Source organism: Zooshikella harenae (genome assembly GCF_018837975.1).
Lineage (GTDB): Bacteria > Pseudomonadota > Gammaproteobacteria > Pseudomonadales > Zooshikellaceae > Zooshikella > Zooshikella harenae.
Genome location: NZ_JAGSOY010000004.1, coordinates 1 through 57,671, shown reverse-complemented (window position 1 = coordinate 57,671; position 57,671 = coordinate 1). Strand labels below are relative to the sequence as shown.

Below are 57,671 nucleotides of genomic sequence, written 5' to 3'. Positions count from 1 at the left end.
AAAGCACTCTGCATTGCCTGTAAGCAAAAGGGTTTTAATGGACTCATCTTCGTCAGCAGCCAGTATAGCCTCAGTGAGTTGGGTGTACATTGGGTGGGTCAGGGCATTTTTTTTCTCAGGTCGGTTAATTTGCAGAATGAGGCATCCATTGTCTTGCTCAGTTAGAACTTCATTCACAGGTTAACTCCTTAAAGGTAGGTACACATGCATTTTATAGCCCTTATTGAGGGGCATATTATAGGTTTTAGTGACCTTGGCAGTATTTGTTATTGAGTTATTTTGCGGAGACAAACTTAATTAAAACGGTTGTTTGAAATCAAGCTTAGAAAGATAGACCTAGAATGTCAACCGCTTGGTTGGAGACCTCTTCCAGGTCAAATGAGATAACAGAACACTGCGCGAGAGGAATACTAAGTTGTTGTAATGTAGACCAATATTCTATGATACGCGGTGTTGCACCAGCGAAAAAAAAGTGACTTCGTTGTAGGTTAGTAAGTTGGTTTAACGTATCTGCCGTCCAGCTTCCCACAATTGTTTGATATGAAAGCTGATGATGTTGTCGGCATAGCTCCCGCAATGTGTCTTGTAAAAAAAGGTCGGCCGTATTAGGCACGTGGTGGATTAACAGGATAGGACCACGATGTTGATGCCAAAGCGCATCGCTAACAATGCCGAGCATAGCACCTAAACCCACTTCGGCTGCAATAAATACCAGAGGAGTATGAGGGTTTGTTTGTTGATAATAGCAATCTCCCTGTAAGTCACTCAGGGTGACAGTATCTCCTGCTACGGCACTTTCGCAAAGCCATTGGCTGACATTACCGCCAGCAATTCGTTGTACATGAATAAGAAGTTCTTGGTCCTGCTCAGGGTGACTCACCAGGGTATAGGTGCGTTCATGTCCCTGGTGGGAAAGCTTAATCAGCTGTCCTGGGCGGTAGTCAATTAATTTTGAGGGTGAAATCTTCACCTGTTTAACGACCTGATTCAAGGCCGTGACTGATGTGATAATTGCAGGCATAGCATCCTGATGGCGACAGGGCAGGCGTACGACTAAGTCTGCTTCAGGGTGACATTGGCAGGCGAGAAAGCCATTGTTCTGCAATTGCTCTTGGTTCAGCCCTTGCTGGGCCGCTTTTGGGGGGGCTCCGGCTGTAGCATACATTAAACAGCTATGACAAAGACCTGCCCGGCAAGAAAAGGGAATTGAACAGCCTGCTGCAAGTAATTTGTCCAGCAGTATTTGCTGCTTGTCACAATGAATGTTCTGATCCTTGAATTGAATAATTGGCATCGCTTTAAACCAATATGTGTAATAAGCGCTGTGTAACTACAGCCAAGACCCTGCGCTACTTGTTGTATTTTTTCTATTTAATATACCCATAACAAACCCTGAAAATGATTCGAGAGAAAGAGCATACCTTCCACTTTTGCTCGATTTCACTATAGCGGGGTATATCTGGTCTTAAGCTAATTTGAAATTACCTGGAGATGTCAAAGCTGTAAAGGGGGAAGTGCTGCCTGTTATGAAAAATATGTTACTATTTCGGGCGAATAATATTACGAAGGTGAATTAGCCTGAGTAAGAGAAGAAAACTAACGTGTAGTGGCTTAATCGTATCAAGTGGAATTGGTCACAACAGGTGCTTGTTGAAATAGATCCTTAGAGACTGGAGTAAGCCTCATTAGAAAGGCAACTCTATTTACGGCCTAGCCTAACTAGCCTATAAGGTGTCGCCAAAGGTCATGAGCTTAGCTACGACAAGTAAAAGCGGTTGGATTGATGCTCTTCCTGTTTTTGTTGTCTTGGTAGGTCAGTAGGTTGTCGGCATCTTGCATACAAGAGGAGTATGTATCCGCATGACCATCATCCGTCAAGAAGACTTTATCGCCAGTGTTGCAGATGCATTGCAGTATATTTCTTATTATCACCCCATCGACTTTATTCAGGCTGTTCATGAAGCCTATCAACGAGAAGCATCAGAGGCTGCAAAAGATGCGCTTGCTCAGATTTTGATTAACTCAAGGCTCTGTGCCGAGGGACATCGACCTATCTGTCAGGACACAGGCATCGTGACAGTTTTTCTAAAGATTGGAATGAATGTTCAGTGGGATGCAACACTTAGCGTTGAAGATATGGTCAATGAAGGTGTGCGTCAGGCTTACACGCATCCTGATAATGTACTGCGTGCATCGATTCTAGCTGACCCTGCGGGCAAACGGGTAAATACACGGGACAATACACCTGCGGTTATTCATATGCAGGTGGTGCCTGGTGATGCTGTGGAAGTCCATGTTGCCGCAAAAGGCGGTGGTTCAGAAAATAAAACCAAGATGGCAATGTTGAATCCCAGTGACAGTATTGTTGATTGGGTAGTGAAAACGGTACCGACGATGGGTGCAGGATGGTGTCCTCCAGGTATGCTGGGTATTGGTATTGGTGGTACAGCAGAGAAAGCAGCTGTATTAGCTAAAGAGTCACTAATGGCACCCATTGATATTCATGAGCTGCGAGCACGTGGGCCACAAAACCGTATTGAAGCATTACGGCTGGAAATTATGGATGCCATAAACAGTCTGGGTATCGGAGCTCAAGGATTAGGAGGCTTAACAACGGTATTGGATATTAAAATTATGGACTATCCGACGCATGCTGCCTCATTACCCGTGTGCATGATTCCTAATTGTGCGGCGACCCGTCATGCTCACTTTACGTTAAAGGGTGAAGGACCTGCACTACAACAGCCACCTAAGCTGGAAGAGTGGCCAAATATTACTTGGGATGTTGGTCCTCAGGCCCGTCGAGTTAATTTGGATACGTTAACAGCTGAAGATATTAAAGACTGGCAACCCGGTGAAACGGTTTTACTCTCAGGTAAAATGCTTACTGGACGTGATGCAGCCCATAAGAAAATGACAGAAATGCTGGCAAAAGGCGAAAAACTGCCTGTAGATCTGCGCAATCGTTTTATTTACTACGTAGGTCCTGTGGACCCTGTGCGTGATGAAGCGGTTGGTCCTGCGGGTCCTACAACGTCGACCCGAATGGATAAGTTCACTGAGACCATGCTTGCTGAAACAGGCTTAATTGGCATGATTGGTAAAGCTGAGCGGGGGCCTATCGCTATTGATGCGATTCGTAAGCACCAGGCAATTTATCTAATAGCTGTGGGCGGTGCGGCTTATTTAGTATCTAAAGCGATTAAAAAAGCCGAAGTGGTCGCCTTTCCTGAGCTAGGTATGGAGGCTATTTATGAGTTTGAAGTTGAGGATATGCCTGTGACTGTTGCGGTTGATAGTAAAGGTGTTTCTGTGCATCAAACAGGCCCTAAAATCTGGCAGGAAAAAATTCTGGCGAAACAGGGGTAGTATGGATCAATAGGGGGAAAGGTACGGGATACCTTAACCTTAATGGCTTAGAGACAGGCCAAGCTAGCTAAAAGTGAATTGCCTCATGGCGTTTGCCGAGTGCTGAACATCATGAGGCCGATGCGGATTGTTCTTCAGCTTCTTTATTTCGACGCTTATAGACGAACTGAATCGCATCTTCTACCGCATCCCGAACTTTTTTCTCCATCTCTTTACGTTCTTTTGGTGAAAGGTAATAAGCCATATCGATATCATGATGAATGTATCGAGGAGGAAGGTGATTGAGAGCAACACAAGCCACATCGACAATCATCTCATCCATCTCTGCTTGATTACGATATTCCTGTGTAATGTAGTCTACGACCATTGTTTCATAATAGTTATGAAACTCTTCTTGCAAAGCCATGCTGTTAACCTCAACACACGCATTCATTTAGCCCAGATTTTATAGGGCAAGCCTTTACCAAAAGTGTAGATGATCATTGAAGTGCAGCAACTGTAGATAAGTTGTTTAGTTGAAATATGTTGTTTATCTATATAAATATAAAAATATTTTTATAGATAGTATGGCTGTTGAGTTAAGCAAGAGGGGGAGTGAATAAAGTAGAGGGTAGTCATTTAAAATCAATTGGTTATATAAATTTTAGGTGTTTCGGCTAACTTGGCACACTGAATGCTGTTGAGATAGGGAGGACATTAAAGGAGAAGGTTTAGACCTTTCCTGTTGTAAAGATTAAAAAAATGAGAAAAGCCCATGGCAAATAACACATTATTTCAAAATCAACGAAACTGTACTGTTCAAGTAGCAGATACTACGAATCGTGTTGGTGGGCTGGCCTATCAATTAACGGCTGAACATGCTTTGGCGCAATATGCGATTACAGGTTGTTTTAATAATACCTATTACGTTGGTGCTCAAGAGCAGTTAGATAAGGTGCTAGAATTAGAAACCCAGGTTTCACCAGCGTTTCTTGCTAAGTTGGCGATTTATACGCGAGAAAAAGGGCATATGAAAGATATGCCGGCATTATTAACCGCATTGCTATCAATTGAAGCGCCAGAATTATTACCCAAAGTATTTAATCGAGTCATCGATAATGGCCGAATGCTACGTAATTTTATCCAAATAATTCGTTCAGGTGTAACGGGGCGTCAATCGTTAGGTACGCTGCCAAAACGATTGGTTCAGCAGTGGATTAATCAGCGTGGCGAAGCTGCATTATTTAAAGATTCAGTAGGAAATACACCGTCTTTGAGCGATGTAATTAAAATGGTACGGCCAAAGCCTGCGAATAAAATGCGAGAAGCATTTTATGGTTACCTGATTGATAAACCTTATAGTGCAGAATATTTACCACAAATTGTGAAAGATTATGAGCTGTTTAAGGTTAAACCAACAGATAATTTGCCTAATGTTGACTTTCGTTTGTTAACTGCGCTTGATTTAAATACAAAGCACTGGCAGGAAATTGCGCGCCAGGCGAGTTGGCAAATGACACGTATGAATTTGAATACATTTGCACGGCATGATGTGTTTAAAAATAAAGAGCTTGTACATTTAATTGCTGAACGTTTACGTGATGAGCGCGCAATAAAAAAAGCCCGTGTTTTTCCATATCAGTTGATGGCTGCCTATTATATGGCTGTTGATGATATGCCAAATAAAATAATGGATGCTTTGCAAGATGCTATGGAAATTGCTTTGGAAAATGTTCCTGTTATTACTGGTAAAGTGTATGTACTACCGGATACGAGTGGTTCGATGACGCAGTCCGTAACAGGTTATCGACCAGGTTCATCAAGTAAAGTACGTTGTATTGACGTTGCTGCATTAGTGGCTGCTGCTATTTTAGCTAAAAACCCAGAAGCAGAGGTTATTCCATTTGCTACAGATATACATAAAGTTAAATTAAATCCTCGTGATTCTGTGTTAACGAATGCTACACGTTTAGCTCAGCTTGGAGGAGGAGGTACAAACTGTGCTGCGCCTTTGATAGCAATGAAGAAAAAGCATGTAAACGCAGATACTGTGGTTTATATCAGTGATAATGAATCATGGATAGATACGACATCTCGCTATGCTTATTCCTCTGGTACAGCTGTTATGCAGCAATGGGAGTTGTTAAAGCGACGTAGTCCAAATGCAAAAATGGTTTGTATTGATGTAGTACCCAATAGCTATTCACAAGCAGTGGAGCGAGCTGATATTTTAAATGTTGGAGGATTTTCTGATAATGTATTTAATGTTTTAAATTCTTTTATAAAAGGTGAACCAAACAGTTGGCTAAATGAAATTAATCAGGTAGAATTGTAACTGTCTCATCTGGTCAAATGCCGATTAAGATTACATCCTTCCACGATATCTATCTTAATCATTTCTTGTTGACCTATTTAGCCCAAAGTAATGTGTGTAGATTAATTAATAATGCAAATGCATTGTGAGACTACATTTAGAGTATATGCTGTCTCGTAAAAAAACTTGTTGCATATAATTTATAACTACACGCTATACGACGGGCCACATTGGCGAATGCCTATGGGACTACATTGTTAATGTCCGGGTTGCAGGTTCGAGTCCTGCCTATCTCAATAATAGATAGTAGCTCAATGGTAGAGCAGGAATGTCTCATTCTTTTTTGTCGTCAATATACACACTGCGGTGAATGCAGTTGAAACTACATTGCTTAAAACAAAACGTGTTTCAACACTTTTTGTCACCGCACCTCTTATTGCTTTGTTAAATCGCTAACGACCTGTATATTATTTTGTATGTCTTAGGTATGGCTACAAAAGAGTAATCTAATTATGCAGAGCACAAGCGTGAAATGGGGCATTGCTGGACTGGGCAGTATTGCTCATCGTTTTGCACAGGATTTAACGCAACATACGCCTAATGCACAACTGGTTGCTGTTGCATCTCGGAATATAAAACAAGCTGAGTCTTTTGCTCAACAGTATGGGTGTAATAATGGGTATTCTTATCTTGAGTTGGCGGAAGACCCTGCCATAGATGTCGTGTATGTCGCCAGTATTCATCCTTTTCATAAATCGCTTGCAACAATTTTCTTGGAAAAAGGTAAGCATGTATTAATAGAAAAACCGGCAACCATTAATGAAAAAGAGTGGGATGAACTTACCGCTTTAGCCAAAGCAAAAAACTGTTTATGTCTTGAAGCCATGAAAACAGTAACATTTCCCGCTTATCAACAACTACTCGATTTTTTAAAAAAGAATGGTATTCAAATCCATTCAATTGAAGCCTCTAACGGTAGTCAGCTTGAATTTAATGAAAATCATTGGATTTTTAATCAATCGCTTAGTGGTGGAGTTACTCTTGATATTGGTGTTTATCTGTTGTGGTTTTATTGTAATTTAGCCTACCAATTAACTGGGCAGTTGCCTTTACCCTCAAGCCGTTTATTATCAACATATTACAACATTGGTGTTGATGAGCATGCAGAGTTTAAATTTAATTCGCCAATACAGGGCAAGCTTACTGCATCAATAGTGTCTCATTTACCTCGAGAGGCAATAATCAAAGGACCTGATCTTGAAATAGTGATTCACGATAAATGGTGGAATCCGAAAAAGATTAGTATTCAATGGCAAGGAAATTCGTTTACGATTAATGAACCCATTGCTGGAGGTGGCTTTCAATTTGAAGCAGCCCATTTTTCTGACTTGATACTGTCAAATAAAACAGCGTCAGATGTAATACCACAGACTGTGACAAAACATGTGATTAAAATAATGGAAGGTAGTTTGACTCAGCATGGTTTTGCTCATCTCGTAAAGTCTCAATAAATAGTGATTTGCAAATACATCATTTACAGTTTGTTATAGTAACTTGCATAATAGAAGTTACTTGGCTATGATTTTGGGATGCAACGAACAAGCTTTCTTTCATTTGAATGTCCCGCAGCCCGTGCGCTAGAAAGTGTTGGCGACTGGTGGAGTATTTTGATATTACGTGATGCCTTTCAAGGCTTGAAACGTTTTGATGAGTTTCAGCAAAGTCTTGGAGTATCCACTAATATCCTTTCTCGTCGTTTAAAACATTTGACGAGTGAAGGGCTGTTTGAGCGACATCAATATATGGAGCGTCCCCCACGTTATGAATATATTTTAACGTCCAAAGGGCGGGATTTTTATCCTGTTGCTATCGCTCTTTTTGCCTGGGGAAATCGTCATCTACCATCAGACCAAATCGCGATGCATTTGGGCAATCGTGCGACAGGTGAAGTACGACAGGCTATTGTCGTTGATGCTGACACTGGCGAACGTATTACCCCTGAAAACACCGTATTACTTCCAGGACCTGCAGCCACAGAGCAAACGTTGCAGCGAATTGGACTGCTTAAAACTCTTCAATCAAAGAACCCTACACAGACAGACTAATATGGCTCTCCAGCATCTGGTGAGATCTATAACCATTCATTAACTGTAAGGTAGAAGTTGCGTATGCAAAGAATTGTTGTAACTGGCATGGGTCTGGTATCACCACTTGGATGTGGCGTTGAAACTAGTTGGTCTCGGCTTTTACAGGGGAAATCAGGCGTAAGCTATTTACCTGGTGATATGGTTAATGATCTTCCAGTAAAAGTTGCAGGTGTGGTACCTGATATTACGGAAGACAGCATCGCTGGATTTAATCCTGATCTCGTAGCATCACCTAAAGAACAGCGAAAAATGGATCGCTTTATTCTTTTTGGACTTGCCGCTGCTCAAGAGGCATTGTCTATGGCAGGGTGGGAACCATTAACTTCACAAGAGAAGGAACGTACAGCCACAGTAATAGCGTCTGGTGTTGGTGGTTTTCCTGCTATTGCAGGAGCGGTACGAACGGTTGATCATCGTGGACCTAAACGGCTTTCACCTTTTACGATACCTTCGTTTCTTTCTAACCTGGCAGCGGGGCACATCACTATTAAGTATGGATTTACAGGACCAATAGGAACACCTGTAACAGCTTGCGCAGCAGGCGTCCAGGCTGTGGGAGACGCTGCTAGGATGATTGCAATGAATGAAGCCGATATTGCTATATGTGGTGGTACAGAAGCTTGTATTGATAAAGTAAGTCTGGCAGGTTTCGCTGCTGCGCGTGCACTTTCTACATCATTCAATGATACGCCAGAACGAGCATCTCGTCCTTTTGATAAGTTGCGTGATGGCTTTGTTATGGGAGAAGGTGCGGGTATGTTAGTCATTGAAGACCTTGATCATGCACTTGCGCGTGGGGCCAAGCCGATAGCGGAGCTGGTGGGTTATGGTACAACCGCTGATGCATACCATATGACAGCTGGTCCTGAAGATGGTAGAGGTGCAGCCAGAGCTATGAAGTTGGCGTTGTCTCAGGCGGGCTTAAAGCCTGAACAAATTCAACACATAAATGCACACGCAACATCAACGCCTGTTGGCGATAAAGGTGAAATAGAAGCGATTAAATCAGTATTTGGCAATAATCGACAGGTTGCGGTGAGTGCTACAAAATCTTCAACAGGACACTTATTGGGTGCGGCTGGTGGGTTAGAAGCTATTTATACAATACTTGCTTTACGTAACCAAACAGCACCAGCCACACTTAATTTAGAAGATCCAGATTCGGCCGCGGCAGGTATTGATTTGGTGAGTTGTTCATCACGCGCTATGCAAATTGAGTATGCTATGTCTAATGGCTTTGGTTTCGGTGGTGTGAATGCAAGTGTGGTCTTTCGTCATTGGAATTAAGTGATTTTATGCTTGTTTTTACATGTCTTTACACAAGTCAAAAGTACTGACTGTTTGGCAGGTAATTGATAAATAAATGTGTAAGAAAAAGGATTTTCCTTACACGAACGCTAATATTTAGAGTATTAATACATGTATTTATATGTATTGAAATCTAAGTATTAAAGGAATAATTAATACAATATTACAGTTGTTTATTGGTTAAAAACTAACTAGTGTGATTTATACCATTATAGTGAGGTATGCTCTTTATTATAGGTAAAGCTCAATAGTATTTATGTTAGGGAAAACATATATGTTAGTAAAAATAATCAATAAATGGCTAAAATATTTAGGACTATTTTCAGTATCTACTTTTTCTATCATTTCTACCTCTTCATTATCTGCAAAGCCAGTTAGTCCGTTAGATAATGATATTTCTCATTATTTCAGTAAGGATATGCAGGATAACTTTTACCTCTTTGCGGACTCAACTGACCAAAGTCTTATATGGTTTGTTTCAAAACAAGGAGGTATTGAAGTAAGAGGAAGTGAACCAAGTATAACAATTGATAAGGAAATGAAGTCAAGTGGCTTATTTAAAGGGAAAACGTATTTACGTATCTTTGGTATTTTATCACCTAATGCTAAAGCAAGTAATATGAAACAACTCCAAGCTGAAGCCCAACAGCTTGGGCTGTCACTTTCCCCTGTTTATGCTAAGGCATCAAAGACGCTCTATAACGTTCAGAATATTGAGGTCGATAACCATGGAAAAGCACAAGCAGTATGTAGTGTTTCAAGGGACATTGACTGTAAAGTAAGAAGTCGGAATGGTGAATACATACCTTCCTCATTATTGTTCAATTTTCGTGGATATTCTCCCAAAGAAAATGTGAGTGTCAGCCAAACAATTCCATTTAAGCTCACGACGCTACCTGGAGTAGAAGCAAAGTTTTTAGATTTATTAATGGATGGGAAAAGCTGGGATTCATTTTTTAATGTACAGACTCAGTGGACAGTTGAAGTAAGTAAAGATGGTCAAGCAGGAGAAATGACGCTTAACACCAACATGAGTATAGAGTGTGTGCGGGGGATGTTTGGACAAATGCTTTGGTTGTATGACTCAGACACTTGTCAGAAGTATCGGGAGTAGCGTAAAAGTTGTTGTATTTAAAGAGTATAGACTAATTTATAACTTTGTTTTATATCCACAATGGTTACATTTTATGCCATGTTTAACGGGATAAAGTGGAAAATCAATACATAAGAACACAAGAAAAGCACAACGTTTTCCGTATTGGTAATATTCAGTGTCAGAGCTACCACATTGAGGGCAAGGTAAACTACTACTGCCCTCCTGTGTAACTAAATCATGTGCTCTATTCTCGCTTAATATACGTTGTGCTTGTTCAGCGTACTCTTCTGGTACCTGTAAACGTACTCCACCTAAGGCATTTGAATAAAGCCATTGCATATTAATCGTATGCTCGTCAGCAATAAAGGCAGGAATACCCTCTGCATCAAGTTTTGCCCAAGCAATTTGGGCTTCGTAGGGAAATGAAAACCTTGCTATTGTTACCAGCATATTAATGTGTAGAGTGAGTTGTTGGACAATAAGTGAACAATTTGACCATGATGTAGCAAGAAAGTTGCATTTAATGGCTTTATTGCCAGATAATAGTGAGTTGAAAAGACCACATGTATTCATCTTACCAACAATAAATGCTTGCCTTTTTGTTTAGAATAGATAACTCGAAATATTGTGCACATGCTCGTTTGGCCACACCATAACACACATGTAGTGGTAATAAGTGTTCTTCTCTTGGGTGACAGAATCTAGCATGAGGTGCTTGTTCCCAGTTTTCCAAACGCATGGTTCTTTGTTGTTCAGAAAGAGCCTTATTTGAACATGTATCGATAAGCCATGTTTCAAAGGCCTCATTTTTTGTTTTGATATCACGGGTTCTTTCTGAGTAAAAAGCTTTCATATTGTGGAATGAAAATCCTGAACCGATAATCAGTAAGTCGTCATTTGCTATCTTGGCTATGGATTCGCCTAATTTGATATGCTCAGCAGGGTTGAGGTTATTCATAAGAGATAACTGGATACAAGGAATATCAGCTTCTGGATACATGATCTTTAAGGGAACAAATAGCCCATGATCAAATCCTCTTTGTGCATCCAGCTTTGCGTTTATACCATCTTTTTTTAGTTGCTGGTAAATAGTGTGAGCTAATTGAGGATCCCCAATAGCAGGGTATTGAATACGATATGACTCTTCTGGGAATCCGTAGTAGTCATAGATTAAAGAAGGTGTTTTGCCACTCGTAATAGTTGGTTGGCTTTCTTCCCAATGAGCACTAATAAGCAAAATTGCAGAGGGTTTTAGCAGGGTTCCCGCAGTTGTGTACCATTTCTTGGTGGCTTTCATCGCCTAAAAGTGGCATAGGACCGCCACCATGAGATAAAAATAGGGTAGTGGGTCCAGCCGATGTATGAGTATTCATTTACTAAACTTCCAGTGAAAATACTGATTTTAGTTCAATATATCGCCACAGAAAATGATTTTTGGTGGGGCATGTTGTTGTTGCAGTATTTGCGATATGCCCATAACAAACGCTAAAAAATGGTTAGTGAAAGGTACATTTTAAGCAATTATTAGGCTGCATACTGGCTTTTATCTTAACAATTATTAATACTCCTTCGGTAAGAGTATATTTTCATAAATATATAACTATAAATAGTATAGCTGATGTAGTTGTCATATTTATAATTAAAGATTTTTAATGAAGATAAAAGTGGTTGAGTTAATATATTTTTGTATTTTTTGCGATGATTTGCGACAGTTTTTTATGTGTTAGGGTTTAATTCTTAGTAAGGTTGTTTTTTGCTTGTCATGAAACGGTACTAGAGTAAAAGTGATGAAAATACATAAAACTATTCTATACCCTTCACGAATCATTTTTAGGGTTTGTTGTCAGCGTTCTTCACCCCAGTCACTTATTAATATAAGCTCCTGAGGCTTCATCACTTGACGGCTGCCCCTAAAAACCCTTCGTTATGGGTATATTACTCGTACTTATTTAACTTATTCGGCTGAAACAATATTTATGTTAGGACCTCAATTAAAGTCATTATTTCCATTAAGGGTATCTCTAAAAATGCACTTTTTTCGTGATAGCTGTGTCAGCGCTGTACTTGGATCCTCATGTATTCCTTATACACTGCGGTCCTCCGTGCAGTGCTTCCTTGCTCTTACAAAAAAATCACTATTTTTAGAGGTGCCCTTAATAGTTTTTACTATCTTGCCGAACTTATGCCACTCAGAAAGTGAGCCTACGCTTTCATATTTGATGAGCCCAAGTGATTTTAAGTACTTTTCCAGCCCTATTTCTTTTGGCTTTAAAGACTGTAACTTAGAGACAAATAAAATAGCGACTTGTATTGAGCTCGTTTTTATAAGCAACCCATTACCAGAAGGACCTTATTGTCCTAAAAGCGTTGATCAGACTGGAGGTATTTATGATTATGATGGTGTGAGTAATCCGGGGTTGCAGCCGATTAATCATAAATTATTGATGGCAATGGAAACGGATGGATTTGATATTGTCGATGACAGAGGCAAGGTACGTATTGCTCATCCAAATGATGTTGTTAACCAAAGAAATAGAACAAAGAAATATTGTTTAGAGGCTGACCCTGATTATAAATTGAAGTTAAAATATTTAATACCTGCGAATCCTACTCTACGGAAAGAACCAAGTCCTATTGATAATGTATTAAGTCTAGTGGGAGTTTCACTGTATGGTGTACCCATTAATGGACCTGCGCCTTCTATTGTTAATGGACCTAAAATGCCTGATGGCAGCAAAGGCCCAGTAGGTGATCTACCTGCGGTAGATCCTTGCGGAGGTCATCAGGATCCATCGGGTTTTTATCATTTCCATATGTTTCCTGAAACCATTAATAATGTGCTGCTAACACATAACATACATGATGTACGCTGTCTGTATGTGCCTCAAACTGTTAACACACTCATAGGTTTCGCTATGGATGGTTATCCTATTTATGCCCATCTAGATATAAATGGGCAAGAGCCTTTAGATTTAGATCAGTGTCGTGGACATGTGGGGATTACTAAAGATTTTCCATTCAAGGTATATCATTATCATGCCTCGAACGCGGAATCACCAAATACGTTGCCTTGTTTGAGAGGTGTTAGGGCAGATAATCCTTTATCTTTAGAGTAATGAATGATGATTTTGTGGTTTTTATAAGACACTTTAAACGGAGGTGTAATTTTTTTGAGCACAAACTTTGTTTTTTCGAGTCCCTAAAAATGTTCACGCAAACTCACTCACTTCGTACAATTTTTCTGGTGTTCAAAAACCGTTGCCACGCAACAAGGATAATTCCGATTTCAAATAGAAATGACCAGTGAAGAAAAAAGTTAAGCACCCACCATCTATATTTTGGATTAATATGAAATAAGGCATAAGGGATATTATTAAAAGGATATAACCATAAAATATCACCGACAACAGTATCTAATATAAGGTGAAGTATAATGCATGAGGCAGCTATAACTATTATATGTTTTATTATCTGTTTTTGTGTGACTGTTGAGATAAGTAGCAAAACTAAAAAAAGACCTAGCCAGAAAACTGGAATTTGACTCCAATAAGTATGGTGGGAATGCAGTTGATTATCTATCCAGTAAAAATAAATAAGGTCAAGATCTGGCAGTATGCTGCTAAATAGTCCGATAGCTAGCAATAACTTACCGTTATCTTTATTTTCATTGAATTTGGATACCCAATATTTTGATATGAGGTAACCTGCAGGTAAATGTGCAATGAACATGAAGCCAAATCTCCTCGAGAGGGGAAAGTGAAACATAGAAGTCTGGCAGAATCATGGATTGATTGTGATGAATTATGACGTAACCGTAATTGTTGGCGTCGTGCTATTTTGAGTCTGCAATTAGCTGTAACTTTTCTTTACGGGTTAGACGCTTTATTTGATTTTCACGTCGGCTAGCGTTTGTACGATTAGTGTGACGTTCTATATAAACGACTTGCTTGGGGGCTGCACGGCGAAAAAATTTAGCGCCTTTCCCCGATTGATGCTCACTAAAACGTCGTTTAACATCAGTGGTAATGCCACAGTAAAGACCTGCATCAGAGTCGATAAGGTAAACGAACCAGTTTTGTATTGTTGATCGTTCATTTTTCATACTGTACTACAGTTTGTTATGTACCCTTCGAGATTCATTTAGCGATTTGTGAAAGCTAAGATACCCACTTCGAAGGGTATTATATTTATTGTTTTATATGACAGTTACACTTTTTGCAAGGTTTCGTGGTTTATCTGGGTTTAATCCTCTTTGAGTTGCCAGGTAATAGGCCAGTAACTGGCAGGGTATGATATGGCTTATTACATTTGCAGGATTATCAGGTGAGGGGAGGCGGATCATATGATCAAAAAGCTCATTGGGTTGTTCGCTGATGCCAATGATCATACCACCACGTGCTTTTACCTCAGATGCAATAGCCGTCATATAGGTTTCATTTCGCTTATTCATAAAACAAATGACGGGAGTTCCTTTTTCAATAAGTGCAATGACACCATGTTTTAATTCACCCGCAGCAAAGGCTTCGGCATGAACATAGCTGGCTTCTTTAATATTAAGCGCACCAATTTTGCTGGCACCTATAAATTGCTGGTTGCCTAATAAATAAATATGTTCACCAGTAACTGTTTTAGCGAGATCAGCGATGTTTTGCAGGTTATCATCAGTAAAATAGTGACTGAGTTGGTGTGAGAGTCGGTCAATGTTGTATTTAGCTGATTCATATTGGTCGACAATTGTTTGTGCGAGTAAATAGCCAAATGCTAACTGAGAGGTGCTGCTTTTTGTCGATAATACACAAACCTCAGGACCGGCATAACTTAAAAAAGGAAAGTCAGAAAGGCGTGACATCATAGCTCCAGGCATATTAACGACACTCGCAATCAGTACATCTTTTTGTTTGGCTTGTTCAATAAAGTTGAGTGTATCTGCAGTTTCACCACTTTGGCTGATTGCAATGAGAACATCACCTGCTTGCATGGTCGGTAAATAACTTTTTGCCTCATAAGCAGGAACAGGGATGACAAAAATATTTGCTATTTCCCGCAAAATGGAGGCAATTTGCTCACCAATAAAAAAAGCTGCACCAGCCCCTGTTATATAAATATTTTTCGCTTGATTCATTGCATGGATCAGATTTTCAAGTGCCAGAGGATCAATGGCTGTAGCCCTGGTTATGGTTGACCACTGTTCTTGAATTTCCTTTAACATAAAGTGGGAAAAGCCCTCTCGTGAGAGTTCTAATGTATGACGTTCAAATTCTTGCCAATTGCTCGGTATTGTCTGATTGGTTTTTAAGTCAATAATGCTTACATTGTTTTGTTCGCAGCGAATCATTTGCCAGTTATCAAGGAGTAGACAAGTATTAGTATGCTTGGCAAATGAATAATAGTCAGAAGCTATAAAAAGCTCTTTATAACTATCATGGTTATTGGAGGCATCTGAGGTAATACCCACTATCAGTGGTGAACCATTCCGTATGCCAAGTAGTAAATTTAGGTTTGCACAAATCAACACTAGCGTATTACGTCCTTTAAGTACTTTAAATACGCGGCCAAATGCTTCCTGATAGTCATCGGCGGTTAGTGGGCTTTCTTCACAGAACTCATCGATTTGCTTCATTTTGCTGAGCTCTAGTTCAATCAGGCGGACAATGACTTCTGTGTCAGTGTCACTGATTAAACTGACATTTTGTGATTTAAGTTGTGCTTTAAGTGTCTGATAGTTTTCAACAATACCATTGTGTACCAACGCAAATTGTTTGGATGTCGATACATGGGGATGGCAATTGGTCATATTGACTGCGCCATGTGTCGCCCAACGAGTGTGGCCTAGCGCGATTGTACTTTTGAAGTCGATGGGGACTGTATCTGCTGTATAGAGTGGATCAAGTGTTTTATAAACCTCAATGTTATTTTCTATCGGGATAGCTAAGCCCCAAGAGTCGTAGCCTCGATATTCTAATCGTTGTAAACCTTGTACAACCGTTGTTACTGCGTTGTCTTTACCAATATAACCAAATACACCACACATTGATTGTCATTCCTTTACTGACATTAGTATTGCCGAAGGATGATATATAACCGATAATTTAACGAATAGAGCAATTGTCAGCAGAAAATTGACAAATATGAATATAAAACAGGTATTGGCACAGCTAGACTTTGAAGATCGTGAAGTGGATATCTATTGTGCGTTGTTGACGCTAGGTACAGCTTCTATTCGCGATATTGCAGACCAATCAGGTATCAACCGTGGTACTACACATGAAATTCTTAAAAATTTACTAAAGCGTGGCGTAGTTAGCTTTTACCCAAAAGGTAAACGACGTCATTTTTGTGCGGAACCACCAGATAAGCTTTTAGAGCTGGCGAATGATAAACAGGAAAATCTTCGATCAGCAACACGACAGCTGGTCAATGATGTGATTCCTGACTTAAATCGTCTTCGTTCTGATACAGGCTCCCCGCAAGTTAAATACTATGAAGGGGATGAAGGGATAGAGAGAGTATTAAAAGATATCTTGAATACTGCTGATAAAAGTGAATCAAGAAGCTACGATGTTTACTCTTCAAAAGCCATCCGTAAATATCTTTATCGCCCCTTTCCGAATTACACATTACAACGTGTAAAACGCAATATTCGCGTTAGAGCCATTGCCATTGGCGAAGGGGGAGAAGATGCACCACTCTCTGAACGAAAATGGATTGATGATGGCGATATTGGAGGGCAAGCAAGCTATGTCGCTATTTACCCACCTAAATGTGCCATGATATCGTTGCAGGAAGGCAACTACCCTACCGCTGTTGTTATTGAGTCAGCTGCAATCAGTCAGGCGCTAAAATTATCGTTTAATACATTATGGCGGTTGCTATAACGATTATTTTCATTAAATTCAGGTTCTGTTTTTTTAACGTCAAATATGTAGTTAGTAGAATGAAAAAAATAGTTATTATTGCTTGCACCTTACTATTACAAGCTTGTGCTTCCTCTTATCATCCTGTGAGTCGGGAAAATATAGTTTCGTCACCACCAGAAGTAAATAAGGTGAATGGAGTAAAAGTCACAATAAAGCGTAATGCAAGTTTTATCGGAGGAGGGTTAGATGGTCGATTTTATTATGATGATAAACATATTGTAACTTTGGCTAGAGGTGAAACCTACAGCTTTCTTGCATCTGCTGGCCAGCACAAGCTGGGTGTCAAATCATTTCAGCCTATTTTTTTAGCACCAATACCTTTTTATAGAGAAACTAATGTGATTTTTGAGAAGGGCAAAAACTATATATACTTGATTGATAGCATTCCATCTGCAGGTTTGAAATTGCTTGAGACGAATGAATAGTAGTTATATGAGGCAGTTTGACAAATAATTACAGATATTTAAAAGGCAGCTTTTGCTGCCTTTTAAATTTTTGACTAGCCACTTAAAAGGCTAATTTTTAATAGAAATCTACAACTGTTGCATTTTGTTGAGCTGCTCAGCGAATTTCTGCAGAGCATTTTCAACTTCCTTCAGTTTATTTTGCTCTTTTTCAACAACAACGGCAGGGGCTTTGCTAATAAAGTTATCATTGGTTAATTTGTTGTTTAACCGAGTTTGCTCTTTGGTAAGCTTATCAATTTCTTTTTGTAAGCGAGCAATTTCAGCGGTTTTATCAACGAGGTCAGCCATGCTAACAAGTACTTCTAAATCTCCTACTAGTTTTGTTGCAACCATGTCAGGTGCTTTACTTTCAGCAGGTAAAATTTGTATATCAGCCAATTTAGCCAGACGTTTGAGGAAGGTATAATTGTTTGCTAAACGTTTTGAATCCAGTTCAGTGGTGTTATTAAGCAGCACATTAATTTCTGCGCTTGGCTTAATATTCATCTCACTGCGAATGGTACGAATGGCAACAACGATACCTTTTACCCATTCCAACTCAGCAACAGCAGCTTCATCAATATTGTTGGGATCGCAAGCGGGGTAAGGCTGTAGCATGATAGTGTCGCCTTCTTTGCCTGCCAGTGAGCGTACTTGTTGCCAAATTTCCTCAGTGATAAATGGCATGAAAGGATGCGCTAAGCGAAGGATTGCCTCCAGCACACGTACTAAGGTATAGCGTGTACCACGAAGCTGTTCTTCTGTAGCATGTTCATCCCATAGTACGGGTTTTGAAAGTTCTAAATACCAGTCGCAATATTCATTCCAGATAAACTCATACAATGCTTGGCTGGCTAAATCAAAGCGGTAGGACTCAATCGCATCACAAACTGCTTTTTCGGTATGCTGAAGCTTAGTAACAATCCAACGGTCAGCTAGGCTGTAGTCAACTTCACCACCATTTTGACGACAGTCTTGGCCTTCAGTATTCATTAATACATAACGTGCCGCATTCCAAAGTTTGTTACAGAAATTGCGGTAGCCTTCTAATCGCTTCATATCCCAGTTGATGTCACGGCCTGTTGAAGCAAGAGAGAACAGCGTATAGCGCAGTGCATCTGTGCCATGAGCCGCAATACCTTCAGGGAATTGTGTTTGTGTACTTTGCTTGATACGCGCTGCAAGTTGTGGCTGCATCATATTGCCAGTACGCTTATTAAGCAGGTCTTTTAGGCTGATGCCGTCAATCATGTCCAAAGGATCTAATACATTGCCTTTGGTCTTCGACATTTTTTGACCGTTTTCATCACGAATTAAGCCTGTGACATAGACTGTTTTAAAGGGAACCTGCGGATTTCCTTGTTCGTCTTTCATAAAGTGCATTGTCATCATAATCATTCTGGCAACCCAGAAGAAAATGATGTCAAAACCAGTCACTAAGACATCAGTTGGGTGGAATGTCTGAAGACGTTTGGTGTTTTCTGGCCAGCCAAGGGTACCAAAGGTCCATAATGCTGAGGAGAACCAAGTATCCAGTACATCATTGTCCTGGCTTAACGCTAGGTCATCAGCCAGCTTATATTTACTGCGAACCTCTTCTTCAGAGCGGCCCACATAGACATTGCCATTATTGTCGTACCAGGCAGGAATGCGGTGACCCCACCACAGTTGACGGGAAATACACCAATCCTGAATGTCACGCATCCAGGAGAAGTACATATTTTCATACTGTTTGGGTACGAACTGGATATCGCCATCTTCAACCGCTTTTATTGCAGGCTCAGCCAACGGTTTGATTTTCACAAACCACTGATCTGTGAGTAGTGGCTCGATCACTTCACCAGAGCGGTCACCCCGTGGGGTTTTAAGAGAGTGGGGCTCGATTTTTTCTAAAAAGCCCAGGTTATCAAATTCTTTAACAATCTTTTTGCGGGCACTGAAGCGGTCAAGACCATGATATTGTTCTGGAATGACATTGCTGACGGTTGTATTAACCGTACCATCTAGGTTAAAGACTTCAGCAAGTTCACGAATGTTAGCATTAATCGTCATGACATTAATCAGCGGTAGCTGGTGGCGCTTACCTACTTCGTAGTCATTAAAGTCATGAGCGGGGGTGATTTTTACACAACCAGTCCCAAATTCGCGGTCAACATAGTCATCAGCAACAATAGGAATACGACGACCAATGACGGGTAACTCAACATACTGGCCAATAAGGTGCTGATAACGGTCATCTTTAGGGTTTACGGCAACTGCAGTATCACCCAGCATGGTTTCTGGACGGGTAGTGGCTACTACAATAAAGTCGCTGCCATCTAATGTTTTCGCACCATCTACTAACGGGTAACGGAAATGCCACAGGCTGCCTTGCTCTTCAGTAGACTCAACTTCAAGGTCTGAAATGGCCGTGTGTAATTTGGGGTCCCAATTGACCAGTCGTTTACCACGATAAATTAAACCGTCATCATGAAGACGGATGAAGATTTCTTGTACGGCATTGTAAAAGCCATCATCCATAGTAAAACGTTCAGTTTCCCAATCAACGGAATTACCCAAACGGCGCATCTGTTGTGTGATGGTATTACCCGACTGTTCTTTCCATTCCCACACTTTTTCAATAAATGCATCTCTACCAAGGTCATGGCGGGATTTACTTTCTTCTGCCGCAAGCTTGCGTTCCACCACCATTTGCGTGGCAATACCTGCGTGGTCTGTACCTACTTGCCACAACGAATTGTAACCTTGCATACGGCGATAGCGTGTCAGCGCATCCATAATGGACTGCTGAAAGGCATGACCCATATGCAGTGAACCTGTGACATTGGGGGGGGGGATCATAATGGTATAGGATGTACCCTCACCACTGGGTGCAAAGTAGTTTTTCTCCTCCCAGTACTGATACCAAGAGCGCTCAATCTCGTGTGGTTGGTAGGTCTTTTCCATGGTTGTGTCTAAACTCACCGTTTTTCCAGAAATGCAAACCGATGATTATACATAGGGTAATGGTTTGCGTGCCAGTTTTGTGCAGAGATGGGAACTTATTTAGTGTAGCGTGTTTGGTCATCTCCACATGACGATACCCATCTCCCTCAGCTAGAAAAGATTGTGGGTATATACACAGGAAATGGAGTGGAATAGCTTATCGGGTTAATTATTAAATACAATGGCTTAGTAAAACCAAAGTGTGTTGAGCATAATAAAGTAATTAGATTAGTGCAAATAGAATGTAAGTAATACTCCGAAACCGGAGAGATAAGATTGAGTTGACCTAATTATCCATAAACCGGTTAACAATCTGCTGTATTTCAGAACGTAAGCGCTTATGAAACTCAGCTTCTATTTGCGGAATATATTCATCAATAATTTCTTGTAAAATAAGCTCACTCTCTAACTCTAGAGCGCGTTTCAGTTTATTTTTTTTAGCTTGATTTAATGATTCTGCTTGTGACACTTCAGTAAAAATAGCCTGTTTATGTTGTTCTGCTTCTTGCTGAAGCTTGGTGGATTTGAGGTTGCTAAGTTTATCCAAAGTCTCAACAGGAAGAAAAGGGTTTGTTGAGCCATTTAGCGTCGGTATTTCTTGTAACTCAGGTACTTCTTGCTGATCTGTTTGTAAATCAGTTTCTGCAATATCTTCTAATGTAGGGATCTTGTCATCATAGCGCTGAACCGATGCGCCATCATCATCAAACACTAAGCTCTCAGATACAAAAAAGAGATCTGTTTCACCAGTATTGTCTGTTTTGCCAGCGTTACCCAAACTGTCTATTTCACCATTCGCACTGACAAGATTGAATGCTGGTGTGCTTGGTGTTTGAGTAAAAGTGGGTTGTTCATCATCCAAAAGGCTCTTTATTGACTCTAGGTCATGAATTAAGGCTTCTGTTTTTTCTCTGGATGGTTTGAGCTTAGTCATTCTCGCATCGTTTTTCGTAAGTCATGTGTGTGCAAAGGATAACCACTTTCACGATAAATCATGAAGTTCTTACGAGAGTTTTTGCGACTTTCTTCATGACCATAAACGATTTCTGAGACACGGTTAAAATGTGATAATGCTTCAGGAATCGTGTTGGCTAAATTGATTAAAACATCATAAGGGGGATGAGGTGGGCCTTGCCAGCCAATAGCCACTTTATTATTGGGATAACTTGTTTTTTCCTCGTCAAGAACTTGGTGTGGGATAAAGCTATCAGCACGGAAAGACCACAGAAGTTGGTCAAAAAGTTGGGCATCAGCTTGAGTATTTAAATGTATATAAATGTGGTGCCCCATTTTGTAGGCTTTTTCAATAAGTCGGCAAGCGAATTGCCATTGGGCATCTTGTGTGGTGCCTTGGACGATATAAAAGTCAACTCGAGGCATAAAAACTATTACTACTCGTATGTGGCAAGGAAAGATCGGCTGATAGAAAGAATAGATAGGCTCGAAATGCTTTATTCGAGTTAGTTTCTACCATCCGTATACCCAGAAGCATGAGAAGTTTGCTTTGGGTATACGTGATGTATAGTTTAGTGATTCAAAGCCAAAATAGCCATTTTGCTAAGTTAAAAGGTTAGTTGGCTTGGTCAATGAGATACTGGGTTAACAAAGGAACAGGTCGTCCAGAGGCATTTTTTTTCTCTCCTCCAGTCCAAGCAACACCTGCGATATCTAAATGTGCCCAAGGGTAGCTTTTGGTAAAGCGAGACAAGAAGCAAGCCGCAGTGATTGTGCCTGCTTTGGGTCCTCCAATGTTAGCCATATCTGCAAATGGACTATCAAGCTGCTCCTGATAATCTTCCCAAAGAGGAAGCTGCCAAGCCCGATCATAGGCACTTTGACTGGCATTAAGTAGCTGGTTGGCAAGTTTATCATTATTACTGCAGAGGGCTGAGGTATGTGCACCTAACGCCACAACGCAAGCACCAGTCAGTGTAGCAATGTCAATAACGGCTGCAGGCTTATAGCGTTCAGCGTATGTTAGTGCATCACAAAGTACCAAGCGGCCTTCGGCATCGGTATTCAGGATTTCAATGGTAAGGCCTGACATTGAGGTGACAATATCACCTGGTTTAGTGGCTTTTCCACTGGGAAGGTTTTCTGCCGCAACAATGATGCCGACAACATTAATAGGTAACTGCAGCTCAACAATAGTACGTAATGTGCCCATTACACTAGCAGCACCACACATGTCGTACTTCATCTCATCCATGTTGGCAGCAGGCTTTAAGCTGATCCCCCCACTATCAAAGGTAATACCTTTACCGACTAGCACATAAGGGGCTTGGCTTTTTTTACCACCATTATATTCCACGACAATAAGGCGAGGGGGTTCTTCTGTGCCAGCCGTGACAGACAGAAAGGCACCCATATTTAACGCTTTTATCTCTTTTTCTGTTAATGCTGTTGCTTTAACGTTATTAAAGTCTTTCTCTAACGCTTTTGCTTCTTTTGCTAGGTAACGTGGTGTACAAACATTGGCTGGAAGGTTGCCTAAGTCTTTGGCTTTATAAATACCATTGATGAGGGCTTTGCCATGTTGACAGGCTTTTTTCAGGCTTTGCTGTTCATCTTTTTCGCTGTGGCAGAAAGTCACTTTGGTCAGCGCGTATTTTTTTAAGGCTTTTTTATCTGTTTTAAACTGATCAAACGAATAATGCTGCTGGCCAATAGCCTGAATAATTTGTCGTGCTTTCCAGTAATTATCGTGATCACCAACAGATAAATCTTCTGCTAACGTGATCACAGCATTTTTACTTGCTGTATTCAAAAGGCAGCTGATTGCACTGTTGACGATTGATAAGAACTTTTTAGGGGTTAAGGATTCTGCTTTACCAGCACCCACCAGTAATACTCGCTTTGCGTTAGCATTTGGAACATGTGGTAGTAGGAGTACTTCTCCTGATTTACCTGTTATATCTCCTTGTTTTAATACTTGGCTTAAATAACCTTCACTTGCTTGGTCCAGTGCTTCACCCGTTGTAGATAACGTTTGATTTGCGAAAACTGCAGTAATTAAGCAGTCTGTCGATTGCTCGCTTGGGTGAGTGGATTTAGTAACGAAGTCCATGAATACTCCATTATTGATAAGTCAGTACACAGGGTGTATCCCCGTCATGATTGGTTTTATGTGAGGAGAGTACGTGCGCGTAGCTACATAAATGAACTCAGTTGCTTCAACATAACGACGAGTAGCAACGTCAGCACACTTGATGATTTGGTTGTACTATTTTTCTAGCCTGAGTTTGGCTAGCCTCCTTTAAACCATCCTCTATGGGGCATGTTAAAAGTGCGTAGGTGTGATTAGTTTTGCAGATAATGAACGAAGAGTGATGAGATTTCTTATGTTTTGTATTGAACAATGCTGCAAAAACATTCACACTTCTGGCGACTTAGTGTATCAGTTAGTTTCCTTAGTTCACAAATATACATGCCTTTAGCTAAAAGAGTGAATCGGTGTATGCACTGTTTCGTCTGGTTGAGGGAGGGTAAACTAGTTGAAAAACGTAACTTTTGTTGTTCTTTGTGGTCTCACGCTCAGTGCTTTAGTGATGATGCGCTGAGTGGCTAAGTCAGTACTATTTGTCCTTTTATTTTGGATGACTGTACTACACATTATGCAGTTTTGGGCTTTCTGGTTTTAGAATTGGCTATAGGAAAGGGCGTCAGCCGTTGATTATTTTTCGGTATTTGGCAAAAGAAGTTGTCTACACAATGGCAGCCGTCAGTGGTGTACTACTGCTAATTATTATGAGTGGTCGCTTTATCCGTTATTTGAGCGAAGCTGCCACTGGGCAGTTACGGGCGGATTTTTTGTTTGCCATTATGGGCTACCGGCTGCCAGGCTTTTTAGAACTAATTATCCCCCTAGGTTTATTTTTAGGCATATTGCTCGCGTATGGTCGTCTGTACGTGGAAAGCGAGATGGCTATATTAACTGCTTGTGGGGTTAGTCAAAACCAGATACTTAAGTTAACCCTGATACCAGCAACGCTTATTGCTATCCTGGTTGGGTTTATGGGCATTGTGGTTAGCCCTTGGGGGGCAAACCATGTTGAGAATATTTTTGCTCAACAGGATGCCATGACAGAATTTGAAACCTTAGTGCCTGGCCGTTTTCAGGGGCAAGAAGGTGCTGGACGTGTGACGTATACAGAAGAGTTGTTTGATGACCGCCAGCGTATGCGGAATGTGTTTATTTCACACAGTAATCCTGATGATACTAAACGACGCTTGACGGTTTTAGTCGCTGAGGAGGGTTCTCAGCAAATAGATGAGGCAACAGGCTCGCGTTATTTAATGCTGCATAATGGGTATCGTTATGATGGTACGCCAGGTCAGCCTGATTATAGAGTGACCAAGTATAAGGTGTACGGCATCAAGATGCCTGAAAGTAAAGTAACAAAAGAAAGCCCGAAAGAAAAAGCAATTGCAACAAGTGTCTTATGGCATTCTGATAAGCCAGAACATCAGGCTGAATTACAGTGGCGTCTTTCACTGCCTATTATTGTATTGGTCATTACCTTGCTGGCTGTTCCTCTCAGTAAAGTGAATCCCCGACAAGGACGCTTTTTAAAGCTATTGCCTGCGGTGTTAATTTACTTGCTTTATCTTGCGATACTGATTGGGTTAAAAGGAGCAATTGAAGACGGCAAAGTGAATGCTTTCCCCGTATTATGGCCTGCACACCTTATCTTCATTGGTGTTGCCTGGCTGCTTCTTAGCAAGGATAACTTGCCACATATTTTTAAGCGCAAAACACAGCCCGTAGCGCAGGAGGGTTAAGCCAGTGCGTCGTTTAGATCGTTATATTGGTCGTCATGTGCTTGGTGCTGTGCTGGTCGTTTTACTCATTATTGTGGCGCTGGATACATTGTTTGGCTTTGTCGCACAGTTAGAAAGTATGCGTGCAGACTATCAAATGGCTGAAGTGTTGGAATATACGCTGTTGACGATTCCAAAACGCATTTATCAGTTTATTCCCTTTTCAGCCATGATTGGTTGTTTGGTTGGTTTAGGTGCATTGGCCAGTAATAGTGAACTGGTAGTAATGCGAGCAGCAGGTGTGTCGCTAACGCGAATATTAGTCGCAGTGTTAAAGCCAACATTGCTTATTATTTGTGTAGGTTTAGCGATTGGTGAATATGTTGCACCTTTGACTGAGCAGCTGGCTGATAGTGGGCGTGCAATTGCGCGTAGTGGTGATGGAGAACAAAGCTTTACTCAGCAGGGACTTTGGCATAGAGAAGGGAATGAGTTCATGCGTTTTAATGCCGTTGAACCTAATGGTAAGTTACACGGTGTTACACGGATGAAGTTTAATAAACAGCGAGAGTTGCTTGAATCTAGTTTCGCTGAGCAAGCTATTTATCAGGGTGATCACTGGGTTCTGCAGAATATAACCCTGAATAAGTTTGAGAATGACCAAGTTACCACAGTTACACTCCCAAGGCTGGAGTGGAATACTTCACTTTCCAGAGAACTGCTAAATGTTGTCGTTGTTAAGCCCGATGATTTGGCCATACAAGGACTTTATACCTATGTTGCTTATCTTAACGCGCAAGGGCTAAATGCTGGTGAATATGAGCTGGCGTTTTGGCGTAAGGTTATGCAGCCTCTGGCAGTGATTGCTTTAGTCCTTATTGGTATCTCATTTATTTTTGGTCCTTTGCGAACAGTGACAATGGGGCTGAGGGTTTTTACTGGCGTTGTTGTTGGTCTAGTGTTTAGTATTTTGCAGGACTTATTGGGGCCATCTAGCCTAGTTTTTGGCTTTCACCCATTACTTGCCATTTTAGCACCGATCATAATTTGTATATTGGTTGGGGGTGTTCTCTTACGTCGAGCGGGTTAAGTTTCAGCTCATAAACACACATTGGCCTTGCCCCACAGGTTTCAGTGTCGGGGCTAAGGTATATTTATATTCTGAAATCTAAGATATTGTGTTAGGGGATAGCAGAGTGTGCTAATTCGCTTATGACCTTTTTTTAGGCTTAGGAGGTAATAATACAACATTTGACATGGAGTAACGGTCATGCCATGTTTTTTTGTCTTTATCAATTAGCATCCACCAAAAGCCTAAGCCTCCTAGGCCAAGAGAGACCATTCCTATCATAAAACGAAGCAAACACTGATTTAAACGAATCATTGTGCCATCTACATTTTGCACTCTCACGCGCCAAACTTGCATGCCTAATGTTTGACCGCTGACGGTCCAGAATTTGGCGAAAAAGCCAAATAAGACAAATAAGAGGATTGAGGCTAATAGCGGGTCAAAGGCATTTTGTGCAGATCTAATTTTAACCTCTTCTGCCCCCAAAATGAGTACGAGAGCAAACAAGTACAGGCCAGTCGTTAGCAGGGTCAAGGCAAGAAGTAACAACGTATCATAAAACATAGCAGCAATACGTCGCCATAGTGGGGCGGAAGGTAGAGTGGTTGTCGTTTTATCCATAGATATTAACTAACTTTCTAGTGGTTGTTATTAGCATTACCTGTTGTGTATACCCACCAAATAGTACTTTTAGGCTTTAAGCGTCTTACAGACCCGTTAAAAATCTAACCGCTTTAGTGAGTGCATTTTATGCAGGTAAAGACGTTTTAACCCTACTTGCAGAATCTATGTTACTTTTTAAATGGCTCTCAAGCTCAAGTGGCACTCAAAATGGGGAAGTAGCCGCTTTCTTTGCTAAAAGCACCTCAGAAATAAAAAAGGAGGGCTTACTTTTATGGTTAACCCCAAGTCGACTATATTAACAAATTTTATGTGTTGTGTGTTGATTTGTAATCACATCGCCAGTGATTAAATAGTATGCAGATAATTTGGATGGTGTGTAACACTTGAAATAAAACAAGTTTATTATTTTAATCGTATCACTTTATTGTTGTGACGAAAGGTTATGGACACATTGATGCTTAGTTTAAGAAATATACCCATTAGAGTGAATGAGCAGGGAGTTTGTTTAGATGATTTATGGCTGGCATCAGGTGTTGACACTAACCTGTCTCCGTCCTGCTGGCTGCAAGAAAAAGCGACTCAGCAGACTTTAATAGAAATGAGCTTAGAGATGTCAACAAGTGTAGATAGTCTGGTAAGCTCCTGTGAAGGTCTTTCTTACGCCAAAAGTGAGCTAGCTCAAATGTATGCTAGTTGGGTAGATGCAGAATATGGCATTGAAGTCATTAATCTGCTACTAGAGTTTGACCATGCAAGGGGACATACAGCAAAAGAAGTGACTGACCCCGTTGAAGCCGCACATGCATTTATTGCTGCAGTAGAAAAAGAGCGAGTGCTAATTAGTTAGGCAATTATTGGTAATGGTCTTAAAGTGTTAACTGTTCAAGACTGACATTACTCCTAATTCCTGCTTCTTTGCAGTGACTATTCTATTGCCTAATTCCCTCGAAAGAACCTTAGGCTCTTTCGAGGCGTTCTAGGAAACCTTCAAGCTGAGAATAGTAGCCCATATGGTGTGGGTGTAAATGTAAGCCACTTAGAATTTCAGCTACCCGTTTTTTCTCATCTTCTTCAAGCACAGCTTGTGCTTTTTCCAAAGCAGATGCAGCAATGAGGGCTACGTCAAGATATTGCGAATGAAGAAGTCGTGTAAGGATTGTGATGCGTTCGTTGTAAGTGGCTTGATGCATTACTTTTGCAATACGCTCTTGCCAGTATTTAGGTTTATTTAAAATAGTATTAGCTAAAAAGTCTCTATCTTCTGGAGACAAATTTTGTAGAAACCGGGCTGCGGCATACATATTTTCATCATGCCAGCCGGAGTAGCTGTTACCAATAATCGCTTTAAATGTGCTGAGTAATTCTGAATGTTCCATGATTTATGCGCAATTTCGAAGTTGGATTGTGTTAAAAATTAGTGTTTTTATTTCAAATGGTCCAGATTAATGATAACGAATTGTCGCATAAATAACGTGAATAAAGTCTTGAAAAGCTATTTTATTACAAGTATAGAGTTATTTTTTGTTAATTGTAGATGTCTGTATGTAATTAGTAAGGTCAGTAAGAAAAAAATATTTGTGAGATATTTCAAATTTAAGCGGTTAACTTTATTTTTTTAGCCAATTTGTAACAGATCTGATAATAGTGTTAATAAAAGTAGGATTTTTGTTAGTTGTTTTATTTGGGGGCTGTGCTCGGTAAATACCATGCCGAAAACAAACTTGATCTTCGTGGTAGTTAGCTTTTGATTCCTTGTTGGAAACTGTTTTTTTGCTTTCCATAGAAGTTATCTTTATCGCCTATTATGTTGATGCTTGAAATATGTTTTATCAAATAAGCATGAAAACTGTGCTGAATGTCGACTATGCATTTAGGAAAACACTATCTTGTCGAAAGAAAAAATGCTTGTTGGATAAAATTTCCACCACTCGAGTGACAGAGTCTATGCTATCTATGTGAACTAATTGTACTGTAAATGATAACCTTAAAAGTGTGCCTGATTCACAGTTTAACTAGGCGTATCTTTTAGCTTCTTTCGTATTTTCATTCTTCACTATATTTCGATTGTTAGTATGTTTAAAGCGTATGTTGGCTGTAATTAAGTTTGAATTTACAGGTGCTTTTTTATTATTAATATTTTTACACTAAATGGTAAGCTCACTCAAAATTAGACAGAGAGTATTGTTAATTCTACTTTTAATGCAGAGTTGGAAGAGAAAGAGGCTAGCAGTCGTTCGCACTATGGGTTGTGGTTAGCGTTAATCAAACTGAGGTAAAGCAATGACTTACCTTTTTTGGGTTCAAGTTGACCTTTTGCAAGGAGTAGCAAACGTCTAAGTATAAGAAATGTTAAATGGGCTATGTAGCAGGGAGATAGATCGGTGGGGGTTTTATGATTGTACTTGTGGCTACTCTTTGGCTGACTAACTTACAGAAAAAAACTGGGTGAAGCGCTTGTACAGCAACAAGCGCTACAGGCTGCTGATAGTTATTTCGATAGTCTGAACATGATGATGGTCATGGGAACTATCAATAACCGTCAGTTGTTACAAGAGCGTATTTTGCAACAACCAAATATTGTGGATGCCAGGCTGATCCGATCACCGAGCTTAAATAAGCAATTTGGAGCAGGACAACGCTCTGAAGCAATTAAAGATGCACTTGATAAAAAAGGCATTGCTGGTTAGCTACAAGTTGCTTATTAATCAACATCAAGGTGAGCGAGCTCGTCATTAAGCCTGTGGTCGCACAAACTTCATAATTGTTCAGGCTGTCATTCTGTTGAGGAAGGAACTGTATTGGGGGCTGTTAGAGTGACTTATTCTCTGGCAAGCCTGTATGGGCAGGTTCAGCAACATGTGTTGAATGCAACAGCTTGGTTATGTGTACTTTTTGGTGTGGGCTTACTACTTATCGTGTTTTTAATCCACTGTAATATTATACGAACACTGAAATTACAGGCTGAGCAAGTAATAGTGATTGCTGAAAAAGCATTACTCAATGAGCGAGTTAAACGGCATGGTTGTGATGAAATTGGTATGTTGGGAGCTGCTATAAACCGTTTGCTTGAGTCTTTTCAAGCAGGCTTGGGTATAAAGTGACTTCGACTACAGAGCAACTGGATGATAATGATGACCAAGTCTCACAGTTGGCGAGGCAGACTCAGGCTGCTGCTGTTGAGCAAGAATCGTTGAGTAAGCAAGTTGCAGGCAGAAATTGAGGATTTAGGCCATCTATCAGAATAACTTATTAGCATTAAATGCAGCAATTGAAGCTGCTCGTGCTGGAGAGTCCGGTCGTGGTTTTGCCGTTGTGGCTGAGGAGGTAAGGGCTTTTGCGGCCAAAAACCAGGGTTCAGCCAAAGAGATAGCAGCATGTAGGGCTTACAGTAACGAATCTCATCAATTACAGTATCAATGGAAGAGTCCAGTTCACTGGTTAGCTTGACTGTGGAGCAGGTTGAAAAAAAACAGTGATACACTGGAACAGATTGCAAAGCAGATTTCCGTAATTTCTGTATTAAACAATCAGGTAACTGCAGAAGTGTAGAATAAAGTGGCTATCAATATGGCTGAGCATGTTAGCAGTATGAAGCAGGAAAGTATCAGTACAGCTCAGGAAGCCGCGCATACTTCTGATGTATCATCGGCGTTGTATGATATTGTCAAAACGTTAAGACAACTCGTGAATAAGTTTACTTTGCAATAACTATTTTTCAGTGTCTGTTTTTGACAAAAAATGTGTGGAAAGGTTGGAAAATAAATATGTGCTGTGTAAATACAAAGTAAAAAGCTTGAAAGAAAGAGTAATGGGTTAAAATAACTATCTGATATTGTTATTTTAATAGAGTGGGGGAAAGTTGGTTAATGATTGATGACCTTTACCCTTTATTGCCGCATTAAACATATTATTTGTAACGCTAGTTTTCGATGCTTTCCATGGTGTGACTCAATAAAAATAAAGGCGAAATTTATACTAATATCACAAAGAAATAATTATCCATTTGAGAGTGGCTATAATTAATATCCTTATTAAGACAGCTTAATAATAAAATTAGTACGCTAATTAGATACGTCAATAGTTACATAGTGTGATTCTTTAATGCGTAATACCATCCACTTAGGTAAATGTATTTATTGTCGATTACTGTTTTATTATCGCTATTGAAAGTGCTGTAATGCCAAGCAAAGCTAATCCAGAGAATAACAGAAAACCTGTATTACATAATGGCGACAATGTCTGGGGGTAATTGATTAAATGCGGGAGTTCTGGAAAATATGAGAGTGTTGAAAACATCTGAAAACCTCCTTTGGTGAATGTTGAAAAGGAGATTAATGGATGAGAGATAAAGGTTAAACTGTGTTAAATGAGGTATTAGAGGTTGATACTAAGGGTTTTATTTCGTTATCTGAGGCGTGTCAAAATGTGCAAAGAGAGAGTAAAGCTCTTAGATCATTCTTAGCTGAATTTTCAATAATGAAGGGTGAGGACACTGACACTTAAAGAGAGAGAAGTTGACTGATAAAGGATCTTTTAATGGCAGATAGCTAAAAGCTTTTTAAAGAAAAAAAGCTGAGTTGAACTAATAAGAGATCAGGGGTATTAAGTATTTGGCGATGGTGCCCGGGGTCGGACTCGAACCGACACACCCGCAAAGGCGGGGGATTTTGAATCCCCTGCGTCTACCAATTTCGCCACCCGGGCTAAACGTGCGGCGCAGTATAGCAAACCTATTGCGAAGGTCAATGCTTTTAAATTAAGGGAAGACAGAAAAAGCAAATTAAATCAGTTGCCTGTTTAGAATTTAAACAGTGCTGTACGTCGAGTGTCTTGATAAAGTTAATGTCTCAAAAAACTATTTCCGTTAAAATAGCCGCTTTTTGCGGTTTAATTGAATACTATGCGCGTTAAAGATTTCAGTTTTGAATTACCTGCAGAGCAGATTGCTCGCTACCCTACAGACCAGCGTTCTGCAAGCCGTCTCTTGGTGCTTGATGGTAACTCTGGTTCAATTGAACATAAGTCATTCATTGATATTGCTGACCACATGCAGCCTGGAGACTTACTTGTACTGAATGATACAAAAGTTATCCCTGCAAGGCTCTATGGTGCCAAAGCCACGGGGGGCAAAGTTGAGGTATTAGTTGAGCGTATTCTGGACGATCAGCAATCAGTGTTAGCGCATGTGCGCGCAAGTAAGGCACCTAAGCCAGGAACACGACTCTGTTTTGATGAAGGTATACAAGCTGAAATGGAGCGAAGGGAAGGTGATCTTTTTTTACTCCGTTTTTTTGGGGATCAGCCTGTATTAACTCTGTTGGATAAGATTGGGCATATCCCGCTACCACCTTATATTGATCGTGATGATGCGCAAATTGATCGAGATCGTTACCAAACAGTATATAGCCGAGCTGCTGGAGCAGTGGCGGCACCAACGGCTGGTTTACACTTCGATCAGGCTCTGTTCGACAAATTAACGGCCAAGGGGGTTGAAAAAGCCTTTGTGACCCTTCATGTAGGAGCAGGGACATTTCAACCTGTTAGGGTTGAAACACTTGCTGAGCACAAAATGCACAGTGAGTACCTTGAAGTAAGCCAAACTGTTTGTGACCAAATAACAGCAACAAAAGCCCGAGGCGGACGAGTGATAGCTGTGGGAACTACAACAGTAAGGTCGTTAGAAACGGCAGCACGTTCAGGGCATATTCAGCCTTACCATGGGGAAACTGATATTTTTATTTACCCTGGCTATCAGTTTCAATGTGTTGACCTAATGGTTACTAACTTTCATCTGCCAGAATCAACACTGCTGATGTTAGTATCTGCATTTGCAGGCTTTGAGCACATCATGCAAGGCTATCAAATAGCGGTAGCAGAGCAATATCGTTTTTTTAGCTATGGTGATGCTATGCTGTTAAGCCGCAGAAATGCGTAAACTGTTGACTTTATTGGTTACAAATTAGCAATTATATGAGTAGATCAGAATGCTTTATGCGCTTTGAGACATTGGCCACAGATGGTCAGGCTCGACGTGCTCGCTTGGAATTTCCAAGAGGTGTGGTTGAAACACCCGCTTTTATGCCTGTTGGAACATACGGCACTGTAAAAGGTATGTTGCCAAAGGACATAGAATCTATTGGTGCTCAAATTATTTTGGGGAATACCTTTCATTTGATGCTGAGGCCTGGCACAGAAATTATCAGTAAGCATGGTGACTTGCATGATTTTAATGGCTGGCATAAACCTATTTTAACTGACTCCGGAGGTTTTCAGGTATTTAGCCTGGGGGAAATGCGTAAGATAACGGAGGAAGGGGTCTCATTTCGCTCACCTGTTGATGGTGCTAAGGTGTTTTTGAGCCCAGAGCGTTCAATGGAAGTTCAGCGTGCTTTAGGCTCTGATATTGTTATGATCTTTGATGAGTGCACGCCTTATCCGGCAACGGAAGCGGAAGCTAAAAAATCCATGGAGATGTCTCTCCGCTGGGCCAAGCGAAGCCGAGAAGCCCATGGTGATAGCCCAAGTGCGCTGTTTGGTATCATTCAGGGTGGGATGTATCAACATTTACGCGAACAGTCATTGGCGGGATTAAAAACAATCGACTTTGATGGTTATGCTATTGGTGGATTGTCCGTTGGTGAACCTAAGAACGAGATGTTTCGTGTATTAGAAGGTATAACACCGTTGATGCCTGAGGATAAACCTCGTTACCTGATGGGCGTGGGTACGCCAGAAGATTTGGTCGAGGGTGTCCGTCGTGGTGTTGATATGTTTGACTGTGTTATGCCTACTCGAAATGCGAGAAATGGACACTTATTTACAGCTGCAGGTGTTGTAAAAATTAGAAATGCAGTACATAAGCATGATACTGGTCCTTTAGATGAAACCTGTGATTGCTATACCTGTCAGAATTTCAGTCGAGCGTATCTACATCACTTAGATAAGTGCGGTGAAATTCTTAGTTCGCAATTGAATACTATCCATAATTTACGCTACTACCAGCGAGTAATGGCCGGTTTGCGTGAAGCAATAGAAGCCGGTAAGTTGAACGATTTTGTGACAGCATTTTATCATGCTCGTGGCTTGGAGGTTCCTCCACTTGAAACTGAGTAATTGCTTCGGTTTGGCATGATTTGGCTAGTTTTTTTTGGTTTTGACATAGTGAATGTTGAGGAGTTTATTGCATGAGTTTGTTTATTGAACAAGCATTTGCAGATGCTGCAGCGGGTCAGCCTGCTGGTGGTAGTTGGGTGACAACGTTAATGATGGTTGGCTTTTTCGCCATCTTTTATTTTCTTTTAATCAGACCGCAACAGAAAAAGGCAAAAGAGCATAAGCAAATGTTATCTCAGCTCCAGAAAGGAGATGAGGTGGTAACAAATGGTGGCATTATTGGCAAGATCACCAAAGTGTCTGATGAATTTATCACACTACAAGTTAATGATAATACCCAGCTTAATTTCCAAAAGGCTGCAATTGTGGCTAGTTTGCCTAAAGGTACTATCAAAGCCATTTAATCATCACTCGTCAGGGCTTGTGTAATAACTGATTAGTGTTGTGTGCCCTGACATGTTTGTTAACCAAAAGGAACAGGGCACAGCCATGCTCAATAAGTACCCACTGTGGAAGTACTTGCTTATTGTGTTTGTTATTGTGGTAGGCGGTATTTATGCATTACCAAATTTATATCCCGCTGATCCAGCCATACAAATTCGTAGCAATAGCCGCTCAGTAACTGTCAATGAACAGTTAGTTGAGCGGACCAAGCAAATTCTTGAAGAAGCAAAAATCCCCTTCAAAGCTGTTGAACTCGGAGACAACAATTTACTTGTTCGTCTGACCGAAATGGATAATCAGGCGATGGCGAAGTCTTTTCTCCATGACCAGTTAGGCATGGATTATATTGTCGCTTTGAACTTAGCACCCACAACCCCAGAATGGCTTTCGTCTATTGGTGCAGAGCCAATGAAGTTGGGCTTGGATTTAAGTGGTGGTGTTCACTTCTTACTTGAAGTGGATATGAATAAAGCTGTGGAGTCTCGTTTAAAAGTACTGGATAGTGAAATACGTACAATGTTGCGTAAAGAAGGTATTCGCTATCGAAATGCGCCTATCTTGAATGACAAAACACATCAGTTGGCATTTCGCTCTGCAGCTGACCGTGATAAAGCTGAGCGTATGGTTAAAGCTGAACATAATGAGCTGACGACTCATGTAGTTGATGACGGTGATAAGTATCTACTGGCTTATAACTTTGCTGAAGCTAGGTTAATGGAAATTGAAGATTATGCGATAAAGCAAAATTTGACATCTCTTCGCAATAGGGTCAATGAGCTAGGTGTGTCTGAGCCATTAGTTCAGCGACAAGGTAGGAATAGAATCGTTGTTGAGTTGCCTGGTGTTCAAGATACTGCTCAAGCCAAAAATATTATCGGAAAAACGGCAAACCTTGAGTTTCGTATGGAAGCGAAAGCTGACTCAACTGCAACTGAGCAGTTTCGGTTTAGGGATGATAAAAATCCACCTGCCAATGTAGAGCGCGAAGTTATTTTAACTGGTGATCTCGTTTCTGATGCGTCTGCCAGCTTTGATGAAAATGGTCGGCCACAAGTCAATATTACCTTAAATGGTAATGGTGGAGATCTAATGAACCGGGCAACGCGCTATAATATTGGACGCCGCATGGCAGTTGTCTTTATTGAGCAAAAGCCTCTTCCTCCCAAAGAAGTTACGAAGGTCGTTAATGGCAAAGAAGTGACTGAAATGAAGCAGTCTTTCCGGGAAGAAAAGCATATTATAAGTTTGGCAACAGTGCAGAGTGCACTTAATACGCAGTTTCGAATTACTGGGTTAGATAGTGTTGCTGAGTCTTCTGAGTTAGCGCTGCTACTTCGGGCAGGTGCACTAGCGGCTCCCATGTACTTTGTAGAAGAACGTACGATTGGTCCAAGTTTAGGAAAAGCTAATATTGAAATGGGCTTTCAATCTGTTGCCGTAGGGTTTGCACTGGTACTAGTCTTTATGCTGGTGTACTACAAAGTGTTTGGTGTCTTTGCCAATATTGCATTGACGTTTAACCTTGTTTTACTCATAGCTGTTTTATCGATGTTTTCAGCCACATTGACTTTGCCTGGTATCGCAGGAATTGTGTTAACGGTGGGGATGGCCGTCGATGCTAATGTGCTTATTTTCTCAAGGATTAAAGAAGAGCTGGTACAAGGGCTTTCCCCTCAACAAGCAATTCATGAGGGATATAACCGAGCATTTGTGGCAATCCTCGACGCGAATATTACGACATTTATTGTAGCCATTATTTTACTCTCTGTTGGTACAGGGCCTGTACAGGGTTTTGCGGTAACCTTGGCGATAGGGATTGTGACCTCGCTATTTACCGCGGTTTTGTTCTCGCGTGCGATGGTCAATATGTTCCTTGGTGGTAAGCAGTTGAACAAACTATGGATTTAATCAGCCAGCATGAGGATAACTACTATGAACAATGATCGTGTCATTCAGTTTATGAATGCTCGGGTGGTGGCGGTTATTTTTTCGTTAGCACTAATAATTGGTTCAATTGGCTCACTGATTGTAAATAACCTGCAGTATGGTTTGGATTTTACGGGCGGAACGCTGATTGAGCTGGGCTACAATAAACCCATTCGCCTTGATGATATCCGTGAGCAATTAAAAGAAGCAGGTTATGATCAGGCAACTGTGCAAGAGTATGGATCAGCGACGGATATTTTGGTTCGTTTGCCAGGTGATAATCCCAAGCAAGGCGACAAAGTTGCAGAAGTCTTATCAAAGGCTTCTGCTGGGCCCGTTGAGTTACACCGTGTGGAGTTTGTTGGACCTCAAGTCGGTGAGGAGTTGCGGGAAAAAGGTGGACTAGCGATGCTGTTGGCTTTAGCTGTAGTGTTGGTCTATATTGCCTTACGCTTTCAGTTAAAGTTTGCTTTAGGTGCTGTTTTAGCCTTGATTCACGATGTGATTATCACTTTGGGCTTTTTTGCCGTCACAGGCTTTACCTTTGATTTAACAGTACTTGCCGCTATTTTGGCCGTCATTGGTTACTCGCTGAATGATACGATTGTGGTCTCTGATCGTATTCGTGAGAACTTTCGTGTTATGCACTCAGCAACACCTGTAGGAGTGATTAATTACTCATTGACACAAACGCTAGGCAGAACCTTGATAACTTCGATCACAACACTTTTGGTGTTAATTGCATTAGCATTATTTGCGGGTGAATCATTACAAAGCTTTTCACTTGCACTGATTGTTGGGGTCGTTATTGGTACATACTCTTCTATTTATGTTGCAGCAAATGTGCTTATTGCAATGAAAATCAGTAGGGAAGACTTATTACCACCTGAGAAGGAAGAAATTGTTGATGATATGCCTTAGAGTAAGTTGACAGGGCCTTCAATATTCTTTTGTAAAAAAAGCGGCAATTGCCGCTTTTTTTAAATCTAAAATAAGACAGGTAATGTCTAGTAAGTGGAGTTTAATATGAAAACTATGCTGATAACAGGCGCTAGCAGGGGGTTGGGTTTAGAGTTGGTGAAACACTATGCTAGAGATAATTGGCAGGTCATTGCTTGTTGTCGTCAACCTGAAAGTGCTGATGAATTAAAAACACTGGCCGAGCAGTACCCAAGTATTAGCATTGAGCAAGTTGATATTCTTCAAGAAGAAGATGTTCAAGCGCTAGCCAAAAAGTATAAGCAGCAGACAATTGATTTACTTTTTATGAATGCAGGTGCATATGGACCTAAAGGATATCACTTTAATGGTATTTCTGCTGAGGAGTGGCTTAATGTGTTGCATGTAAATAGTGTAGCGCCTTTTATTTTTATTAAATATTTTCTGGATCAGGTAAAACAAAGTGAGTTAAAACAAATTGCACTGATGAGTAGTAAAATGGGGAGCATTGCTGATAATAGCAGTGGTGGTAGTTATATTTATCGTAGCTCAAAAGCTGCACTAAATGCGGCTGCAAAAAGTTTAGCGATTGATTTGGCTGGCGATAGCATTAAGGTCGCTATTATACACCCTGGTTGGGTAAAAACGCGGATGGGTGGGCCAAATGCACTTATAGATACACCAACATCAATTAAAGGTATTAAGCAAGTATTGGATAATTATACGTTGGAAAAATCTGGTAGCTTTATCGCTTACGATGGGCAGTTAATTTCTTGGTAAAAGGCTAGGAGTCAGCTTTTATCATGAAGAAAAAAGCTGACAACAAAGTCTAAAAGTGATTTGTCTAGGGTATTACGAAAAGCGTTTAGACCTTTTTCATATCGGGTGTCAGGTAGGGATGAATTAACTGAAGAAGTGATTTAAAGCACTTTGGATTGCCGCATACTACCTGGCCACTGTCAAAGTAACTGTGAGAGCCACTAAAGTCACCAATCAGTCCACCTGATTCAAGGATCAATAAAATACCTGCTGCCATGTCATATTGATTAAGGCCGTACTCCCAAAACCCATCAAGCCGTCCTGCAGCAACATAGGCAAGATCAAGTGCAGCAGCTCCACCACGACGAATACCTGCTGTTTTCTCAGCAATACTTTTCATCATGCCAAAATAGGCTTCAGCATGTTTCATTTGATCTTGACGGAAGGGAATACCAGTACCAATTAAGGTGTCATGCATTTGCTTTCTATTGCTTACTCTAATGCGGTGACCATTGAGTTGGGCACCTTTACCCCGTGAGGCAGTAAATTCCTCTCCACGGATGGGGTCAAGTACGACAGCATGTTCTATGCGGCCTCTGTATTGGCAAGCAATGGATACTGCAAAGTGGGGGATACCATGTATAAAGTTACTGGTGCCATCAAGGGGGTCAATAATCCAAAGATAATCTTTGCCACTGTCTTTACCTTCCCTATGCCCAGATTCTTCACCAAAGATACTATGGTCAGGGTAAGCTTTGCGCAGTGCTTTAATGATGGTTCGTTCTGCAGCTGTGTCAATTTGAGTAACGAAATCGTGGGGACCTTTTTCAGTCACTTCTAAGCGGTCTAATTGTTCATAGCCACGGAGTATGACTTCTCCTGCGCTTCTTGCTGCACGCAGGGCAATGTTGAGCATAGGTTGCATAGCGACTCATCTACCTGAGGTTTTAAAGAACATAAGGTGCCAACTATATCAAATACTTTGCAGTTCAATAAGTCGCATGACTACTTATTTTTGACGAGAGCAGTGTTATGTGGATATAGCATAAGCAACTTTGTCCTACTTTACTTTCTGAAAGTTACATAGAGCCTAATCGTCGGTTTTGTTACACTAGTGGGTATCATTATGCTTAGTAATTAGTAACTCTAGTTTAGAAGTAGCATTAGCCTGCTAAATGAGAGTTTTTTTCCTACCCTGCATATTTTATATCCTCAAAGCTTGCACTTTAGAGTGCTATGTATTTAATGGTGAATAGCAAAGCTTTAAAGCGATTTGTGAAGGGTATACTTTAAAAGGCGTTTGAATTTTTTTGTGAGTTGAGGTCAGTAAGGTCAGTGTTAGAACACATTCGTATTGTTTTAGTGAATACTTCCCATCCCGGTAATATTGGTGCTGTTGCCCGAGCAATGAAAACCATGGGGCTAACAAAGCTGATGCTTGTTTCTCCCGATGAATTTCCTCACCCTTATGCTACCAGTCGTGCCGCCGGTGCAGATGATATCTTGCAGCAGGCAGTAGTGGTTGAGTCTTTAGCTGATGCTGTGGCTGATTGTCAGTTGGTCATTGGGACCAGTGCTCGGCAGCGTAAAGTACCTTGGCCTTTAGTAAATCCTCGGGAATGTGTTCAACAGCTTTTAGTTGAAGCCCAGCAGGGTGAGGTTGCACTGGTATTTGGTCGAGAAGAGCATGGTCTGACAAATGATGAGTTGGCTTTATGTCAGCTACATGTCCATATTCCCGCCAATGAAACATACAGCTCGCTTAATCTTGGTGCTGCAGTTCAGGTCATGACTTATGAAATTAGAATGCAAGTGCTGGAGGCTAGTCAAAGCGAGGTAATTGAAGCTTTTTCTGGTCATGATACACCACTGGCCACCAGCGCTGAACTAGAGCATTTTTATCAACACCTTGAGCAAACTCTACAAGAAATAAATTTTCTCAAAAGTGCTTCAGCACACTCAATGATGACTAAACTTCGACGAATATATCAACGTGCTCGTTTAGAACAGCAGGAAGTGCAAATTTTGCGTGGAATTTTAAGCCAGACGCAAAATAAGGCAAAAAATAAATAACTTTGGTCAGGGACTGGCTGTTAAATAACTAAACATTAATGATGCCAGAGGCTTGAACCAGGAACGATTACACAATCATTTTTTACAGGAGTGGTTATGTTTGAACGGGTCAAAGAGGATATTGCCAGCGTTTTTCATCGCGACCCTGCAGCACGCAATGCTTTTGAGGTATTGACCAATTATCCTGGCGTGCATGCTATATTGCTCCACCGTTTAAGTCATAAGCTATGGGTTAAAGGCTTCAAGTGGTTAGCCCGTTTTATTTCTAACTTTGGACGCTGGATGACGGGGATTGAAATACACCCTGCAGCTAAGATTGGCCGTCGTTTTTTTATCGATCATGGAATGGGGGTTGTTGTCGGTGAAACAGCTGAAATTGGTGATGATGTTACGCTTTATCAGGGAGTAACGCTTGGTGGTACAACCTGGAATAAGGGTAAACGTCATCCAACCTTGGGTAATGGGGTAGTCGTAGGTGCTGGTGCCAAAATTTTGGGGCCTTTTACTGTAGGTGATAATGCTAAGGTTGGTTCAAACGCGGTTGTAACGAAGGAAGTGCCAGATGGCGCAACGGTTGTTGGTATACCAGGTAGAATCATCAAGCATGCAGAAATGTCCCAAGAGGATGCAAAACGGCAGGCAATGGCTAACAAGATGGGATTTGATGCTTATGGTGTGGCTGACATGCCTGATCCAGTAGCTAAGGCAATGACAGGTATTTTGGATCATATGCTGGCGGTTGACGATAAAATTGTTGTCATGTGTAAGGCATTGAAAGACCTTGGTGTTGATTACTGTGATAACAATCTGCCTACTTTGAATGAAGAAGATTTTGAGTGTGTCAGTGAGCATCCGGTGGAAGCTCATGAATCCGAGGTGACAGCTTCTTGTGTAGAGGAACAAGTTACTCAGGAAGAAAAAATTAAAGAAACGTATGAAAGTTAGAGATAATAACTGACTAGATAGACACATACTTGACTAAATTATAGGGTTAAATACTTGATCGATTTACTTGGTTAAAGCATAATACGTCGCAAGACTTTTGTAATGAACTGCAGCATAAAAGAGACTGATATTATGCGTTTAACCACCAAAGGGCGCTATGCCGTTACGGCAATGCTCGATCTAGCGCTGCATGCTGAAAAAGGCCCTGTTGCATTAGCGGATATTTCTGAGCGTCAGGGTATTTCTCTTTCTTATCTTGAACAGCTATTTGCCAAACTACGTCGTTGCCAGCTAGTAAGTAGTGTGCGAGGACCTGGGGGCGGTTATCGTCTCAGTCGTGAAAGTTCAGGTATCTATGTCGCAGAAGTTGTTGATGCCGTTAATGAAACGGTTGATGCGACTCGTTGCCATGGTAGTAATGATTGTCAACGGGGTGATATTTGCCTCACTCATCACTTGTGGTGCGATTTAAGTAACCAAATTCATTCCTTTTTGAGTAATATCAGTCTCGCAGATTTGGTGGCGCGCCGTGAAGTACGCTTTGTAGCTTCACGTCAGGATGAAAAACAGCAAATAAAACAAGATCATCCTTCGCTAGATCCTTCGCAAGATGAGCGCATTAATACGTCACAGATTATATAATTTGCCTGATTGAATAGATTAGCCTTTTTGTTGGAGTTGTTAACCTCATGAAGCTTCCGATTTACTTTGACTATGCAGCGACCACACCTGCAGATCCCCGTGTTGCCCAAAAAATGGCTGATTACTTGACGGTGGGTGGTGTGTTTGGAAATCCTGCTTCCCGATCGCATGCCTTTGGTTGGAAAGCGGAAGAGGCTGTGGAGTTAGCGCGAAAGCAGGTAGCGGAGCTGGTTAACTGTGATCCTCGTGAAATTGTCTGGACCTCTGGGGCTACAGAGGCTGATAACTTAGCTATCAAAGGTGTTGCTCACTTTTATGGCAAGAAAGGTAAGCACGTTATTACTTCTCGTATAGAGCATAAAGCGGTGCTTGATCCTTGCCGCCAGCTAGAACGTGAAGGGTTTGAGGTGACTTATCTGGACCCTGATAAAGACGGTATTATTCACCCTGAAACCGTAGCCGATGCTATTCGTGAAGACACAATTTTAGTCTCCATTATGCATGTCAATAATGAGATTGGCGTGATTAATGACATAGCGGCAATTGGCGAAATTACGCGTAGTAAAAATATTATTTTCCATGTGGATGCTGCGCAGAGTTCAGGCAAAGTGTCTATCGACTTGGAAAGCATGAAGGTCGACTTGATGTCTTTTTCCGGACATAAAAGCTATGGCCCAAAAGGTATTGGAGCGTTATATGTGCGTCGTAAGCCAAGAGTACGTCTGGAAGCACTGATCCATGGTGGTGGTCATGAGCGTGGTATGCGTTCAGGTACTTTACCAACTCATCAAATTGTAGGTATGGGTGAGGCTTTTCGAATTGCTAAAGAAGAAATGGCAACTGAACACGCTAAATTATTAAAGTTGCGTAACCGTTTCTGGGATCAGATTAAGGACATGGAAGAAATATATGTGAATGGTAGCTTCGAGCAGCGCGTTGCTAGCAACCTCAATGTAAGTTTTAACTTTGTTGAAGGTGAATCATTAATTATGGCGCTGAAAGATCTGGCGGTCTCTTCTGGTTCGGCGTGTACTTCTGCCAGCCTTGAGCCATCTTATGTATTGAGAGCGCTTGGCCTGTCTGATGAATTAGCGCATAGCTCTATTCGCTTCAGTTTTGGCCGCTTTACAACCGAAGAAGAAATTGATTATGCCGCTCAGAAAGTGCGAACCGCCGTGGATAAGTTAAGAGAGCTATCGCCTTTGTGGGATATGTATAAAGATGGTGTTGACCTAAGTAAGGTTGAATGGGTTGCCCACTAATAAATTTGCCTGATTTCGTGCTGAGGAGTTAACCAAATGGCTTACAGTGATAAAGTCATAGACCATTACGAAAACCCCCGTAATGTGGGTAAAATGGATATCGCAGACCCTGCAGTAGGTACAGGTATGGTAGGTGCACCAGCTTGTGGTGATGTCATGCGTTTGCAGATTAAGGTGAATGGTCAAGGAGTGATTGAAGATGCCAAATTTAAAACCTATGGTTGTGGCTCTGCAATTGCTTCAAGCTCACTAGCGACTGAGTGGATGAAAGGTAAGACGCTGGATGAAGCTGCGCAGATTAAGAATGCCATCATTGCAGAAGAGCTGGCATTACCTCCTGTAAAAATACACTGTTCTGTGTTAGCGGAAGATGCGATTAAAGCTGCTATTCAGGACTATAAAAGCAAGCAATCACCTGAGTCTGACATTACTAACAATACTGCTGCTGGCTAAACGCTACTGACAGTTGAAGCGAACGATGCTGTAAAGCGCTTGCCTTTACAGCATTATTGCTATTAGAGGAGTCATTTATGGCAATTACAATGACCACTGCAGCCGTCCAACATATCAGTCAACAGATAGCTAATCGTGGCAAGGGTCATGGTATTCGCTTAGGGGTAAAAACGACGGGCTGTTCAGGTTTAGCTTATGTGCTGGAGTTTGTTGATGATGCAGCTCCGGAGGATCAGCTGTATGAGCAGGATGGCGTTAAGCTCTACGTTGACCCAAAAAGTTTAGTTTACCTGGATGGTACTGAGCTTGACTTTGTCAAAGAAGGATTAAATGAAGGGTTAAAGTTTAACAACCCAAACGTTAAAGGCGAATGTGGTTGTGGTGAAAGCTTTTCAATTTAACTAGGTAGTAAAGAGACCCTCGAATGCTTGAGCTAAAGCAGAATTACTTTGAGCTGTTTGCGCTTGCTCCTAGCTTTGCTATCGATAAAGCAAATCTTGCAGAAAAATATCGAGCGTTACAGCGATCATTCCATCCTGATAATTTTGCCGCTAAGTCTCAGCAGCAACAACGTTTAGCCGTCCAGTGTACTGCACATATCAACCAAGCCTATCAAGCACTGCGCTCTGATTTACTTCGGGCAGAGTATTTACTGAAGTTACAGGGGGCGGATCCTCAGTTAGATAGTACGACGGTATTTGACAGTGAATTTTTGATGGAGCAAATGGCGCTGCGTGAAGCGCTGGAAGAAGTGCGTTCTGCTATTGATACTGAGGTGGCCCTTCAAGAGTTGCAGGTAACTGTTGATGAGCGATTGAAAGATCTGTTTCAAGCCTTTTCAAACCTTTGGGATCAAAAAGATCCTGCAGCACTAAAGCAAGCTGTTGGTATCGTTCAGAAATTGCACTTTTTGACAAAATTGCAACAACAGGTCTCTGAGCTTGAAGCAGAGCTTTTAGACGATTTTTAACCCAAATAAGTTAAACGATTAAAGATGGCGTTGTTACAAATATCCGAACCAGGCCAAAGTCCTAAGCCGCATCAAAGAAAGCTGGCAGTAGGCATTGATTTAGGCACAACCAACTCATTGGTAGCGGCTGTTCACAGTGGTTCGCCAAAAACCCTTGCAGATGAGCAGGGCCATCACATACTCCCTTCAGTCGTTCATTATCAGGCTGATGGGGTTCGAGTAGGGCTTGAAGCCAAGCAACAAGCGGCAGATGACCCAGAAAATACCATTATCTCAGTTAAGCGAATGATGGGGCGAGGCCTTCATGATATTCAGCAGCAGGGTAATTACTGTCCCTATCGATTTGTTGATAATGGTGGGATGCCTAACTTGCTTACATGTGCAGGTGAAGTTAATCCTGTTCAGGTATCTGCTGAAATCTTAAAGGTACTTGTTGCCAGAGGTAAGGCTAGTCTGAGTGGCGACTTAGTGGGGGCTGTTATTACTGTACCGGCCTACTTTGATGATGCTCAACGTCAGGCGACTAAGGACGCGGCTCGGTTGGCAGGCATCCATGTGTTGAGATTATTAAATGAACCAACAGCGGCAGCAGTTGCTTATGGCTTAGATCAGCGCCAGGAAGGTGTTATTGCTGTTTATGACTTAGGTGGGGGAACGTTTGATATCTCCATTTTGCATTTGTCAAAAGGTGTCTTTGAAGTATTAGCGACAGGTGGCGACTCAGCATTAGGTGGAGATGATTTTGACCATTGTATTGCTGAGTGGATTATGGAGCAGGCTGGACTTAATGCTGAAGCACTTTCAACTTCAGAACAACGCTCCCTCCTTTCAACAGCATGTAAGGCAAAAGAAGCTCTGACGGATAGTAATGAAGTTGAAATTCATTTCCTTAATTGGTCAGGCATGCTGCAGCGCACGGCATGTGATGACTTATTTCAGCCTCTGATTCAAAAAACAATACGTGCCGTTAAGCGAGCACTTCGAGATGCTGACTTAAAAGTTGACGAAGTTGCTGAAGTAGTCATGGTAGGAGGCTCAACAAGAGTACCTGCTGTTCGGCAGGCTGTTTCTTCTTTACTGTGTAGAGAGCCTTTAATTTCCATTGATCCTGATCGTGTCGTTGCTTTAGGGGCAGCTATCCAAGCTGATGTACTGGCAGGCAACAAGCGTTCTGATGATATGCTGTTACTTGATGTAATTCCATTATCGTTGGGGTTAGAAACGATGGGTGGCTTGATGGAAAAAGTCATTCATCGAAATACCACAATCCCAATAGCGAGAGCGCAAGAGTTTACCACTTATAAAGATGGTCAAACAGCAATGTCTATTCACGTTCTGCAAGGGGAGCGTGAGCTGGTAGAGCATAACCGCTCTTTGGCGCGCTTTGTTTTATCTGGTATACCTCCTATGGCTGCAGGTACTGCCAAGGTTCGGGTGACATTTCAGGTTGATGCTGATGGTTTGTTGAGTGTTAATGCTCAAGAGTTAAGTACGGGAATTGAAAGTACCATTGAAGTTAAACCATCTTATGGCCTTTCTGATCAGCTAATTTCTACTATGTTGCAGGATTCTTATCAGCATGCCCAGGATGATGCCGACCAACGTAACTTAAAAGAACAACAAGTAGAAGCTGAGCGATTGCTGGAAGCCATTACATCCGCGCTGGCTGAAGATGGACACTTGTTGAATACTGAAGAACGTCAGCATGTCGATCGTGAAGTTGCTCAACTGCGGCAATTAGCACAAGGAGAAAATGCTGCAGCTATTAAACAGGCAATTGAGCAAACTGCCAAAATTACGGATGAGTTTGCTGCGCGTAGGATGAATGCTGCTGTTAGTAAAGCATTGTCAGGTCACTCGATCGCGGATTTTGATACTGAGGAACAACGTTAATGCCACAAATAGTTTTTTTACCTCATGATGAGCTGTGTCCTGAGGGTGCTGTTGTTGAAGCAGATGCTGGTGAGTCTGTATGTGATGTGGCATTACGACATGATATTGAGATAGAACATGCCTGCGAAAAGTCCTGTGCATGTACGACATGTCATGTCGTTGTTCGCGAGGGTTATTTTTCCATGGAGCCTGCGGATGATCTGGAAGAAGATATGCTGGATAAAGCATGGGGGCTGGAGCCTGAATCTCGTTTGAGCTGTCAGGCTGTGGTAGGTGAATCGGATCTTGTGGTAGAAATTCCTAAGTATACGGTTAACCAGGTTTCTGAAAGACATTAGTGACTTTTACCTGTACAGAATTATCTTTGGTTGTATGTTGTAAAAGACTGATAGCTTTTTTACTTTTACTTTGAGGTAGATAATCAATGAGTTTGTGCTGGACTGATGTAAATGATATTGCTATTGAACTGGCAGAGCAGCATCAAGATGTCGATCCGCGCTATGTGAACTTTGTAGACTTGCGTAATTGGGTGATGGCACTACCTGACTTTGATGATGATTCACAGCGTTGTGGCGAAAAAGTTTTAGAAGCAATCCAAGCAGCTTGGATAGAAGAGGCTGACTGATTAACGGACGCTTCATCTGCTAAAAGGCTGTTATTTTACTAGAACCTGCGTATAATCCGCGGGTTTTGTGTATTATACCCATTGCCAATGATGTTATTTCAGTGGTGGGTATAGGGCATTGTTCAATTACCCATTTACCATTAACTGTTTCGGTTTTGTGGAGAAAAACATGTCAGTAGAACGTACTCTCTCAATTATTAAGCCTGATGCTGTTTCTAAAAATGTCATTGGTAAAATTTTCAGCCGTTTTGAAGAAGCAGGCCTGAAAATTGTTGCTACTAAAATGCTTCATTTGTCCAAAGAACAGGCTGAAGGCTTCTATGCTGAGCACAAAGAGCGTCCTTTCTTTAACGATCTTGTTGCGTTTATGACTTCTGGTCCAGTTGTCGTTTCTGCTTTAGAAGGTGAGAATGCCATTGTTAAAAACCGTGAATTGATGGGAGCTACTAACCCTCAAGACGCTGCACCAGGCACAATTCGTGCTGAGTTTGCATCAACTATTGATGAGAATGCAGTACATGGGTCTGATTCTGAAACATCTGCAGCACGTGAAGTAGCTTACTTCTTCAACAACGACGAAGTATGTCCTCGTACTCGCTAATTTGATTGATGTCCACGTCTGTACTGTAGGTAAGTTCACGATGAGTGATGCACAAAAAGTTAACCTGTTAGGTTTGCCGCGTCCGATGTTAGAGGCGTATTTCGAGTCTATTGGTGAGAAAAAATTTCGTGCAACTCAGGTTATGAAGTGGATTTACCACTATGGCGTGGATGATTTTGAGCAGATGACCAACCTGGGTAAAGGGTTAAGGTCAAAGATGAGTCAGTGCGCTGAGATCAGAGGCCCTAAAGTTGTCAGCTGTGATTACTCTACTGATGGTACGCGTAAGTGGATTATTGAGGTTGCTAGTGGTAGCTGTGTAGAAACAGTGTTTATTCCTGAAAGTGGGCGAGGAACGCTCTGTGTATCTTCTCAAGCAGGCTGTGCGCTGGACTGTAGTTTTTGTTCAACGGGTAAGCAGGGGTTTAACTCTGACTTAACTGCAGCAGAAATTATTGGCCAAGTTTGGATTGCTGCCAAATCGTTTAATAATGTTCCGCATAAACAGGACCGAAGTATCACTAATGTTGTTATGATGGGGATGGGGGAGCCGCTGCTGAATTTTGATAATGTTGTGGCATCCATGAACTTAATGATGGACGACATTGGTTTTGGTCTTTCAAAGCGTCGGGTTACATTAAGTACTTCAGGTGTTGTACCTGCGTTAAAAGAGCTAGGCAAGTACACTGATGTTTCCTTAGCTTTATCTCTACATGCCCCTAATAATGCCTTGCGCAATGAACTAGTGCCACTTAATAAACGCTATCCATTAGAGGTTTTATTACCTGCCTGTCAGGAATATATGAATGGCCTCGCTGATAAGCGGCGGATTACCATCGAGTACACTCTTATTAAAGATGTAAATGACCAGCAACAGCATGCTGAAGAACTTATTACGCTTTTAAAAGATATTCCTTGTAAAATAAATTTAATCCCTTTCAACCCTTTTTCTTTGTCCTCATATCAACGACCCAGCAATAATGCGATTCGTCGTTTTCAAGAGATTTTGCTGGCAGCTGGCTATAATACGACAGTACGTAAAACGCGTGGTGATGATATTGATGCTGCATGTGGCCAGTTAGCAGGAAAAGTTCAGGACAAGACTCGTCGTAGCCAACGTTATCTTCATCAAGCTCAGTTAATTAACACGAAACAGTTGCCAGTGTGAGATAGATCATAAAAAATAACAGTAGCAACATGGCAATTGTCTTATTATCTGGGGGATCAAATGAGAAAAGCCAAAGCGTTATTGTTTACTGGACTATTAGCATGGCAATTAACAGGATGTGTTAGTACGGGGGGGAAAGAGGATATTGACCGTGAAAAAGCGGCTGAAAGTTATGTGAATTTAGGTATTGCCTATTTACGTCAGGGGGATATCGAAAACGCTCGGGCAAAGCTAGAGCGTGCGTTGAAATATGACAGTGGCTCTGCTAGGGCTTTGAGTGTTTTAGCGCTAACTTACCACCAGGATGGTGAAGTTGAGCTGGCAGAAAAGTATTTCCGAAAAGCCCTATGGGAAGATCGGAGTAATGCTGAAACCAATAACAACTATGCTGCTTTTTTGTATGATATAGAACGTTACCAAGAGGCTGCAGAATATTTCCAAAAAGCAGCTAATAATACTGATTATACTGAGCGGAGTCGTAGCTTTGAAAACTTGGGTTTAACCCAGTTGAAGCTTAAAGATAAAGAAGGAGCAGAAGCTAGCTTTCGCCGGGCATTACGGTTAAACAAAGAGTTATCTCGTTCTCATCTGGAGTTGTCAAATCTGCTGTATGAGCAGTCTAACTATAGTGAAGCACGAGAGCATTATAAGGCATTTACTCAACTTGCCTCACAAGATGCACGTTCACTGCTAATAGGGATACAAATAGCCAAGGCTTTCAATGATAATGACCGTATGGCCAGTTATGGCTTACAACTGCGGAAAATGTATCCTGGTTCTTCTGAACTAAAGCAGTATCAAGGTATGATGGCGAATGAAAAACCTTAAGAAAGAAGAAATAGTTACCACTCAAGAGCAAGCCGTCTTAACGCCTGGTGCTTTATTGCGCCAGGCTCGCCTCGAGCAGGGTTTAGCTCAAGAAGTTATTGCCAATCAGCTGAAAATTTCAGTGAGTTATGTAGATGCGATTGAGCAGGATGACTTTGAGCAACTACCTGGATTAACCTTTGCACGAGGTTATGTCTGTAACTATGCAAGAAGAGTAGGCTTGAATCGTGATAACGTGGCTAAAGCCTTTGATTCTTACACAGGAAAAAAACCAGAAGCCCACTGTCCAGAACCCGTCCAGAAAGTATCAACCCAAGCGGCTGCACATACCCCCCTAGTTAAATGGTTTAGTTACTTAGTCATCATCGTTCTTGTGATTATGACTATCGTTTGGTGGCGGTATGACCTGTTAGAACGTCAAAACAGTGCTGCATTGGATGCGGATACAGGGGCAGAGCAAATTACGGTTGAGACAGTTGATGGTGAAAATGTTGTTTCAGATTTAATCCCTGACCCTGCAGAAGAAGTCGCTACTGATCATGCGCTTTCGGCCGAAACAGTTGGAAATTTTGCTGAAGAAGAGCAATCCACTCCAGAGGTTTCTGTTGCTACAGAAACTAGTTCACCCTTAGAGCAGACTGAAGAACAAAGTAACGTTGTAGGAAGTACCGGGGGGCTAGCCAGTGACCCGGTGGTGGCTGCAGAGAGCGAAGCTAATGCACCTTCAGCAGATACTAGTGTTTCATCAGCTGGGGCGATGGTCATAAATGAAAATACCCTCGAAGCAGTTTTTAAAAATGAATGCTGGGTAGAAATTCGTGATGCGAAAACTAATAAAATGTTGGCTGCTGGCTTGAAACAGGCAGGTAATTCGATGCGTGTTTCACACTCAGGCCCTATAAAAATTATATTAGGTAATGTAAGTGCTGTTAAACAATTGAAATTTAATGATAATAGCGTGAGTTTGGAGGGGCGTTCACGAGGAAATGTAGCTCACTTTGTACTAGGACAGGACTCAGAATAAATCGCTATGCAAGTTGAATCTCCCATTAAAAGACGTAAATCTAGGCAGATTATGGTGGGTAATGTACCCGTAGGTGGTGATGCACCCATTTCTGTCCAGAGTATGACGAATACTGAAACTTGTGACGTGGCTGCTACTGTTGGACAAATTAAGCAGCTGGAAGAGGTTGGTGCTGATATTGTTCGTGTTTCTGTACCTTCTATGGATGCGGCAGAAGCATTTGCAGCTATTCACCAACAGGTCAATGTCCCTCTTGTTGCTGATATTCACTTTGATTACCGTATCGCGCTTAAAGTGGCTGAATACGGTGTTGATTGTTTAAGAATAAACCCTGGGAATATTGGACGAGAAGACCGTGTGCGCGCAGTGGTGGATGCTGCACGTGATCGTAATATTCCCATTCGTATTGGTGTTAACGCAGGCTCATTAGAAAAAGAATTACAGAAAAAGTATGGTGAGCCAACGCCAGCCGCTTTGGTTGAGTCAGCTTTACGCCATATTGAGATATTAGATCGATTGGACTTTCAGGATTTTAAAGTAAGCCTTAAAGCTTCAGATGTTTTTACAACAGTAGCAGCTTATCGCCTATTGGCGGAGCAAATAGAGCAGCCTCTCCACCTGGGCATCACAGAAGCAGGTGCATTTCGTTCTGGGACAGTTAAGTCATCCATTGGGCTGGGTATGTTATTGATGGATGGTATTGGTGACACGCTGCGGGTTTCGTTAGCTGCTGATCCAGTGCAAGAAATTAAAGTGGGCTTTGATATTTTAAAAAGTCTGAAGCTGAGAGCAAAAGGAATTAACTTTGTCGCCTGCCCAAGCTGTTCGCGGCAAAACTTTGATGTCATCAAGACCATGAATGAGCTCGAAACTCGACTTGAGGATGTGACAACACCGCTTGATGTTGCAGTGATTGGTTGTGTTGTAAATGGCCCTGGTGAAGCGCGTGAAGCTGATATAGGTTTAACGGGTGGCACGCCAAATAATCTTGTCTATGAAGATGGAAAGCCCAGCTATAAAGTCACCAACAATGATTTGGTTGATGAACTGGAACGTAAAATTAGGGAAAAAATAGCTGAACGCCAGGCTGAAGAGGCCAATACCATCATCAAAGTTTAGTAAGAGATATAAAAAGAGTATGCCTCTGTGCTGGAAGTCTGATAAATAATCCGTAAACTATTTCCCCTTAACTCATGATGTGGCCACGGTGTCTAGAGACACCGTGGTTTTAGTTTGTCACTTTAATTGATAGGTAAAGAGCGTTGGCCACACAAATTCAAGCAATTCGTGGAATGAATGATATTCTCCCTAGCCAAAGTCCCTTATGGCAGTATGTGGAGCATCATATCCATGAGGTGCTGAGCGCTTATGGCTATTCTGAGTTGCGCATGCCTTTAGTTGAAAACACAGATTTGTTTAAACGCTCTATTGGTGAAGTGACGGATATTGTTGAAAAAGAAATGTACACCTTTGCGGATCGTAATAATGAAAGCATAACACTACGTCCAGAAGGCACTGCTGGTGCGGTAAGAGCAGCTCTTCAGCATGGGTTACTGCATAACCAAGTACAGCGTTTGTGGTATATGGGTCCAATGTTTCGCTATGAGCGGCCACAAAAAGGACGCTATCGCCAGTTTCATCAGCTTGGCTTAGAGTGTTTTGGTATGGTGGGACCCGATATTGATGCTGAGGTCATTATGTTGACTGCTCGACTCTGGCGCAGGTTGGGTATTGATAAGGCTGTGTCTTTACAGCTTAATTCATTAGGGACACCTGAAAGCCGGAAAGCCCATCGAGAGGCACTCATCGCTTATCTGGAAAAACACCAGGATAAGCTGGATGCGGATAGTCAAAAACGTCTATATACCAACCCGCTGCGTGTGTTGGATAGCAAAAATCCGGAAACCCAGGCTATCCTGACTGATGCCCCAATGTTGTTGGACTATTTGGATGATGAATCAAAGCAGCACTTTGAGCAGCTTAAAGCGTTACTATCTTCAGCAGGCATTGAATTTGAAGTTAATCCAAAGCTGGTAAGAGGGTTGGATTATTACACGAAAACTGTTTTCGAGTGGGTTACGGATGAACTTGGCGCTCAAGGAACAGTCTGTGGTGGTGGACGCTATGACGGCTTAGTTGAGCAGTTGGGCGGCAAGTCAATACCCGCTGTTGGGTTTGGTATGGGTATCGAGCGTTTAATTCTGCTTTTGGAAACCCTCAAGGTTGTGCCAGAGACTGTTTATAACCATGTTGATGCCTATTTGGTTGCTGCAGGCGAAAATATTACAGGATATGCTTTCCAGGTAGCAGAGTCTATTCGTAATCAAGTCCCTGGTATTCGACTACAGATGAACTGTGGTGGTGGTAGCTTTAAGAGTCAGATGAAAAAAGCGGATAAAAGTGGCGCACGGGTGGCCATTATTATTGGTGAAAATGAGCTTCAGGAAAGTACTGTTGCCATCAAGCCATTACGGGGTGAAGGTACACAGCAGGTGATGTCTCTGTCTGATGCGACAGCCTGGTTTGTTGAGCAGTCTTTTGCAGAATAGGCTTGTAAATAAAGAAACTTGTCAGGTTTTATCTTCGACTCCTGACAGGTCTTTGTTAGTCATTTTTAAGGATCTTTTAACAAAACTGGGCTTTTATGCCAAATGCCTCATGTGGAGTATAAAAATCTGATTAACAAAATGTGTGGCATTGTGGTCAAATAATTCTAAACATATACGTTTTACTTAAGCGCATCATACCCAAAGCACATGATTTTTCGGGTTTGGGCTTTTCGGGTTTGCTGGCCGTAGGATGTTCCTTGCAGGCAACATGCGGATTTTTGCAGATTTTTGCAGACTTTTTATAGGAGCTTAGGGTGGATAGTTACCGTACTGAAGAAGAACAAATTGAAGTCATCAAGCAATGGTGGAAAGAAAATGGGTCTGCGATTGTGGTTGGGCTAGCTATAGCACTTGCGGGTGTTTTTGGCTACAAAGCCTGGAATAACTACCAAGATGCCCAAGCAGCCGAGGCTTCTGCACTTTTTCAAGATGTTATTAATGTCGTTAACAAAGGACAATTTGGTACGTTGTCTGAAAATGACTTATCTACCTTTAATCATTTAGTAGGTAAGCTAAAAACTGATTATAGTAGTTCAACGTATGCTCAATTTGGAGCCCTTTTGCGAGCACAGCAGGGTGTTAAAGATGAAGACCTGGAAAAAGCGCAACAGGAACTACAATGGGTATTAGATCAAAAGCCTGAAGAAAATATTGAACTGTTAGCGAAGCTCCGCCTGGCGCGGGTTGTTTTTGCACAAAATGCTGAAAATGCTCAACAAGCGTTGGACTTGATTAAAAATGTAAATGCTAAAGCTTACCTTATGTCGTATGAACATGCGAAAGGTGACTTCTATATTGCACTTAACAAGTTAAGTGAAGCACGTGATGCGTATACCAAGGCAATTGCTGCAGGTGAAAAAGCGGAGCAAGTTGACCCTACCATTCAAGTTAAGCTTGATAACATCGCTGTCGCGAAGGAAGGTGCGTAGATGAAGCACTATATACCTCAATCTTTAAAAATAGCTACGACACTCTGCATGGCTGTGGTGCTATCAGCATGCAGTATCTTTGATTCAGAAGATGAGGTTGTGCTTGAGCCAAAGCCTCTGGTTGATTTCGAGGAAACCATCAATATCGAGGAAGTGTGGAGTAAACAGATTGGTGACGGTGTTGATGGCCATCGTTATGTCAAACTGGTGCCTGCCATTGATGGTGGCAAGTTGTTTGTTTGTGACATTGATGGTGAAGTGTATTCACTTAACTCTGACTCAGGCAAGGAAAACTGGTCAATTGAGCTTGATGAAAAAGTAATGGGTGGTGTTGCGGCTGGTTATGACAAAGTCTTTATTGGTACGCAGTCAGGTGAACTGGTTGCGTTAAGTCAAGCTGATGGTAGCGAGTTATGGCGAGCTCAGTTAAGTAGCGAGATTTTAGCACCTGCAGCGACTGATGGTACGGTAGTTGTCGTCCATACTAAGGATGATAAGCTGATTGCGCTTGATATCAATAATGGTGAGCAAGTATGGATTTATGAGGGTAGCCAGCCCATTTTAAGTTTGCAAGGTACCAGTACTCCGCTGATTGTGTCTGGCGCTGTATTCAGTGGTTTTGCTGATGGTGAAGTCAAAGCATTTGTTGCCGATAGAGGTTTCCAGATTTGGAAGCAAAAGGTAGCGGTTCCTAAGGGGCGCAATGAATTAGAGCGAATGGTTGATATTGATGGACCTCTATTACTCAGTGAAAATAAACTTTATGCCGTAAGCTTTCAGGGGAATGCAGTTGCTATGGATCCTCGAAGTGGAGGCCTACTTTGGCAACAGGAAGCATCGAGTTATGGTGGTTTAGCTCAAGGATTTGGCAACTTGTACATGTCTGGTACTGATGGGCATATTACTGCATTGGATCAGGAGACAGGTGATACTCAGTGGACTCAAACTGAGCTTGAGTATAGGAAAGTGACACCACCAGCTGCACATAGTAATTACATTGCAGTGGGAGACTATGAAGGCTACGTGCACTTTTTATCTCAGTTAGATGGGCAATTTGCTGGGCGAATTAAAGTGGATGGAGATGGTATTCAAGTAGCTCCACAGTCCGATGGTGTGTTGCTTTTTGTCTATGGCCGAGGCGGTGAGTTGGCTGCGTTGAAAGTAGGTTTAAAAGAAGAAGACTAATATGTTATTTTGAACAAAACGGCTGCTTACTCGTTAAGCAGCCGTTTTGTTTATACTCGTAGTAGAAATTGCTTCCTACTGATAGGTATCAGAGGATATGCTTTGTAAGACTATTTCGAATGCTAATGATTTGAGTTGAAGAGTAGTTTTACAAAGCAGTAGTGTATTGATCATTAAATAAAGTAGTGGCTTACCTGTGTAATCAAGGGCTTTCAGAACTGCCCTTAAGTCGTACAGTTAAGCAATCTGCTTGTGTTGAGTATTCTGTGGTATGAATCCAGTTATCGCGCTTGTCGGTCGGCCTAATGTTGGTAAGTCAACATTATTTAATCGTTTAACCCGTTCCCGGGATGCTTTAGTTGCAAACTATTCAGGACTCACCCGTGACCGCCAGTATGGGGAAGGTAGACTGGGGGAGCGGGATTACATTGTCATTGATACTGGTGGTATTTCTGGCAATGAAGAGGGTATTGATGCAGCAATGGCTCAACAATCACTACAAGCCATAGAAGAAGCAGATGCTGTTCTATTCCTTGTGGATGCCAGGGTAGGGCTAACCGCAGCTGATGAGATGATTGGGCAGCATTTACGTACCCGAAATAAGCCTACATTTCTGATTGTGAATAAGATTGATGGCATTGATGATGATGTTGCAAAGAGTGAGTTTTATCAATTAGGTATCGCTGAGACAGTCGGTATTGCTGCGGCCCATGGACGTAATGTCAGAGGCATGATCAATCAGGTAATGGAATTATTTCCCAGGCCTGAGACTGAAACTTCTCTCTTTGAGTCAGAAGAAGCATTGCTTACAGATGGACTTGATATTCCCACTGGAGAAGGTTCTATTGAGTTAGCTGAACAGTCAACATCGGCTAAATCTCAATTGGAAAGTGAGCATGGAACCAAGGTTGCAATTGTGGGTCGTCCCAATGTAGGAAAATCAACACTGGTAAACAGGCTACTGGGTGAAGAGCGGGTAGTTGTTTATGACCATGCAGGTACTACGCGAGACAGTGTATATATTCCCTTTGAGCGTAATGAGCAACGATATACCTTAATTGATACGGCAGGGGTACGACGCCGCGGACGTGTGGCAGAGTCTATTGAAAAATTTTCTGTGGTAAAAACCTTACAGGCTATTCGTGATGCCAATGTCGTCATTTTAGTGTTAGATGCTAGAACAGGATTAGTAGAGCAAGATCTTCACTTATTAGGGTTTGTGATTGAAACGGGTCGAGCATTGGTCATTGCCGTGAATAAATGGGATGGCTTAGAGCAGCGCGTTAAGCAAGATATCAAAGACGAGCTTGAATATAGGTTGGGGTTTGCTAATTTTGCCAGAATTCACTTTATTTCTGCATTGCATGGTAGTGGAGTTGGCAATCTCTACGAGTCAGTTAATGAAGCGTATAAAGCGGCAACAACACGTTGGTCCAGTAATAGACTGACACGCTTGTTGGAAGATGCTGTCGCGGAACACCAACCTCCTTTGGTTAATGGTCATCGTATTAAATTGCGTTATGCACACTTAGGAGGCTTAAATCCCCCTCTTGTTGTTATTCACGGAAACCAAACGGCGGCAGTACCACAAACTTACCAGCGGTATTTGGAAAATACTTTTCGTCGTGAATTAAAGATTGTGGGATCACCTATTCAGATTGAGTTTAGGACAGGAGAGAATCCTTTTGCGGGTAAAAAGAATAAACTTTCTGATAGACAAGTTGCCAAGAAAAAACGACTGGTTCAGCATGTAAAAAAACAAGAAAAAAAGCGCAAGAAGAAAAAGAAATAATAAAGTTATACCCAAAGCGAAGGATATACATTAAAAAAGCTGCAGTATGCAGCTTTTTTAATGCTGTGGTGGTTGCATAGCAGATTAATTCATTCATTATTTTATTGGGGTGTGTAGTTAAATGTTGGGTAATCTGATGAATTTTTATATGCTTTTAATACTTTGTTAAACGACTGGATAAAGTCTTCTGGTATGGTTTTTTTACTAAAAATAAAGTGAACTTCATTATCATGTAGTGGACAATCAATGACTGCTATTTTATCTACTGCCCCTATTTTTTTTGCATCCAGCAAAAGTGAGAGTACTTCACCTAAAACACCATCAACGCGATTGTGCAGTAGCATTTGCAAGCGTTTTTGATTATCGGTATTGGAATAAAGTAAGCGTTGAAAATTTGGATTTTTTGCTATTTTTTCAAACTCAGGTCCATACCATGTACCTAGATGAAAAGACAGTCTGAAGCCTTGTTTCAACAT

At 41.4% G+C, this 57,671-nt stretch carries 56 protein-coding genes, 1 tRNA gene and 2 pseudogenes (1 of these 59 running past the window's edge); 42 read left to right on the top strand and 17 right to left on the bottom strand.

The features are described 5' to 3' along the window. Nucleotides 1-177: the start of an enoyl-CoA hydratase gene (locus KCG35_RS03015; RefSeq protein WP_215818182.1), read on the bottom strand. The gene continues 582 nt to the left of window position 1, outside the view; the window shows 177 of its 759 coding nt (coding positions 1-177); its start codon is at nt 175-177; the stop codon falls past the left edge of the window. Between the two features lie 145 nt (nt 178-322). Further along, nucleotides 323-1,294: a 2Fe-2S iron-sulfur cluster-binding protein gene (locus KCG35_RS03010; protein WP_215818181.1), complete on the bottom strand. Its 972-nt coding sequence runs from the start codon at nt 1,292-1,294 to the stop codon at nt 323-325. A gap of 566 nt (nt 1,295-1,860) precedes the next feature. Here KCG35_RS03010 and KCG35_RS03005 point away from each other — a divergent pair. Then, nucleotides 1,861-3,369, top strand: coding sequence for a fumarate hydratase (locus KCG35_RS03005; RefSeq protein WP_215818180.1), 1,509 nt, complete (start codon nt 1,861-1,863; stop codon nt 3,367-3,369). Nucleotides 3,370-3,478: 109 nt separating this feature from the next. Here KCG35_RS03005 and KCG35_RS03000 read toward each other — a convergent pair whose 3' ends face one another. Then, complete coding sequence (locus KCG35_RS03000; protein WP_215818179.1) at nt 3,479-3,802, bottom strand: late competence development ComFB family protein; 324 nt, start codon at nt 3,800-3,802, stop codon at nt 3,479-3,481. Between the two features lie 321 nt (nt 3,803-4,123). On the opposite strand from KCG35_RS03000, the gene KCG35_RS02995 reads away from it, so the two are divergent. The 5 genes from KCG35_RS02995 to KCG35_RS02975 all read left to right on the top strand — a co-directional run bounded on the left by KCG35_RS02995 (nt 4,124) and on the right by KCG35_RS02975 (nt 10,231). Continuing rightward, a complete protein-coding gene (locus KCG35_RS02995) occupies nt 4,124-5,683 on the top strand; it encodes a TROVE domain-containing protein (RefSeq protein ID WP_215818178.1) in 1,560 nt (519 codons plus the stop codon). Nucleotides 5,684-6,174: 491 nt separating this feature from the next. Further along, nucleotides 6,175-7,173, top strand: a complete 999-nt coding sequence (locus KCG35_RS02990) for a Gfo/Idh/MocA family protein (protein ID WP_215818177.1) — start codon at nt 6,175-6,177, stop codon at nt 7,171-7,173. Nucleotides 7,174-7,251: 78 nt separating this feature from the next. Further along, complete coding sequence (locus KCG35_RS02985; RefSeq protein ID WP_215818176.1) at nt 7,252-7,767, top strand: winged helix-turn-helix transcriptional regulator; 516 nt, start codon at nt 7,252-7,254, stop codon at nt 7,765-7,767. Between the two features lie 63 nt (nt 7,768-7,830). Further along, the gene (gene fabF / locus KCG35_RS02980; RefSeq protein WP_215818175.1) at nt 7,831-9,096 is read left to right on the top strand and encodes a beta-ketoacyl-ACP synthase II; all 1,266 of its coding nucleotides are present in this window, start codon (nt 7,831-7,833) and stop codon (nt 9,094-9,096) included. 295 nt (nt 9,097-9,391) lie between these two features. Then, nucleotides 9,392-10,231, top strand: a complete 840-nt coding sequence (locus KCG35_RS02975; protein WP_215818174.1) for a hypothetical protein — start codon at nt 9,392-9,394, stop codon at nt 10,229-10,231. 36 nt (nt 10,232-10,267) lie between these two features. Here the strand turns inward: KCG35_RS02975 and KCG35_RS02970 are convergent, their stop codons facing one another. Next, nucleotides 10,268-10,786, bottom strand: a complete 519-nt coding sequence (locus tag KCG35_RS02970; protein ID WP_230408971.1) for a putative signal transducing protein — start codon at nt 10,784-10,786, stop codon at nt 10,268-10,270. A 1-nt stretch (nt 10,787) separates the two neighbouring features. Then, nucleotides 10,788-11,510 carry a DODA-type extradiol aromatic ring-opening family dioxygenase gene (locus KCG35_RS02965; RefSeq protein ID WP_230408970.1) on the bottom strand — a complete coding sequence of 241 codons (723 nt, stop codon included), beginning with the start codon at nt 11,508-11,510 and terminating at the stop codon, nt 10,788-10,790. Nucleotides 11,511-12,432: 922 nt separating this feature from the next. Here KCG35_RS02965 and KCG35_RS02960 point away from each other — a divergent pair. After that, nucleotides 12,433-13,329 (top strand): YHYH protein, encoded by an 897-nt coding sequence (locus KCG35_RS02960; protein WP_215818173.1) that lies wholly within the window; start codon nt 12,433-12,435, stop codon nt 13,327-13,329. Nucleotides 13,330-13,432: 103 nt separating this feature from the next. Here KCG35_RS02960 and KCG35_RS02955 read toward each other — a convergent pair whose 3' ends face one another. The 3 genes from KCG35_RS02955 to glmS form a co-directional block, all read right to left on the bottom strand. Continuing rightward, complete coding sequence (locus tag KCG35_RS02955; RefSeq protein ID WP_215818172.1) at nt 13,433-13,942, bottom strand: metal-dependent hydrolase; 510 nt, start codon at nt 13,940-13,942, stop codon at nt 13,433-13,435. Between the two features lie 103 nt (nt 13,943-14,045). Next, a complete protein-coding gene (locus KCG35_RS02950) occupies nt 14,046-14,315 on the bottom strand; it encodes a GIY-YIG nuclease family protein (protein ID WP_215818171.1) in 270 nt (89 codons plus the stop codon). 93 nt (nt 14,316-14,408) lie between these two features. Then, nucleotides 14,409-16,244, bottom strand: coding sequence for a glutamine--fructose-6-phosphate transaminase (isomerizing) (gene glmS / locus KCG35_RS02945; RefSeq protein ID WP_215818170.1), 1,836 nt, complete (start codon nt 16,242-16,244; stop codon nt 14,409-14,411). Nucleotides 16,245-16,341: 97 nt separating this feature from the next. Here glmS and KCG35_RS02940 point away from each other — a divergent pair, with 97 nt between their 5' ends. Together KCG35_RS02940 and KCG35_RS02935 are read left to right on the top strand one after the other, a co-directional pair. Beyond that, nucleotides 16,342-17,088: a TrmB family transcriptional regulator gene (locus tag KCG35_RS02940; RefSeq protein ID WP_215818169.1), complete on the top strand. Its 747-nt coding sequence runs from the start codon at nt 16,342-16,344 to the stop codon at nt 17,086-17,088. 59 nt (nt 17,089-17,147) lie between these two features. After that, a complete protein-coding gene (locus KCG35_RS02935; RefSeq protein ID WP_215818168.1) occupies nt 17,148-17,555 on the top strand; it encodes a hypothetical protein in 408 nt (135 codons plus the stop codon). A gap of 108 nt (nt 17,556-17,663) precedes the next feature. Here KCG35_RS02935 and KCG35_RS02930 read toward each other — a convergent pair whose 3' ends face one another. From KCG35_RS02930 to KCG35_RS02915, 4 genes are all read right to left on the bottom strand, one after another. Beyond that, the gene (locus tag KCG35_RS02930; RefSeq protein ID WP_215818280.1) at nt 17,664-20,522 is read right to left on the bottom strand and encodes a valine--tRNA ligase; all 2,859 of its coding nucleotides are present in this window, start codon (nt 20,520-20,522) and stop codon (nt 17,664-17,666) included. A gap of 325 nt (nt 20,523-20,847) precedes the next feature. Next, entirely contained in the window at nt 20,848-21,495 is a 648-nt protein-coding gene (locus KCG35_RS02925) for a hypothetical protein (RefSeq protein ID WP_215818167.1), read from the bottom strand. Further along, nucleotides 21,492-21,941: a DNA polymerase III subunit chi gene (locus KCG35_RS02920; protein ID WP_215818166.1), complete on the bottom strand. Its 450-nt coding sequence runs from the start codon at nt 21,939-21,941 to the stop codon at nt 21,492-21,494. Before KCG35_RS02920 ends, KCG35_RS02925 begins: the two co-directional genes overlap by 4 nt. 190 nt (nt 21,942-22,131) lie before the next feature. Continuing rightward, nucleotides 22,132-23,628, bottom strand: a complete 1,497-nt coding sequence (locus KCG35_RS02915) for a leucyl aminopeptidase (protein ID WP_215818165.1) — start codon at nt 23,626-23,628, stop codon at nt 22,132-22,134. 602 nt (nt 23,629-24,230) lie between these two features. Between KCG35_RS02915 and lptF the strand changes: the two genes are divergently transcribed. Together lptF and lptG are read left to right on the top strand one after the other, a co-directional pair. Beyond that, on the top strand, nt 24,231-25,343 hold the full coding sequence (gene lptF / locus KCG35_RS02910) for an LPS export ABC transporter permease LptF (RefSeq protein ID WP_230408969.1): 1,113 nt from the start codon (nt 24,231-24,233) through the stop codon (nt 25,341-25,343). A 4-nt stretch (nt 25,344-25,347) separates the two neighbouring features. Then, complete coding sequence (gene lptG, locus KCG35_RS02905; RefSeq protein WP_215818164.1) at nt 25,348-26,412, top strand: LPS export ABC transporter permease LptG; 1,065 nt, start codon at nt 25,348-25,350, stop codon at nt 26,410-26,412. A gap of 120 nt (nt 26,413-26,532) precedes the next feature. On the opposite strand, the gene KCG35_RS02900 is transcribed toward lptG, so the two are convergent. After that, complete coding sequence (locus KCG35_RS02900) at nt 26,533-27,012, bottom strand: RDD family protein (protein ID WP_215818163.1); 480 nt, start codon at nt 27,010-27,012, stop codon at nt 26,533-26,535. A gap of 457 nt (nt 27,013-27,469) precedes the next feature. Here KCG35_RS02900 and KCG35_RS02895 point away from each other — a divergent pair, with 457 nt between their 5' ends. After that, a complete protein-coding gene (locus tag KCG35_RS02895; protein ID WP_215818162.1) occupies nt 27,470-27,862 on the top strand; it encodes a hypothetical protein in 393 nt (130 codons plus the stop codon). 109 nt (nt 27,863-27,971) lie between these two features. Here the strand turns inward: KCG35_RS02895 and KCG35_RS02890 are convergent, their stop codons facing one another. Further along, nucleotides 27,972-28,391: a hypothetical protein gene (locus KCG35_RS02890; protein ID WP_215818161.1), complete on the bottom strand. Its 420-nt coding sequence runs from the start codon at nt 28,389-28,391 to the stop codon at nt 27,972-27,974. Nucleotides 28,392-29,534: 1,143 nt separating this feature from the next. Between KCG35_RS02890 and KCG35_RS02885 the strand changes: the two genes are divergently transcribed. The 5 genes and pseudogenes from KCG35_RS02885 to KCG35_RS02870 all read left to right on the top strand — a co-directional run bounded on the left by KCG35_RS02885 (nt 29,535) and on the right by KCG35_RS02870 (nt 30,723). Next, nucleotides 29,535-29,702 (top strand): hypothetical protein, encoded by a 168-nt coding sequence (locus KCG35_RS02885; RefSeq protein ID WP_215818160.1) that lies wholly within the window; start codon nt 29,535-29,537, stop codon nt 29,700-29,702. Between the two features lie 111 nt (nt 29,703-29,813). Further along, nucleotides 29,814-30,116, top strand: coding sequence for a HAMP domain-containing protein (locus tag KCG35_RS02880; protein ID WP_215818159.1), 303 nt, complete (start codon nt 29,814-29,816; stop codon nt 30,114-30,116). Further along, the gene (locus tag KCG35_RS26635) at nt 30,113-30,235 is read left to right on the top strand and encodes a hypothetical protein (protein ID WP_255561862.1); all 123 of its coding nucleotides are present in this window, start codon (nt 30,113-30,115) and stop codon (nt 30,233-30,235) included. The genes KCG35_RS02880 and KCG35_RS26635 overlap by 4 nt, the downstream gene beginning before the upstream one ends. 17 nt (nt 30,236-30,252) lie before the next feature. Then, nucleotides 30,253-30,384 (top strand): annotated as a pseudogene (locus KCG35_RS02875) (methyl-accepting chemotaxis protein); the annotation flags it as partial. Between the two features lie 198 nt (nt 30,385-30,582). Beyond that, complete coding sequence (locus KCG35_RS02870) at nt 30,583-30,723, top strand: hypothetical protein (protein ID WP_215818158.1); 141 nt, start codon at nt 30,583-30,585, stop codon at nt 30,721-30,723. A 909-nt stretch (nt 30,724-31,632) separates the two neighbouring features. Here the strand turns inward: KCG35_RS02870 and KCG35_RS02865 are convergent. Then, nucleotides 31,633-31,719 (bottom strand) — tRNA-Leu (locus tag KCG35_RS02865). A gap of 196 nt (nt 31,720-31,915) precedes the next feature. Between KCG35_RS02865 and queA the strand changes: the two genes are divergently transcribed. From queA to KCG35_RS02835, 6 genes are all read left to right on the top strand, one after another. Further along, nucleotides 31,916-32,950, top strand: coding sequence for a tRNA preQ1(34) S-adenosylmethionine ribosyltransferase-isomerase QueA (queA, locus tag KCG35_RS02860; RefSeq protein ID WP_215818157.1), 1,035 nt, complete (start codon nt 31,916-31,918; stop codon nt 32,948-32,950). 56 nt (nt 32,951-33,006) lie between these two features. Then, nucleotides 33,007-34,128, top strand: coding sequence for a tRNA guanosine(34) transglycosylase Tgt (gene tgt / locus KCG35_RS02855; protein ID WP_215818278.1), 1,122 nt, complete (start codon nt 33,007-33,009; stop codon nt 34,126-34,128). A gap of 71 nt (nt 34,129-34,199) precedes the next feature. Continuing rightward, complete coding sequence (gene yajC, locus KCG35_RS02850) at nt 34,200-34,532, top strand: preprotein translocase subunit YajC (protein WP_215818156.1); 333 nt, start codon at nt 34,200-34,202, stop codon at nt 34,530-34,532. An 85-nt stretch (nt 34,533-34,617) separates the two neighbouring features. Further along, nucleotides 34,618-36,480 carry a protein translocase subunit SecD gene (secD, locus tag KCG35_RS02845; protein ID WP_215818155.1) on the top strand — a complete coding sequence of 621 codons (1,863 nt, stop codon included), beginning with the start codon at nt 34,618-34,620 and terminating at the stop codon, nt 36,478-36,480. Nucleotides 36,481-36,504: 24 nt separating this feature from the next. Beyond that, entirely contained in the window at nt 36,505-37,419 is a 915-nt protein-coding gene (gene secF, locus KCG35_RS02840) for a protein translocase subunit SecF (protein ID WP_215818154.1), read from the top strand. Between the two features lie 105 nt (nt 37,420-37,524). After that, nucleotides 37,525-38,217 (top strand): SDR family oxidoreductase, encoded by a 693-nt coding sequence (locus KCG35_RS02835; RefSeq protein ID WP_215818153.1) that lies wholly within the window; start codon nt 37,525-37,527, stop codon nt 38,215-38,217. A gap of 85 nt (nt 38,218-38,302) precedes the next feature. Here the strand turns inward: KCG35_RS02835 and KCG35_RS02830 are convergent, their stop codons facing one another. After that, a complete protein-coding gene (locus tag KCG35_RS02830) occupies nt 38,303-39,121 on the bottom strand; it encodes an inositol monophosphatase family protein (protein ID WP_215818152.1) in 819 nt (272 codons plus the stop codon). A 410-nt stretch (nt 39,122-39,531) separates the two neighbouring features. On the opposite strand from KCG35_RS02830, the gene trmJ reads away from it, so the two are divergent. From trmJ to der, 19 genes are all read left to right on the top strand, one after another. Further along, on the top strand, nt 39,532-40,269 hold the full coding sequence (gene trmJ / locus KCG35_RS02825; RefSeq protein WP_215818151.1) for a tRNA (cytosine(32)/uridine(32)-2'-O)-methyltransferase TrmJ: 738 nt from the start codon (nt 39,532-39,534) through the stop codon (nt 40,267-40,269). A gap of 96 nt (nt 40,270-40,365) precedes the next feature. Next, a complete protein-coding gene (cysE, locus tag KCG35_RS02820) occupies nt 40,366-41,214 on the top strand; it encodes a serine O-acetyltransferase (protein ID WP_215818150.1) in 849 nt (282 codons plus the stop codon). Nucleotides 41,215-41,346: 132 nt separating this feature from the next. After that, complete coding sequence (iscR, locus tag KCG35_RS02815) at nt 41,347-41,856, top strand: Fe-S cluster assembly transcriptional regulator IscR (RefSeq protein WP_215818277.1); 510 nt, start codon at nt 41,347-41,349, stop codon at nt 41,854-41,856. 47 nt (nt 41,857-41,903) lie between these two features. Continuing rightward, nucleotides 41,904-43,118: an IscS subfamily cysteine desulfurase gene (locus tag KCG35_RS02810; protein ID WP_215818149.1), complete on the top strand. Its 1,215-nt coding sequence runs from the start codon at nt 41,904-41,906 to the stop codon at nt 43,116-43,118. A 36-nt stretch (nt 43,119-43,154) separates the two neighbouring features. Then, on the top strand, nt 43,155-43,571 hold the full coding sequence (gene iscU, locus KCG35_RS02805; protein ID WP_215818148.1) for a Fe-S cluster assembly scaffold IscU: 417 nt from the start codon (nt 43,155-43,157) through the stop codon (nt 43,569-43,571). A gap of 77 nt (nt 43,572-43,648) precedes the next feature. Continuing rightward, complete coding sequence (gene iscA, locus KCG35_RS02800) at nt 43,649-43,972, top strand: iron-sulfur cluster assembly protein IscA (protein WP_215818147.1); 324 nt, start codon at nt 43,649-43,651, stop codon at nt 43,970-43,972. A gap of 23 nt (nt 43,973-43,995) precedes the next feature. Then, complete coding sequence (gene hscB / locus KCG35_RS02795) at nt 43,996-44,541, top strand: Fe-S protein assembly co-chaperone HscB (RefSeq protein ID WP_215818146.1); 546 nt, start codon at nt 43,996-43,998, stop codon at nt 44,539-44,541. A gap of 24 nt (nt 44,542-44,565) precedes the next feature. Beyond that, nucleotides 44,566-46,434, top strand: coding sequence for a Fe-S protein assembly chaperone HscA (gene hscA, locus KCG35_RS02790; protein WP_215818145.1), 1,869 nt, complete (start codon nt 44,566-44,568; stop codon nt 46,432-46,434). Continuing rightward, nucleotides 46,434-46,772 carry an ISC system 2Fe-2S type ferredoxin gene (gene fdx / locus KCG35_RS02785; RefSeq protein ID WP_215818144.1) on the top strand — a complete coding sequence of 113 codons (339 nt, stop codon included), beginning with the start codon at nt 46,434-46,436 and terminating at the stop codon, nt 46,770-46,772. The genes hscA and fdx overlap by 1 nt, the downstream gene beginning before the upstream one ends. Before the next feature lie 86 nt (nt 46,773-46,858). Continuing rightward, nucleotides 46,859-47,059: a Fe-S cluster assembly protein IscX gene (gene iscX, locus KCG35_RS02780; RefSeq protein WP_215818143.1), complete on the top strand. Its 201-nt coding sequence runs from the start codon at nt 46,859-46,861 to the stop codon at nt 47,057-47,059. Between the two features lie 169 nt (nt 47,060-47,228). Beyond that, nucleotides 47,229-47,660 carry a nucleoside-diphosphate kinase gene (ndk, locus tag KCG35_RS02775; protein ID WP_215818142.1) on the top strand — a complete coding sequence of 144 codons (432 nt, stop codon included), beginning with the start codon at nt 47,229-47,231 and terminating at the stop codon, nt 47,658-47,660. Nucleotides 47,661-47,700: 40 nt separating this feature from the next. Further along, nucleotides 47,701-48,828: a dual-specificity RNA methyltransferase RlmN gene (gene rlmN / locus KCG35_RS02770; RefSeq protein ID WP_215818141.1), complete on the top strand. Its 1,128-nt coding sequence runs from the start codon at nt 47,701-47,703 to the stop codon at nt 48,826-48,828. Between the two features lie 60 nt (nt 48,829-48,888). Next, on the top strand, nt 48,889-49,656 hold the full coding sequence (pilW, locus tag KCG35_RS02765; RefSeq protein ID WP_215818140.1) for a type IV pilus biogenesis/stability protein PilW: 768 nt from the start codon (nt 48,889-48,891) through the stop codon (nt 49,654-49,656). Then, on the top strand, nt 49,643-50,680 hold the full coding sequence (locus KCG35_RS02760) for a RodZ domain-containing protein (protein WP_215818139.1): 1,038 nt from the start codon (nt 49,643-49,645) through the stop codon (nt 50,678-50,680). Before pilW ends, KCG35_RS02760 begins: the two co-directional genes overlap by 14 nt. 6 nt (nt 50,681-50,686) lie before the next feature. Then, nucleotides 50,687-51,799 carry a flavodoxin-dependent (E)-4-hydroxy-3-methylbut-2-enyl-diphosphate synthase gene (ispG, locus tag KCG35_RS02755; RefSeq protein ID WP_215818138.1) on the top strand — a complete coding sequence of 371 codons (1,113 nt, stop codon included), beginning with the start codon at nt 50,687-50,689 and terminating at the stop codon, nt 51,797-51,799. A gap of 143 nt (nt 51,800-51,942) precedes the next feature. Continuing rightward, complete coding sequence (hisS, locus tag KCG35_RS02750) at nt 51,943-53,229, top strand: histidine--tRNA ligase (RefSeq protein WP_230408967.1); 1,287 nt, start codon at nt 51,943-51,945, stop codon at nt 53,227-53,229. 314 nt (nt 53,230-53,543) lie between these two features. Beyond that, nucleotides 53,544-54,218, top strand: a complete 675-nt coding sequence (locus KCG35_RS02745; RefSeq protein ID WP_215818137.1) for a YfgM family protein — start codon at nt 53,544-53,546, stop codon at nt 54,216-54,218. After that, a complete protein-coding gene (bamB, locus tag KCG35_RS02740; protein ID WP_215818136.1) occupies nt 54,219-55,403 on the top strand; it encodes an outer membrane protein assembly factor BamB in 1,185 nt (394 codons plus the stop codon). Nucleotides 55,404-55,674: 271 nt separating this feature from the next. Further along, a complete protein-coding gene (gene der / locus KCG35_RS02735) occupies nt 55,675-57,195 on the top strand; it encodes a ribosome biogenesis GTPase Der (RefSeq protein WP_215818135.1) in 1,521 nt (506 codons plus the stop codon). 101 nt (nt 57,196-57,296) lie between these two features. Here der and KCG35_RS02730 read toward each other — a convergent pair. Further along, nucleotides 57,297-57,671: pseudogene (locus KCG35_RS02730) on the bottom strand (transporter substrate-binding domain-containing protein); the annotation flags it as partial.

Bases quoted from the DNA above. Each gene is read 5' to 3' on its own strand.
- KCG35_RS03010 (WP_215818181.1), bottom strand. From the start codon at position 1,294: ATGCCAATTATTCAATTCAAGGATCAGAACATTCATTGTGACAAGCAG.
- KCG35_RS03005 (WP_215818180.1), top strand. From the start codon at position 1,861: ATGACCATCATCCGTCAAGAAGACTTTATCGCCAGTGTTGCAGATGCA.
- KCG35_RS03000 (WP_215818179.1), bottom strand. From the start codon at position 3,802: ATGAATGCGTGTGTTGAGGTTAACAGCATGGCTTTGCAAGAAGAGTTT.
- KCG35_RS02995 (WP_215818178.1), top strand. From the start codon at position 4,124: ATGGCAAATAACACATTATTTCAAAATCAACGAAACTGTACTGTTCAA.
- KCG35_RS02990 (WP_215818177.1), top strand. From the start codon at position 6,175: ATGCAGAGCACAAGCGTGAAATGGGGCATTGCTGGACTGGGCAGTATT.
- KCG35_RS02985 (WP_215818176.1), top strand. From the start codon at position 7,252: ATGCAACGAACAAGCTTTCTTTCATTTGAATGTCCCGCAGCCCGTGCG.
- fabF (WP_215818175.1), top strand. From the start codon at position 7,831: ATGCAAAGAATTGTTGTAACTGGCATGGGTCTGGTATCACCACTTGGA.
- KCG35_RS02975 (WP_215818174.1), top strand. From the start codon at position 9,392: ATGTTAGTAAAAATAATCAATAAATGGCTAAAATATTTAGGACTATTT.
- KCG35_RS02970 (WP_230408971.1), bottom strand. From the start codon at position 10,786: ATGAATACATGTGGTCTTTTCAACTCACTATTATCTGGCAATAAAGCC.
- KCG35_RS02965 (WP_230408970.1), bottom strand. From the start codon at position 11,510: ATGAAAGCCACCAAGAAATGGTACACAACTGCGGGAACCCTGCTAAAA.
- KCG35_RS02960 (WP_215818173.1), top strand. From the start codon at position 12,433: ATGAGCCCAAGTGATTTTAAGTACTTTTCCAGCCCTATTTCTTTTGGC.
- KCG35_RS02955 (WP_215818172.1), bottom strand. From the start codon at position 13,942: ATGTTCATTGCACATTTACCTGCAGGTTACCTCATATCAAAATATTGG.
- KCG35_RS02950 (WP_215818171.1), bottom strand. From the start codon at position 14,315: ATGAAAAATGAACGATCAACAATACAAAACTGGTTCGTTTACCTTATC.
- glmS (WP_215818170.1), bottom strand. From the start codon at position 16,244: ATGTGTGGTGTATTTGGTTATATTGGTAAAGACAACGCAGTAACAACG.
- KCG35_RS02940 (WP_215818169.1), top strand. From the start codon at position 16,342: ATGAATATAAAACAGGTATTGGCACAGCTAGACTTTGAAGATCGTGAA.
- KCG35_RS02935 (WP_215818168.1), top strand. From the start codon at position 17,148: ATGAAAAAAATAGTTATTATTGCTTGCACCTTACTATTACAAGCTTGT.
- KCG35_RS02930 (WP_215818280.1), bottom strand. From the start codon at position 20,522: ATGGAAAAGACCTACCAACCACACGAGATTGAGCGCTCTTGGTATCAG.
- KCG35_RS02925 (WP_215818167.1), bottom strand. From the start codon at position 21,495: ATGACTAAGCTCAAACCATCCAGAGAAAAAACAGAAGCCTTAATTCAT.
- KCG35_RS02920 (WP_215818166.1), bottom strand. From the start codon at position 21,941: ATGCCTCGAGTTGACTTTTATATCGTCCAAGGCACCACACAAGATGCC.
- KCG35_RS02915 (WP_215818165.1), bottom strand. From the start codon at position 23,628: ATGGACTTCGTTACTAAATCCACTCACCCAAGCGAGCAATCGACAGAC.
- KCG35_RS02900 (WP_215818163.1), bottom strand. From the start codon at position 27,012: ATGGATAAAACGACAACCACTCTACCTTCCGCCCCACTATGGCGACGT.
- KCG35_RS02895 (WP_215818162.1), top strand. From the start codon at position 27,470: ATGCTTAGTTTAAGAAATATACCCATTAGAGTGAATGAGCAGGGAGTT.
- KCG35_RS02890 (WP_215818161.1), bottom strand. From the start codon at position 28,391: ATGGAACATTCAGAATTACTCAGCACATTTAAAGCGATTATTGGTAAC.
- KCG35_RS02885 (WP_215818160.1), top strand. From the start codon at position 29,535: ATGGGAACTATCAATAACCGTCAGTTGTTACAAGAGCGTATTTTGCAA.
- KCG35_RS02870 (WP_215818158.1), top strand. From the start codon at position 30,583: ATGGCTGAGCATGTTAGCAGTATGAAGCAGGAAAGTATCAGTACAGCT.
- queA (WP_215818157.1), top strand. From the start codon at position 31,916: ATGCGCGTTAAAGATTTCAGTTTTGAATTACCTGCAGAGCAGATTGCT.
- tgt (WP_215818278.1), top strand. From the start codon at position 33,007: ATGCGCTTTGAGACATTGGCCACAGATGGTCAGGCTCGACGTGCTCGC.
- yajC (WP_215818156.1), top strand. From the start codon at position 34,200: ATGAGTTTGTTTATTGAACAAGCATTTGCAGATGCTGCAGCGGGTCAG.
- secD (WP_215818155.1), top strand. From the start codon at position 34,618: ATGCTCAATAAGTACCCACTGTGGAAGTACTTGCTTATTGTGTTTGTT.
- secF (WP_215818154.1), top strand. From the start codon at position 36,505: ATGAACAATGATCGTGTCATTCAGTTTATGAATGCTCGGGTGGTGGCG.
- KCG35_RS02835 (WP_215818153.1), top strand. From the start codon at position 37,525: ATGAAAACTATGCTGATAACAGGCGCTAGCAGGGGGTTGGGTTTAGAG.
- KCG35_RS02830 (WP_215818152.1), bottom strand. From the start codon at position 39,121: ATGCAACCTATGCTCAACATTGCCCTGCGTGCAGCAAGAAGCGCAGGA.
- cysE (WP_215818150.1), top strand. From the start codon at position 40,366: ATGTTTGAACGGGTCAAAGAGGATATTGCCAGCGTTTTTCATCGCGAC.
- iscR (WP_215818277.1), top strand. From the start codon at position 41,347: ATGCGTTTAACCACCAAAGGGCGCTATGCCGTTACGGCAATGCTCGAT.
- KCG35_RS02810 (WP_215818149.1), top strand. From the start codon at position 41,904: ATGAAGCTTCCGATTTACTTTGACTATGCAGCGACCACACCTGCAGAT.
- iscU (WP_215818148.1), top strand. From the start codon at position 43,155: ATGGCTTACAGTGATAAAGTCATAGACCATTACGAAAACCCCCGTAAT.
- iscA (WP_215818147.1), top strand. From the start codon at position 43,649: ATGGCAATTACAATGACCACTGCAGCCGTCCAACATATCAGTCAACAG.
- hscB (WP_215818146.1), top strand. From the start codon at position 43,996: ATGCTTGAGCTAAAGCAGAATTACTTTGAGCTGTTTGCGCTTGCTCCT.
- hscA (WP_215818145.1), top strand. From the start codon at position 44,566: ATGGCGTTGTTACAAATATCCGAACCAGGCCAAAGTCCTAAGCCGCAT.
- fdx (WP_215818144.1), top strand. From the start codon at position 46,434: ATGCCACAAATAGTTTTTTTACCTCATGATGAGCTGTGTCCTGAGGGT.
- iscX (WP_215818143.1), top strand. From the start codon at position 46,859: ATGAGTTTGTGCTGGACTGATGTAAATGATATTGCTATTGAACTGGCA.
- ndk (WP_215818142.1), top strand. From the start codon at position 47,229: ATGTCAGTAGAACGTACTCTCTCAATTATTAAGCCTGATGCTGTTTCT.
- rlmN (WP_215818141.1), top strand. From the start codon at position 47,701: ATGAGTGATGCACAAAAAGTTAACCTGTTAGGTTTGCCGCGTCCGATG.
- pilW (WP_215818140.1), top strand. From the start codon at position 48,889: ATGAGAAAAGCCAAAGCGTTATTGTTTACTGGACTATTAGCATGGCAA.
- KCG35_RS02760 (WP_215818139.1), top strand. From the start codon at position 49,643: ATGAAAAACCTTAAGAAAGAAGAAATAGTTACCACTCAAGAGCAAGCC.
- ispG (WP_215818138.1), top strand. From the start codon at position 50,687: ATGCAAGTTGAATCTCCCATTAAAAGACGTAAATCTAGGCAGATTATG.
- bamB (WP_215818136.1), top strand. From the start codon at position 54,219: ATGAAGCACTATATACCTCAATCTTTAAAAATAGCTACGACACTCTGC.
- der (WP_215818135.1), top strand. From the start codon at position 55,675: ATGAATCCAGTTATCGCGCTTGTCGGTCGGCCTAATGTTGGTAAGTCA.